The 48816-nt window shown below is 68.1% G+C and carries 43 protein-coding genes; 17 read left to right on the top strand and 26 right to left on the bottom strand.

Annotated elements, in window-relative coordinates:
• Window positions 1-15: 15 nt before the first annotated feature.
• On the bottom strand, window positions 16-612 hold the full coding sequence (leuD, locus tag OJI97_RS06540) for a 3-isopropylmalate dehydratase small subunit (protein ID WP_297662250.1): 597 nt from the start codon (window positions 610-612) through the stop codon (window positions 16-18).
• Window positions 609-2039 (bottom strand): 3-isopropylmalate dehydratase large subunit, encoded by a 1431-nt coding sequence (gene leuC, locus OJI97_RS06535; RefSeq protein ID WP_297662248.1) that lies wholly within the window; start codon window positions 2037-2039, stop codon window positions 609-611. Before leuC ends, leuD begins: the two co-directional genes overlap by 4 nt.
• Window positions 2040-2078: 39 nt before the next feature.
• Between leuC and OJI97_RS06530 the strand changes: the two genes are divergently transcribed.
• Together OJI97_RS06530 and OJI97_RS06525 are read left to right on the top strand one after the other, a co-directional pair.
• Window positions 2079-2228: a hypothetical protein gene (locus tag OJI97_RS06530; RefSeq protein WP_297662246.1), complete on the top strand. Its 150-nt coding sequence runs from the start codon at window positions 2079-2081 to the stop codon at window positions 2226-2228.
• An 18-nt stretch (window positions 2229-2246) separates the two neighbouring features.
• Window positions 2247-2765, top strand: a complete 519-nt coding sequence (locus OJI97_RS06525; protein WP_297662244.1) for a sterol desaturase family protein — start codon at window positions 2247-2249, stop codon at window positions 2763-2765.
• Between the two features lie 15 nt (window positions 2766-2780).
• Here OJI97_RS06525 and OJI97_RS06520 read toward each other — a convergent pair whose 3' ends face one another.
• From OJI97_RS06520 to OJI97_RS06500, 5 genes are read right to left on the bottom strand one after another with little or no spacing between them, the layout of a single operon-like run.
• Complete coding sequence (locus tag OJI97_RS06520) at window positions 2781-3461, bottom strand: glutathione S-transferase family protein (RefSeq protein ID WP_297662242.1); 681 nt, start codon at window positions 3459-3461, stop codon at window positions 2781-2783.
• Window positions 3462-3483: 22 nt separating this feature from the next.
• Window positions 3484-4767 carry a serine hydrolase gene (locus OJI97_RS06515; protein WP_297662240.1) on the bottom strand — a complete coding sequence of 428 codons (1284 nt, stop codon included), beginning with the start codon at window positions 4765-4767 and terminating at the stop codon, window positions 3484-3486.
• Between the two features lie 10 nt (window positions 4768-4777).
• Window positions 4778-5419: a 3-oxoacid CoA-transferase subunit B gene (locus OJI97_RS06510; RefSeq protein WP_297662238.1), complete on the bottom strand. Its 642-nt coding sequence runs from the start codon at window positions 5417-5419 to the stop codon at window positions 4778-4780.
• The gene (locus OJI97_RS06505) at window positions 5419-6309 is read right to left on the bottom strand and encodes an HAD family acid phosphatase (RefSeq protein ID WP_297662236.1); all 891 of its coding nucleotides are present in this window, start codon (window positions 6307-6309) and stop codon (window positions 5419-5421) included. Before OJI97_RS06505 ends, OJI97_RS06510 begins: the two co-directional genes overlap by 1 nt.
• A complete protein-coding gene (locus tag OJI97_RS06500; RefSeq protein WP_297662234.1) occupies window positions 6309-7019 on the bottom strand; it encodes a CoA transferase subunit A in 711 nt (236 codons plus the stop codon). The genes OJI97_RS06505 and OJI97_RS06500 overlap by 1 nt, the downstream gene beginning before the upstream one ends.
• Before the next feature lie 91 nt (window positions 7020-7110).
• On the opposite strand from OJI97_RS06500, the gene OJI97_RS06495 reads away from it, so the two are divergent.
• Window positions 7111-8013 carry a LysR family transcriptional regulator gene (locus OJI97_RS06495; protein WP_297662232.1) on the top strand — a complete coding sequence of 301 codons (903 nt, stop codon included), beginning with the start codon at window positions 7111-7113 and terminating at the stop codon, window positions 8011-8013.
• Between the two features lie 56 nt (window positions 8014-8069).
• Window positions 8070-8882, top strand: a complete 813-nt coding sequence (locus OJI97_RS06490; protein WP_297662230.1) for a universal stress protein — start codon at window positions 8070-8072, stop codon at window positions 8880-8882.
• A 117-nt stretch (window positions 8883-8999) separates the two neighbouring features.
• Here the strand turns inward: OJI97_RS06490 and OJI97_RS06485 are convergent, their stop codons facing one another.
• Window positions 9000-9650, bottom strand: coding sequence for an HAD-IA family hydrolase (locus OJI97_RS06485; protein ID WP_297662228.1), 651 nt, complete (start codon window positions 9648-9650; stop codon window positions 9000-9002).
• 159 nt (window positions 9651-9809) lie between these two features.
• Window positions 9810-10913: a DUF2855 family protein gene (locus tag OJI97_RS06480; protein WP_297662226.1), complete on the bottom strand. Its 1104-nt coding sequence runs from the start codon at window positions 10911-10913 to the stop codon at window positions 9810-9812.
• A gap of 53 nt (window positions 10914-10966) precedes the next feature.
• Here OJI97_RS06480 and OJI97_RS06475 point away from each other — a divergent pair, with 53 nt between their 5' ends.
• Window positions 10967-11356 (top strand): DUF488 domain-containing protein, encoded by a 390-nt coding sequence (locus tag OJI97_RS06475; RefSeq protein ID WP_297662224.1) that lies wholly within the window; start codon window positions 10967-10969, stop codon window positions 11354-11356.
• Window positions 11357-11383: 27 nt separating this feature from the next.
• Here OJI97_RS06475 and OJI97_RS06470 read toward each other — a convergent pair whose 3' ends face one another.
• From OJI97_RS06470 to OJI97_RS06460, 3 genes are all read right to left on the bottom strand, one after another.
• A complete protein-coding gene (locus tag OJI97_RS06470) occupies window positions 11384-12592 on the bottom strand; it encodes a carbohydrate porin (protein ID WP_297662222.1) in 1209 nt (402 codons plus the stop codon).
• Window positions 12592-13833: a putative porin gene (locus OJI97_RS06465; protein ID WP_297662220.1), complete on the bottom strand. Its 1242-nt coding sequence runs from the start codon at window positions 13831-13833 to the stop codon at window positions 12592-12594. The genes OJI97_RS06470 and OJI97_RS06465 overlap by 1 nt, the downstream gene beginning before the upstream one ends.
• Before the next feature lie 70 nt (window positions 13834-13903).
• Window positions 13904-15370 carry a PLP-dependent aminotransferase family protein gene (locus OJI97_RS06460; RefSeq protein ID WP_297662218.1) on the bottom strand — a complete coding sequence of 489 codons (1467 nt, stop codon included), beginning with the start codon at window positions 15368-15370 and terminating at the stop codon, window positions 13904-13906.
• A gap of 197 nt (window positions 15371-15567) precedes the next feature.
• On the opposite strand from OJI97_RS06460, the gene OJI97_RS06455 reads away from it, so the two are divergent.
• The 3 genes from OJI97_RS06455 to OJI97_RS06445 all read left to right on the top strand — a co-directional run bounded on the left by OJI97_RS06455 (window position 15568) and on the right by OJI97_RS06445 (window position 18868).
• Window positions 15568-16167: an FMN-binding negative transcriptional regulator gene (locus tag OJI97_RS06455; protein ID WP_297662216.1), complete on the top strand. Its 600-nt coding sequence runs from the start codon at window positions 15568-15570 to the stop codon at window positions 16165-16167.
• A gap of 113 nt (window positions 16168-16280) precedes the next feature.
• The gene (locus OJI97_RS06450; protein ID WP_297662259.1) at window positions 16281-17645 is read left to right on the top strand and encodes an amidohydrolase; all 1365 of its coding nucleotides are present in this window, start codon (window positions 16281-16283) and stop codon (window positions 17643-17645) included.
• Entirely contained in the window at window positions 17642-18868 is a 1227-nt protein-coding gene (locus OJI97_RS06445) for an amidohydrolase family protein (RefSeq protein WP_297662214.1), read from the top strand. Before OJI97_RS06450 ends, OJI97_RS06445 begins: the two co-directional genes overlap by 4 nt.
• Here the strand turns inward: OJI97_RS06445 and OJI97_RS06440 are convergent.
• Window positions 18838-20106 (bottom strand): peptide MFS transporter, encoded by a 1269-nt coding sequence (locus OJI97_RS06440; RefSeq protein ID WP_297662212.1) that lies wholly within the window; start codon window positions 20104-20106, stop codon window positions 18838-18840. The two genes, OJI97_RS06445 and OJI97_RS06440, sit on opposite strands and share 31 nt — an antisense overlap.
• A 119-nt stretch (window positions 20107-20225) precedes the next feature.
• Between OJI97_RS06440 and OJI97_RS06435 the strand changes: the two genes are divergently transcribed.
• Window positions 20226-22349, top strand: coding sequence for a DUF2817 domain-containing protein (locus tag OJI97_RS06435; protein ID WP_297662211.1), 2124 nt, complete (start codon window positions 20226-20228; stop codon window positions 22347-22349).
• 4 nt (window positions 22350-22353) lie between these two features.
• Here OJI97_RS06435 and OJI97_RS06430 read toward each other — a convergent pair whose 3' ends face one another.
• Genes OJI97_RS06430 through OJI97_RS06420 form a run of 3 tightly spaced genes read right to left on the bottom strand, consistent with a single transcriptional unit; the run spans window position 22354 to window position 27089 of the window.
• Window positions 22354-24048: an amidohydrolase family protein gene (locus tag OJI97_RS06430; RefSeq protein ID WP_297662209.1), complete on the bottom strand. Its 1695-nt coding sequence runs from the start codon at window positions 24046-24048 to the stop codon at window positions 22354-22356.
• Window positions 24041-24796: an AraC family transcriptional regulator gene (locus OJI97_RS06425; RefSeq protein ID WP_297662207.1), complete on the bottom strand. Its 756-nt coding sequence runs from the start codon at window positions 24794-24796 to the stop codon at window positions 24041-24043. The genes OJI97_RS06430 and OJI97_RS06425 overlap by 8 nt, the downstream gene beginning before the upstream one ends.
• Before the next feature lie 34 nt (window positions 24797-24830).
• The gene (locus tag OJI97_RS06420; RefSeq protein ID WP_297662205.1) at window positions 24831-27089 is read right to left on the bottom strand and encodes a TonB-dependent receptor; all 2259 of its coding nucleotides are present in this window, start codon (window positions 27087-27089) and stop codon (window positions 24831-24833) included.
• 260 nt (window positions 27090-27349) lie between these two features.
• Between OJI97_RS06420 and OJI97_RS06415 the strand changes: the two genes are divergently transcribed.
• The 3 genes from OJI97_RS06415 to OJI97_RS06405 are packed head-to-tail and all read left to right on the top strand — an operon-like array spanning window position 27350 to window position 30909.
• Window positions 27350-28897, top strand: a complete 1548-nt coding sequence (locus tag OJI97_RS06415; protein WP_297662203.1) for an amino acid permease — start codon at window positions 27350-27352, stop codon at window positions 28895-28897.
• On the top strand, window positions 28894-29883 hold the full coding sequence (dgcA, locus tag OJI97_RS06410) for an N-acetyl-D-Glu racemase DgcA (protein WP_297662201.1): 990 nt from the start codon (window positions 28894-28896) through the stop codon (window positions 29881-29883). The genes OJI97_RS06415 and dgcA overlap by 4 nt, the downstream gene beginning before the upstream one ends.
• 24 nt (window positions 29884-29907) lie before the next feature.
• On the top strand, window positions 29908-30909 hold the full coding sequence (locus OJI97_RS06405) for a DUF1611 domain-containing protein (RefSeq protein WP_297662199.1): 1002 nt from the start codon (window positions 29908-29910) through the stop codon (window positions 30907-30909).
• Here OJI97_RS06405 and OJI97_RS06400 read toward each other — a convergent pair.
• Window positions 30896-32287, bottom strand: a complete 1392-nt coding sequence (locus tag OJI97_RS06400; protein WP_297662197.1) for a serine hydrolase — start codon at window positions 32285-32287, stop codon at window positions 30896-30898. The two genes, OJI97_RS06405 and OJI97_RS06400, sit on opposite strands and share 14 nt — an antisense overlap.
• Window positions 32284-34629, bottom strand: coding sequence for a penicillin acylase family protein (locus OJI97_RS06395; protein ID WP_297662195.1), 2346 nt, complete (start codon window positions 34627-34629; stop codon window positions 32284-32286). The genes OJI97_RS06400 and OJI97_RS06395 overlap by 4 nt, the downstream gene beginning before the upstream one ends.
• A gap of 139 nt (window positions 34630-34768) precedes the next feature.
• On the opposite strand from OJI97_RS06395, the gene OJI97_RS06390 reads away from it, so the two are divergent.
• From OJI97_RS06390 to OJI97_RS06380, 3 genes are read left to right on the top strand one after another with little or no spacing between them, the layout of a single operon-like run.
• Entirely contained in the window at window positions 34769-35593 is an 825-nt protein-coding gene (locus OJI97_RS06390; RefSeq protein WP_297662193.1) for an acetoacetate decarboxylase family protein, read from the top strand.
• A complete protein-coding gene (locus tag OJI97_RS06385) occupies window positions 35590-37080 on the top strand; it encodes an aldehyde dehydrogenase family protein (protein ID WP_297662192.1) in 1491 nt (496 codons plus the stop codon). Before OJI97_RS06390 ends, OJI97_RS06385 begins: the two co-directional genes overlap by 4 nt.
• A gap of 5 nt (window positions 37081-37085) precedes the next feature.
• Window positions 37086-37559: a GNAT family N-acetyltransferase gene (locus OJI97_RS06380; RefSeq protein WP_297662190.1), complete on the top strand. Its 474-nt coding sequence runs from the start codon at window positions 37086-37088 to the stop codon at window positions 37557-37559.
• 3 nt (window positions 37560-37562) lie between these two features.
• Here the strand turns inward: OJI97_RS06380 and OJI97_RS06375 are convergent, their stop codons facing one another.
• From OJI97_RS06375 to OJI97_RS06350, 6 genes are all read right to left on the bottom strand, one after another.
• Entirely contained in the window at window positions 37563-38876 is a 1314-nt protein-coding gene (locus OJI97_RS06375; RefSeq protein WP_297662188.1) for a glutamine synthetase family protein, read from the bottom strand.
• On the bottom strand, window positions 38873-39523 hold the full coding sequence (locus tag OJI97_RS06370) for a cysteine hydrolase family protein (RefSeq protein WP_297662186.1): 651 nt from the start codon (window positions 39521-39523) through the stop codon (window positions 38873-38875). The genes OJI97_RS06375 and OJI97_RS06370 overlap by 4 nt, the downstream gene beginning before the upstream one ends.
• Complete coding sequence (locus OJI97_RS06365; protein WP_297662184.1) at window positions 39520-40413, bottom strand: MurR/RpiR family transcriptional regulator; 894 nt, start codon at window positions 40411-40413, stop codon at window positions 39520-39522. The genes OJI97_RS06370 and OJI97_RS06365 overlap by 4 nt, the downstream gene beginning before the upstream one ends.
• Before the next feature lie 137 nt (window positions 40414-40550).
• Window positions 40551-41321 carry an N-formylglutamate amidohydrolase gene (locus OJI97_RS06360; RefSeq protein WP_297662182.1) on the bottom strand — a complete coding sequence of 257 codons (771 nt, stop codon included), beginning with the start codon at window positions 41319-41321 and terminating at the stop codon, window positions 40551-40553.
• A gap of 111 nt (window positions 41322-41432) precedes the next feature.
• Entirely contained in the window at window positions 41433-42767 is a 1335-nt protein-coding gene (locus tag OJI97_RS06355) for an amino acid permease (RefSeq protein ID WP_297662180.1), read from the bottom strand.
• Window positions 42764-43897 carry a PepSY domain-containing protein gene (locus OJI97_RS06350; RefSeq protein ID WP_297662178.1) on the bottom strand — a complete coding sequence of 378 codons (1134 nt, stop codon included), beginning with the start codon at window positions 43895-43897 and terminating at the stop codon, window positions 42764-42766. The genes OJI97_RS06355 and OJI97_RS06350 overlap by 4 nt, the downstream gene beginning before the upstream one ends.
• 157 nt (window positions 43898-44054) lie before the next feature.
• Here OJI97_RS06350 and OJI97_RS06345 point away from each other — a divergent pair, with 157 nt between their 5' ends.
• Both OJI97_RS06345 and OJI97_RS06340 read left to right on the top strand, forming a co-directional pair.
• The gene (locus tag OJI97_RS06345) at window positions 44055-45044 is read left to right on the top strand and encodes an alpha/beta hydrolase (RefSeq protein ID WP_297662176.1); all 990 of its coding nucleotides are present in this window, start codon (window positions 44055-44057) and stop codon (window positions 45042-45044) included.
• A 115-nt stretch (window positions 45045-45159) separates the two neighbouring features.
• Window positions 45160-47103, top strand: a complete 1944-nt coding sequence (locus tag OJI97_RS06340; protein WP_297662174.1) for a CocE/NonD family hydrolase — start codon at window positions 45160-45162, stop codon at window positions 47101-47103.
• A 6-nt stretch (window positions 47104-47109) separates the two neighbouring features.
• On the opposite strand, the gene OJI97_RS06335 is transcribed toward OJI97_RS06340, so the two are convergent.
• A complete protein-coding gene (locus OJI97_RS06335; protein ID WP_297662172.1) occupies window positions 47110-47796 on the bottom strand; it encodes a VIT family protein in 687 nt (228 codons plus the stop codon).
• Between the two features lie 19 nt (window positions 47797-47815).
• Window positions 47816-48736 carry an SMP-30/gluconolactonase/LRE family protein gene (locus tag OJI97_RS06330; protein WP_297662170.1) on the bottom strand — a complete coding sequence of 307 codons (921 nt, stop codon included), beginning with the start codon at window positions 48734-48736 and terminating at the stop codon, window positions 47816-47818.
• Between the last annotated feature and the right edge of the window lie 80 nt (window positions 48737-48816).

Here is a 48816-nt window from a genome sequence, read left to right as displayed (position 1 = left end):
GCCGGTGCCGCTAATTCATGAGGCCGCGACCGGGCGCATCCACGGGCGATCCGCGTCGAGCTTTGCTTCATAGGCGCCGATCGCGGCATCGCTCTTCTCGGTCAGTGAAATCTCGTCGAGCCCTTCGAGCAGGCACATCTTGCGGAACGGATCGATCTCGAAGGCGAAACGGTCCTGGAAAGGCGTCGTCACCGTCTGGGTGTCGAGGTCGACATGGACCGGATCGGTCGCCGCCACCTCCATCAGCCGGTCGATCGCCGCCTGCGGCAGCACCACCGGCAGGATGCCGTTCTTGACCGCATTGCCCGAGAAGATGTCGGAGTAGGACGGCGCGATGACGACGCGGATGCCGAGGTCGCCGAGCGCCCATGCCGCATGTTCGCGGCTCGACCCGCAGCCGAAATTGTCGCCCGCGATCAGGATCGGCGCGCCCTTATAGTCGGCGCTGTCGAACAGATTGTCGGGGTCGGCGCGCAGGCTCTCGAACGCGCCGCGCCCCATGCCCTCGCGCGTCGTCGTCTTCAGCCAGTGCGCGGGGATGATGACGTCGGTATCGACATTCTTGAGCCCCAGCGGAATCGCGCGGCCTTCGACCTTTTCCAGCGGGGTCATGCCATCAGCTCCCTGACGTCGGTGAGCCGGCCCGTCACCGCCGCCGCTGCCGCCATCGCGGGGCTGACGAGGTGGGTGCGGCTGCCCGGCCCCTGGCGGCCGACGAAATTGCGGTTGCTGGTCGAGGCGCAGCGCTCGCCCGCGGGCACCTTGTCGGGGTTCATCGCGAGGCACGCCGAACAGCCGGGCTCGCGCCATTCGAGCCCCGCGTCGGTGAAGATGCGGTCGAGACCCTCGGCTTCGGCCTGCGCCTTTACGAGGCCCGAGCCGGGGACGACGATCGCCCAGCGGACGTTATCGGCCTTCTTGCGGCCTTTGACGATCGCGGCGGCGGCGCGCATGTCCTCGATGCGGCTGTTGGTGCAACTGCCGATGAAGATATTCTCGATCGGCACATCCTGCATCCGCGTGCCGGGTTCGAGCCCCATATAGGCGAGGCTCTTGGCGGCGGCGGCTTGCTTCGACGGATCGGCGAAGCTCGCGGGATCGGGCACGACGCCGGTGATCGGCACGACATCCTCGGGGCTGGTGCCCCAGGTGACGCTCGGCGCGATGGCGGCGGCGTCGATGACGACGGTCTTGTCGTAGGTCGCCCCCGGATCGGTCGCGAGGCTCTTCCAATAAGCGACCGCGGCGTCCCAGTCGGCGCCCTTCGGCGCATAGGGGCGACCCTTCAGATAGGCGAAGGTCGTTTCGTCGGGCGCGATCAGCCCGGCGCGCGCGCCGCCCTCGATCGCCATGTTGCTGACGGTCAGCCGCCCCTCGATGCTGAGGGCGCGGATCGCGCTGCCGGTATATTCGATGACGTGTCCGGTGCCGCCGGCGGCGCCGATCGTGCCGGTGATGTGGAGGATGATGTCCTTCGCGGTGACGCCGGGGCCGACTTCGCCCTCGACGCGCACTTCCATCGTCTTCGACGGCTGGAGCAACAGCGTCTGCGTCGCCAGCACATGCTCGACCTCGCTCGTCCCGATACCGAAGGCGAGCGCGCCGATGCCGCCGTGGCAGGCGGTGTGGCTGTCGCCGCAGACGATCGTCGTGCCGGGCAGCGAGAAACCCTGCTCGGGGCCGACGACATGGACGATGCCCTGTTCGGGCGCGACCGCGTCGATATAGCGGATGCCATATTCGGGCGCGTTCTTCTCCAGCGCCGCGAGCTGCGCCGCGCTTTCGGGGTCGGCGATCGGCAGCTTGTTGCCGTTCGCGTCGAGCCGCGCCGTCGTTGGCACATTATGGTCGGGCACCGCGAGCGTCAGGTCGGGACGGCGCACCGTGCGCCCGCTCGCGCGAAGCCCCGCGAAGGCCTGCGGGCTGGTGACTTCATGGACGAGATGGCGGTCGATGAAGATCAGAGCGGTGCCGTCGGGGCGCTGTTCGACGACATGCGCGTCCCAGATTTTCTCATAAAGGGTGCGGGGCTGAGTCATGCGGGTTCACTTAGATCAGCCGCACAACTTTGCAAGTCGGTGGCGAAGAAAAACGCAATTTTCGGTCGTGTTTGCGTCTCCTTCTTCGTCATGCCGGACTTGATCCGGCATCCCGCTTTTGCAGCGGTGATAAGCGGGACGGCGGATCAAGTCCGGGGTGACGAGGAGATGATGGCGCGACTGCTGTGACCGGCCTATAATCCGCCCATGCCCACCCCCGCCATCCTTGCGCTCATCCTTGCCACCGTGGCGGCGATGGAGGGCGTCGCCTGGGCGAGCCACAAATATATCATGCACGGTTTCGGCTGGGCGTGGCACCGCGACCATCACGAACCGCACGACGCGATGCTGGAAAAGAACGACCTGTTCGCGCTCGCCGGCGCCGCGATGAGCATCGCGATGTTCGCGGCCGGCAGCCCGATGATCCGCGGCGCCGCGGCGTGGGAGCCGGGGACGTGGATCGGCCTCGGCGTCCTCCTTTACGGGGTCATCTACACGCTGGTGCACGACGGGCTCGTCCACCAGCGCTGGTTCCGCTGGGTGCCGCGGCGCGGCTATGCCAAGCGGCTGGTGCAGGCGCACAAGCTCCACCATGCGACGACGGGCAAGGAGGGCGGGGTCAGCTTCGGCTTCGTGTTCGCGCGCGATCCCGCGAAGCTGAAGGCCGAACTCAAGGCGCAGCGCGAAGCGGGGATCGCGGTGGTGCGCGAGGCGCTCACCGACTAACGCCAAACAGAATGGCTAGGCGGTCCGGTAATCCGCGGTAATCAATCCCGCCGCCGCCAGTTCGGCCTCATGGCTTTCCTCGCGCCAGTCTTCGGCGAGCGCCTGCCGCTCCCATTCGACCATCGCCGGATGCGCCAGCATATGGTCGACCCACGCCTGTCCGGCGCCGACGTCGAGGCCATAGGTGCGGATGCGAAAGGCGACGGGCGCGAAGAAGGCATCGACCGCCGAGAAATCCGCGCCTGCGAGCCAAGGGCCTCCGAATTTCGTTAGCCCGCCTTCGAACAATTCGCGGACGCGCGCGACATTGGCGGTGAGGGCGTCCGACATCGGTTTCGGCGTCACCCGCACCCCGACGTTCATCGTGCAGTCGCCGCGCAGCGCCGAAAAGCCGCTGTGCATCTCGGCGGCCGCGCATTGCGCCCAGGCGCGCGCGTCGGGATCGGCGGGCCAGATGCCGTCGTGCCGGTCCGCCAGATAGAGGGTGATGCCCAGCGAGTCGTAGATCGTCCGCCCCTCGTGGAGCAGCGCCGGAACCTGCCCGGTCGGCGAAAAGCCGCGGAAGGCGTCGTAATTGACCGGCGCCGCGAAGGGCTCGACCCGGTCTTCGAACGCGATGCCGAGCGCGCGCATCAGCACCCACGGCCGCAGCGACCAGCTCGAATAATTGCGGTTGGCGGTGATCAGCTCGTACATGCAGTCGCCTCCTCGTCTTGCGTTAGCCGATCGGCGGGCGAACGGCAGCGGCGGTCCGCGCCGTGCCGCCCGGCGCGGGGGGCAGTTTGCTGAGATCGAGCCAGCCCGCATCCGCGCGCCCATGATAGCTGTCGATCGCCGCGAAGGGGATGCGGAAGGGGAAACCCCAGTCGCTGTTCCACAGCGCGACGACGCCGGTCCGCGTCGCGGGTTCGAAAATCATCGTCGCGCGATAGCCCGCCACCGCGCCCGAATGGCCCTCCAGCCGCAGGCCGTCATAAGTGAAGTTCCGCCAGCCCATCCCATAGGAGGCGTCGCTGATCGCCTGCCGCAGCGCGCCGCCATAGAGCCGCGCGGTGCCGACGCGCGGATGGTGGGCGATCTGCAGCACCGCGGGAGGCAGAACATCGGGCCGGCTGCCCATCATCGCCTGCATCCAGGTCGCGAAATCGACGATGTCGCTCTCGACCCCCGCGGCGGCGGGAACGCGCCAATAGGCTTCCTTGACCGGGCGGACGTGCGCGCCGTTGTGCGGCCTCGCCCAGTCGCTGGCGCCGGTCAGCCGTTTCATCCCATAGCCCGCGCTGACCATGCCGAGCGGCAGGAAGAATCGATCCTCGACCGCGTCGGGGAACGCCTTGTTCGCGGCCTTGCCCAATATCTCGTTCGCGGTGTCGAAGGCGACATTCTGATAAGTGTGGCAGGTGCCGGGTTCGCATTGCAGCGGCGCGGTGCTCAGGCTCGCGCGGAGCAGCGCGGGGTCCTGCCCTTCCTCCAATTTCTCGTCATAGGCGTTCTTGGTGAGCCCGGTGCGCTGCGACAGCAGCTCGGCGACCGTCACATGCGCCTCGGCGCCGCCCGGCAGGCGCAGCGAGGTGCGCCAGTCGGCGACCGGGCGGTCGAGATCGACGGCGCCGTCGCTGGCGAGCGCCGCCGCCATCGCCCCCGTCGCAGTCTTGGAAACCGAGGCCCAGCGGAACAGGGTATGCGGCGTGACCGGCGCGCCGGTCGCCTTGTCGGCGACGCCATAGGTGCGCACGAAGCTTAGTTTGCCGTTCTCGACCACCGCCACCGCGAGCCCCGCCATTTCGGGACGCTGCGCCAGCGCGGAAAGCTGACTGTCGAGCGCGCGATAGTCGATCCGCCCGCGCCATTTGCCGGGCGTGTCGGGCAGTTCTTCGGGGGCCTTGATCGGGATCGCGACGCTGGCGAGCGGATGACTGCTGCCGCCAAAGGCGCGCACGCCGAACCAGCCGGCCGCCACCAGCGCGGCGGCGGCGGCCAGAAAAACGAAAACCCGCTTCATCGACTCGTTACTAGATCGCGACCTCATATTGGGCCGTGGTCTTAGCGGCGACTTCCTCCGCCGTCACCCCCGGCGCGAGTTCGATCAGCCGGAACGGGCTGGCGTGATCGTCGCGCTTGAACACCGCGAGGTCGGTGATGATCATGTCGATGACATTCTTGCCGGTCAGCGGCAGGGTGCACGCCGGGATGAACTTCGCGCCGCCGTCCTTCGCGGTGTGCTCCATCACGACGATGATCTTCTTGACCCCGGCGACGAGATCCATCGCGCCGCCCATGCCCTTGATCATCTTGCCGGGCACCATCCAGTTGGCGAGATCGCCATTTTCGGCGACCTCCATGCCGCCCAGCACGGCGAGGTCGATATGGCCGCCGCGGATCATCGCAAAGCTCTGTTCCGACCCGAAATAGGCGGTCTGCGGCAGTTCGCTGATCGTCTGCTTGCCGGCGTTGATCAGGTCGGGGTCCTCGTCGCCTTCGAGGGGGAAGGGGCCGATGCCGAGCATCCCGTTCTCCGACTGCAGCGTCACCGTCATCCCGGCGGGGACATGGTTCGCGACCAGCGTCGGAATGCCGATGCCGAGATTGACGTAATAGCCGTCTTCCAGCTCCTTCGCGGCCCGCGCCGCCATGTCATCACGCGTCCAGGCCATTATTTCGGCTCCCATTGCTTGTCGGAGGGGAAGATGTCGGCAAAGCCGCCGCGAATCGACGGGCCGTAGACGGGGTTGGAGAGCAGGAACCAGCCATGCCCCCACAGGTCGGCGATCGGGCCGCTGGTCGCCAGCGTCTTGCGATCGGCGACCGAAAGTTCGCGCGCGTTGAACGCCTGCGCGAAGTCGCCGAGCTGGTCGCCGCCCATCGCGATCACGCAATATCGCGAGGCGATCAGCGCGCGGCGCCCGTCCTTGCTCGCGCCGTCGGGGGTGTCGCCCATCAGGAACAGCGTCTCGCCATGCTTATATTCGCCGAGTCCGGCGGCGCGCAGCGTGTCCTCGGTGCCCTTGGCATTGGCGGCGGTGCGGTTGGTGTTGACGATCACCGTCACCCCCGCGCCGCGCATGATGTTCACCGCGTCAATCACGCCGGGCATCGCCACCGCCTTGCCCGCGCCGGTCTTTTCCCACTGGTCCCAGATCGCGGGGTCGAAATCCTTGCGCTGCTCGGCCATGTAGCGCATCGCGCCGATGTTCCAGATCAAGGTCTCGTCGGCGTCGAACACCGCCGCGAGCGGCTTTTGCCCGCAATCGTCGAAGCGTGGCGCGGCGGGCGTCGATCCCTCCGCGAGCACGACCTGCTTGTGCGGCGCGGCCGAGATGGCGACCGCGCGCACATAGGCGGCGAGCGCGCGATAGACCTGCGCCGACGCGACCGCGCCCTCGGCCGATCCGTAGAGCCATTGCTGCCCCGTCGGCGGCGACGTCGGCGTCGGCTTCTCGCCGACCTGCGAGGCGACGACGTCGGCGCTCAGCGGTTTGGGTGCGGTCTGGGTCGAGGCGCAGCCCGCGAGCAGCAGGGCGGCGGCGAAGGCAAGGCCGCGCATCACGCCGCTTCCCGCGGGCGCACGGTGCGGAATTCGATCTTCTTGTCGTAGGGCGCGCCGACGATCATCCGCTTCACGTAAATGCCGGGCAGGTGGATGCAGTCGGGATCGAGGCTGCCGGTCGGCACGATCTCCTCGACCTCGGCGACGCAGATCTTCGCCGCGGTCGCCATCGGCTGGTTGAAGTTGCGCGCGGTCTTGCGGAAGATGAGGTTGCCGCTTTCGTCGGCCTTCCATCCCTTGATGATCGCAAGGTCGGCGAAGATGCCGCGTTCGAGGATATAGTCCTGCCCGTCGAAGCTCTTCACTTCCTTGCCCTCGGCGATGAGGGTGCCGACGCCGGTCTTGGTATAGAAGCCGGGGATGCCCGCGCCGCCGGCGCGGCAGCGTTCGGCGAGCGTGCCCTGCGGGCAGAATTCGACTTCGAGCTCACCCGCCAGATATTGCCGCTCGAACTCCTTGTTCTCGCCGACATAGGAGGCGATCATCTTTTTGATCTGCTTGGTGCGGAGCAGCTTGCCGAGCCCTTCGCCGTCGATCCCGGCATTGTTGCTGGCGATGGTCAGCCCGTTGACCCCCGAATCGCGCACCGCGTCGATCAGCCGTTCGGGGATGCCGCACAGGCCGAAACCGCCCGCGCAGATATGCATTCCGTCGAAGAGCAGTCCGTCGAGCGCGGCAGCGGCGTCGGAATAGCGCTTGGTCCCCATGAAACGGCCTCCTTGGTGGGTGAGTGCGCGCGACATTGGCGCATCTGACATATCAATTCTAATCATAGTGTTTTTAGTTTATCGATAAGTGATGTCGATCAATAGAATCGCCTTCTATCACCTCGAAACCCTGCTCTGGATCGACCGGCTCGGCACCTTTTCGGCCGCCGCCGAGCGGCTCAACACCACCCAGCCCGCGGTGTCGGCGCGGATGCGCGAGCTTGAGCAGCGGCTGGGTTCGGCGCTGTTCCGCCGCGACGGGCGCACCATGTCGCTGACCCCAGCGGGCCGCAAGCTGGTGCGCGACTGCGCGCCGCTGCTTCGCGACATGGAACGCGCGCTGCTCGGCAGCGGTGGTTTCGCCGAGGCGAGCGGGGTGGTGCGGATCGGCGCGGGCGAGATCGCGGCGGCAAGCTGCCTGCCGCCCTTCGTCGCGGCGCTGAAGGAGGAGATGCCGGGGGTCGGGCTGGAGATCGAGATCGACCTGACCGCGAACCTGATCCAGCAATTGCTCACCGGCCGCACCGACATGGCCTTCGCCGCGGGACCGGTCGCGCATCCGGCGCTGATGTCGCGCCCGATCGGCAAGGTCGCGCTGGTGTGGCTCGCCAGTCCCGCGGTTGCCGCGGCCTTCGGTGCGGGGGATGAAGCGGTGCCGGTCTGGTCGCTTGCCAGCCATTCGCCGATCCACGGCCGGATGCGCGATGCGATCGACGCTTCGCGCATCGCGCCGCGCTCGCTCAACCTCTGCAACAACGCCCGGATGATGATCGACATCGTGCTGGCGGGCGGCGGCGTCGGCATCTTCCCCGAACCGATGGTGCGCGGCGAGGTCGCGCGCGGCGCGCTCGTCGAACTCGCCGGAATGCCGCCGCCGGCGCCGGTCGAGTTCCACGTCGCGATGCGCGTCGCCGATACCGAGCCGGTGCTGGTCCGCATCTTCGAGCAGGCCGCGCGCCTGCGCATCGCGCCTCCTATTGACGCCGGTCAATGAACCGTCGCGCCTCGTGGTGCATTATCCTGCATATCGGACGGCCAAAGGAGGCTCTCATGCGCTCGATACTCGTTCACGCCGACAATGATTCCGCCTGCGAAGACCGGCTGCAGGTCGCGCTCGATCTCGCGCGCCGCTTTCAGGGCCATGCGACGCTGCTGATCGCGACGCCGCTCCAGCAATTCGTCAGCTTCGACCCGTTCGGCGGCACTTATTTTGCCGCCGAAGCGCTCGCCGCGGCGCAGGCCGACGATATTGCGCTCGAAAGCCGGCTTGCCGACCGGCTCGCGGGCGAGGATGTGCCGTGGGACATCGCGATGGCCGATGGCGATATCGTCGGCGCGCTCGCCGGAGCGGCGACCTTCGCCGATCTGACGGTGGTCAGCCTGCCGCCCGCAAAGGAGGACCGGCGCGGCAGCCCGCCGCCGATGCTCGCGGGCGATCTTGCCGTGACCGCGACGACGCCGGTGCTGGCGCTGCCGCACGGGGTGAAGGTGTTCGACGCCGACACTCCGGCGATGGTCGCGTGGAACGGCAGCGCGCAGGCGGCGCACGCGCTGCGCGCGGCGATCCCGCTGCTCGGCGGCCGGCCGGTGGTCCTCGTCACCGTCGGCGATGAAGAGGGCGACGTCCCCGCCACCGACGCGCTGCGCTATCTGTCGCGCCACGACATCCACGCCGAATTGGAGACGGTCGCCCGCGACGGCGACACGGTCGAGGAACGGCTCGAAAAGGAGGCGCTGGCGCTGGGCGCGGGGCTGATCGTGATGGGCGCCTTCGGCCGCAGCCGGCTGCGCGAGACGATCTTCGGCGGGGTGACGCGCTATCTGCTGACGAGCGGCCGGGTGCCGTTATTGTTGGCGCATTAAAGCCGCGAGCCGATTCCCCGAGCGAAGCCGAGGCTGCGACGGTGCGGGTTCTCGCTACGCTCGAACGAGCCCCTCGGCTTCGCTCGGGAAATCGGGTATTTTTATGGCTGCCTTTCTTCAGGGCAGCGCGATCTCCAGCGCCGCCGACAGGTCGGCCAGCGCCTGTTCGCCGCTCGTCACCTTGATCGCGTGCATTCCGAGCTGGCTCGCCGGTTTGCAGTTGATGCCGAGGTCGTCGAGATAGATACAGGCCGCGGGCTCGGTGCCGAGCGCTTCGCACATCATCTGATAGATACGCGGATCGGGCTTGCGGACCCCGACCTTGCTCGATTCGATGACATGGTCGAAGCGGGCCATGATTGCGGCGACCTCGGCCGCCATCGCCTCGCTGCGCGCCATCCCCGCGCCTTTGCCGCTCGGCACATTGTTGGTGATGCAGCCGATCGTGAAGCCCCGGGCCTTCAGCGTATCGAGCGCCGCGACCATCGCGGGCCGCACCGCGCCGGCGAGCACCGCGAGCACCGCTTCGCCTTCGAGTTCGTGCCCCAGCGCGCGCGCTTCTTGCGCGAACAGGCCGTCGAACGCCGCCGCGTCGATCTCCGCCCGCTCGAATTTCGCCCAGGCATTGCCGTCGGGATCGGCGCTGTTGACGCGGCGCACGAAGTCGCGCGGCAACCCGCGTTCATCCTCCAGCCGGTTGAAGGCCTCGAAGGGCGAGGCGGTGATGACGCCGCCGAAATCGAAGATGACATGGGTATAGCGAGACATGGCGCGGCTAGAGCGCAGATTGACGTTAACGTCAACCGGTGCGGAGTGGGCATGGTTCGTCTTCAGCCGGGTCAATTACCTTCATCGTCACCCCGGATCGAGTCCGGGGTGACGATGAAATGAAATCCCGCGCCTCTTTTCATGCTGCGCCGTCGCCCTTCAGGGCTCCACGACGATTCCCGCCTTGGGATCGACGCGGCCCGACAGCATGTCCCGATAGGCGGCGAGCGCGGCTTCGCCGCCGCTCCGCTTGTCGATGCGCGCAAGGCGGGGCGCGACGTCCATGAAGCCCAGCCACGCCGCGGCGATCTTTTGCCCGAACGCCGCGCCGCCCCAGTCGGCGATCCGCTTCTGGCTGCGGCCGGGCGCGAAGAAGCCCTGCCGCTCGGGGCCGGGAAGCGCCGCCTCGCCGGCATCGGCATCCCAATGCGACTTGCCGACGATGATCGAGGCTTTCAGCCCGTCGCCGAAATGGCCGTGCACCGCCTGCGTCACCGCGCCGTTGCCCGCCATGTCGACGAGCGCCGAGGGGGTTCCGGGGTCGAGCGCCGTGATGTCGTCATAGGCGATCACGCGGTCGTAGATGTCCTGCCCGGCCAGCGCCGCGACATGCGCCTTCGAGGTCAGCCCGATCGTTCGCGGGCGCGGCCCCTGGCGCTGCGCGAGCGAAAAGCCGAGGCCGATCGCGGTCTTGCTCGACGCGCTCGCGATCAATATCTGTTCGGCGCCATAATCGCCCTCGTCCTCGAACTGGTCGGCGATCAGCCAGCCGGTCAGGAACAGCGGGCGGAAGACCGGCCAATAATCATGATCGGCCGGGCGATAGCCCTCCAGCGCCTCGATCCGCTGATATTGATTGTAGATCGGCGGCAGCGTCGTGCGGCGCGGCGTCACGTCGGTGAAACCGCTTGGACCCGCCTTGCCCGCGGTCAGCACCGCCTCGCGCGCCATCGGATAATAGCCGTAGAAGCGGTCGCCGATGGCGATGCCTTCGGCGGCGCTTTCGGTGACGGTCGCGAAGCCCCAGACGGGCAGGCGTCCCGGTTCGCCCGGCTCGGCGAAGAAATCCCAATAGCCCTGATCGTTGCCGAACAGGCCGGCGGGCTTGCCGAATACGGCATAAGTGATGTTGTTTGCGGTCATCGCATAGCTGTCGAGGCGAACGCGGATCTGGCCGGGGGCGAGCGGTGTGGCGGGATCGGCGGCGAGCGCCGCCTTGGCGATGTCGTCGCGGTCGATGTCGATCGCCCAGGCGTCGGTCATTTTTCCCTCCTTATGGCTTGCCGTGCGCGCGGCCTTGGCCGATAGTCTTGCAGATGGCGAAGGGACTGACAATCGCGGTCAAGCGCATCTACGAGCCGCCCGAGAAAGCCGACGGCGCGCGCTTCCTCGTCGACCGGCTGTGGCCGCGCGGCGTGTCGAAGGAGAAGGCGGCGCTGACCGCGTGGCTGAAAATCCTGTCGCCGACCGATGCGATGCGCGAGGAGTTCCATCACGCGACCGCCCATTCGGACGCGGCCTGGGCGGCCTTCCGCAAGGAATATTTCGCCGAACTCGATGCCGGCGGCGACGAGATCGCGGCGGCACTGGCCGAACTCGACGCGGCAGCGAAGGCGGGGCCGGTGACCTTGCTCTACGCCGCGAAAGACGAAGAGCGGAATAATGCCGTCGCGCTGCGCGAATGGCTGGGGCGGCACTGGAAATAGCCGCCATCGCGGCGGGCGCGCCTGCCGCTAAAAGCCGAACAGGCTGTGGCTCACCTCGAACCTTATGCCGATCAGCAGCGCATCGGGAATGGCGGGGCCGGCGGAGGGATTGCGAACATAATGGAGACTGGGCTGCACCGACAGCCACTCGTTCACGCGCGCATGATAGGTCGCCTCGATCGCCAGCTCGGAGGCTTTGGCACCCATCGCAAGGCGATAGCTGTCGGCGGTGAAGGCCCCGGCCAGCGCGATGCCGAATGCGTCGTCGTCGCGCCCCCGAATCCAGCCGCTGAACGTGAGCCCGGCGCTGGCGAAGCGATCGAACATATTGAACCGGCCGCTCGCGGTGCCGAGCCGCAGAAAGCCGTCGACCTGGCGCTCCCCCAGCGCCGCGAGCGGGAATGCGGCGCGCACATAGGTGCCGGAATTACCCCTGCCGGCACCGCTGTCGTTGCGGTCGAAACGCGCGGTATAATGCCAATGGCCGAGCAATAATTTCCCTTCGCCAAACGGCGCCTCGACCTCCCCGATCATCAGCGCGCCATCGCCGCCGCCCAGCCGGATGGCGGTGCGGCGGGGATGATCGGGGTCGCCGGGAACGCCGTCGAGCAGCGCGGCGCGCAACACCCATCCCGAAGCCGGCGCGACCTGCAGGCGTGCGGCGAGCGCGGTGGAGGGAAAGATCGAGGGACCACCCCGCCCGGTCTGCGCGATGTCGGTGCCGATCCCATGCGCGCTGCCGACGAACAGGCCGGCGGCTTCGATCGAATCGAACTCCGAATTGAGGTCGTAGAGACCGGCGCGCAGCGAGACATGGCTGCCGAGCCTCTGGTCGATCCACGCCTCGTAGAGGCGCAGCGCCGAAACGCCCGTCTCGATATTGCTGACCGCCTGGGTGTCGCCTGCAAGCCCGCTGATCGAACGGCCGTTGTTGTAGAGGCCATAGACATGGATCTGGGCGCCGGTCCAGCCGAGTGCGCGCTCCATGTCGGCCTCGAACACCATGTCGAGATTGTCGAGATAGCGCACGCCGCGCCGGATGCCGCCCGCCGCATTGCCCATGATCTCGCCGGTGTAGCTGATCTGGAGCAGCAGCGGGCCATGATCCTCGTCTATCTCCCCGGCGGGGTGCGTATGACTGTGCGGGACGTGGTGCGCCGGGCCGGGGTGGGGAAGGGCGGCATCGGCCGCCGCGGGCGCTCCGGCCAGCGCGAGCATGGCGGCCGGGATGAGCATCAGAAGCTCACCATGAACGCCAGGCGGATGCGGTCGAGCCATGCGGTCGGAGACAGGCCGCCCGCATAGAGCGGATCGAGCGGACGATAGTGATACCAGAGCAGGTCGACCTGCAAATGGGGCGCCGGGACATGCGACAGGCCCAGCCCGTGCAGCCGGTAGTTGGTCGACAGGTCGATATTGTCATGGCTGAACGCGGCCAGCACCGAATCGACCTCGACCTCCGAATAATGATAGGCGATGCGCCAGTCGCCGGGTGTGGAGATCCGTCCCGCCGTCAGTTCGAGGTTGAAGGCGGTATCGCCCGATACCGCCGCGCCGAGATTGCGGACATAGTCGGCGGTAAAGCCGATGGGCCAGCGCGGCGACGGGCCGGTCCAGCCCAGCGTCGCAATGCCTTCGACCAGATGGAAGTCCGAAAGATAGCGGCCGCCGGATATCAGGTTGCCGCGAAAATCACCGGCGTCGGCGCCGGCCACCGAGCCGAGCCGATAGTGATAATAGCTGCCGGCGAGGCCCGCCTTGATGTCCGGGGCGAGCGGCGCGGACAGAGCGAGCTGACCGCCGATCATGTCGCTGTCGCGTGCGACCGCGGCTTCGTCGATCACGAAATAGAGACCGCGGGCGTCTATACGCGGGCCGCCGAGATCGGCGCCATAGGCGACCGCGACACCCTGCGGCGACACGTCGCCGTCCCACAGCATGTCGGTGCGCTGGAATATCTGCGGGAATTTTCCGGCATAGGCGGTCAGGCCGCCGCGCGTATAGCGGATCCACGCCTGGTCGAGCGATACGGCCAGATCGTCGACGAAGCTGCCCACGGTCACATCGGCCGAATTGGGATCGTCGGGATCGCCGGTGGCAATCTGCGTTCCGACCGAAAGATGGTTGCTGATCGCATAGCTCGCCCGCAGCCGCGCGCGGATGGCGGTGCGCGATCGATCGCGGCCCGGCACCGCATTCCATTCCTGGCGAACCCGCATGTCGCCGCCGACATCGAGGTTTGCATCGGCCTTGCGGGCGGCATGCGACGCGGCAAGGGGTGGGGCCGGCGTGGGGACCGGCGGGGCGGTCTGTTTCAGCCTCTCGCTCTGTTCGGCGACCAGCGCTTCCAGTTTCCGGATTCGCGCCTGCTGGTCGGCCAGTTGGCGTTCGAGCGCGCCGACCCTGTCGTCCTCGGCAAGGGCCGGGACGGCGCAGCCCAGCGCCGTGGCGACGAGACATAGGGGACGCATTCGCATGGTCGCAGCTTTCCGCGGCGGCATGGTTCGCAAAACATCCAATAATATCGAAGTCTATGGGACCAAGGCGTCAGTGCCCCGCCGCTTCGCGAAGCCCGGCGAGCGCGGTCCGTGCCTCGAAGGGGTTGAGGCTCGCGAAGCCGATCCGCAAGCCGCGCGGCGCCTGGGCCTGCGTCATGAACGAACGCGATGAGGCGAAGCGCAGGCCCATCGCCGTGGCGCGGGCCTCCATGGCGTCGAGATCGACGCCGGGGAAACGCAGCCAGAAGGCGAGCCCGCCATCGGGCATCTTGTAATCCACGATAGCGCCGAACGCCTGGTCGAGTTCGGCGGCGAAGTTCCGGCGCCGCTCGGCATAGACCAGCCAGGCCTTGCGCGCGTGGCGGCGCAGCTCGCCATTTTCGATAAGCGCGGCCGCCGCGTCCTCGGTGAGCGCGTTGCCCATGCCGTCGGTCAGCGACACGCGGTGCGCGATCGCGTCGATGACGGCGGGCGGCGCCGCGACATAGCCGATGCGGAGCGCCGGGAGCAGCAGCTTCGACATCGATCCGACATAGATGACCTCGCCCGGCGCATAGCTGGCGAGCGGCAGCAGCGGTTGCGACTGGAAATGGAATTCATGGTCATAATCATCCTCGATGATCGCGAAACCGAACAGGCGCGCGAGTTCGATCAGCCGCAGGCGCCGCCCGGGGCGCAGCGAGACGGTGGTCGGAAACTGATGGTGCGGGGTGACGAAGACCGCTCGCACGGTGTTGCGGCGACAGGCCTGTTCGACCGCGTCGATATCGATTCCGCCCGCGTCCAGGCCGACCGGAACGATCCGGGCGCCAAGCGCGCGAAAGGCGGCGACGGCGGGCTCATAGGTCAGCGCCTCGACGATTACCGCGTCGCCCGGCCGGACGAGGATCTGCGCGGCGAGGAAAAGGCCGTTCTGGCTGCCGCGGGTGATGCAGATATTTTCCGCCGTGACCGACAATCCGCGCTGATCGCGCAGCATCGACGCGATGCCGTCGCGCAGCGCCGGAGCACCGCGCGGGTCGCGATATTGAAAGTCGCTGGTCCCCGCCGCGCGATGCGTGGCGCCGCGATAGGCGCGGGCGAGAAGCTCGGCCGGGAAAAGCCGTCCGTCGGGGGCGCCTTCGTCGATCTTGAGCCCGCTTCCCCCCGGCAGGGCGATCGGGCGCGCGGGCGGCGCGGCAAAGCGATAGCCGGCCTCGACATTGCTCATCGTGGGTTCGACATCGACGCGCCGCCGCTTCACCGGGTCGGGCAGCGCGGCCGCAACCATGGTTCCCCGCGTGCCAGCCGAGTCGAGCCACCCCTGCGCGATCAGATCCTCATAGGCGAAAACCACGGTCTTTCGGTTGACGCCCAGATGCTTCGCCAACTCGCGGCTGCTCGGCAGATAGCTTCCCGAGGTCAGCCTGCCGCGCTCGATATCGCGAATGAGCGCCTCGATGATCTGGATATAGACCGGCGTATCGCGCGCGGGATCGATGCGTTCGCTGAGGCTCAGCGGCCAGGGACGGAGCATTGGACCGATCCTTGTCGAGAAATATCCTGATGATCGGGACCAAGTCTAATCCGCCCGGCGGGCGCCGGCAACGCGCGAGTGGCCCCTTTGATTTTCTTTTTTTGGCGCTTGTGAGCGGGCCAGGGAGAGCCGAAGAAGGGCAGGACGCCCGGGCCCCGCATTCGCCCTGGCGGCGCGGCAGGGTTGAAGGGGACGGCGTGACGCTTTTCGAGCGATTTGACGGTTCCGACGTGCGCAAGCTGGTGGAGGATTATCCGCTCGCCTGGGTCTGCGGCGGCGGCGCTGCGGCGATGGAGGCAAGCCTCTTGCCGCTCGTCGGACGCTTCGATGAGGATGGTGCGCTGGTCGAACTGATCGGCCATCTGGCCCGGTCGAACCCGCTTCGCGCCGCGCTGACCGCCGATCCGCGCGCGACGATCCTGTTTCGGGGCCCCGACAGCTATGTCAGCCCGGATCATGCCGGCGTGCGCGATTGGGCGCCGACATGGAATTATGCGCAGCTTAAAGTTCGCGCCGAGGTGCGGTTCGACGAGGCGCTCACCGAATATGCGCTCGAAACATTGGTCGAGGCGATGGAGAAGGGGCGGCCTCGGCCCTGGTCGATCGCCGAGCTCGGCGATCGCTATCATGCGATGCTTGGGGGCATCGTCGGATTCCGCGCCATCGTGACGGGCCTCACCGGCAAGTTCAAGCTGGGACAGGATGAACGCGCGGAAACGCGGGTATCGATCATCGGTTCGCTGCCCGATCCCGATACAGTGGCCTGGATGCGGCGTTTCGACAGGGGGCGGTCATGAACGCAAAGCGGGCTGGACCAGCCGGAGGGGGTATGATGCGCGGGGCGATGACCGGATATGGCACCAGGGGATTTTCGGCCCGTTGCTGCGCCGCAGCGCTCGCGGCGGCGCTGATGCTGACGGGGGCCGCATCCGGTGCCGCGCCGCCGATCGGCGATCCCTATCCGTCGACCTATCGGCCCTTGCCGTCGCGCCCGGTGGTCATCACCGGCGCCACGCTGCTCGACGGGCGGGGACGGCAGATCGACAAGGGCTCGATCCTGCTGTCGGGCGGCAAAATCGTCGCCGTCGGCGCGGACATCCCCGTCCCCGCCGACGCCGAGGTGATCGACGGCACCGGCAAATGGGTGACCCCGGGAATCATCGACGTCCACAGCCATGTCGGCAATGGCCCGGTGCCCGAAGTGGTCGGCGCCGACAGCGTCAACGAATTCGTCGGACCCGTGACCGCCGAGGTCTGGGCGGAACATGGCGTTCTGGTTCAGGACCCGGCGTTCAGCCGCGCCGCGGCGGGCGGCGTCACGACCCAGCAGATCCTGCCCGGATCGGGAAATTTGTTCGGCGGGCGGACGGTGGTGCTGAAGACGGTGCCGGCCCGCACGGTGCAGGACATGAAATTCCCCGGCGCGCCCTATGGGCTCAAGATGGCGTGCGGCGAAATTCCCACCATGTCCTATAATTCGGCCAATCATCCCTATGGCACGAAGGGCGAGCGTCCCGCGACCCGGATGGGCAATTTCGCCATCTATCGCGCGACCTGGATCAAGGCGCAGAAATATCGCGCCGCATGGGCGGCCTATGACAAGGCGAAGGCGGCGGGCGCGACGGGGCTGGCCGCCCCCGATCGCGACCTGACGCTGGAAACGCTGGCCGGCGTGCTGGATGGCGATATCCGCGTCCACATGCATTGCCACCGCGCCGACGAAATGGCGCTGGTGATGAGCATGGCGCGCGAATTCGGCTATCATATCAGCGCCTTCCACCACGCGGTCGAGGCCTATAAAATCCCCGACCTGCTGAAGCGGGAGGGCGTCTGCGCGGCGATGTGGTCCGACTGGTGGGGTTATAATATGGAATCCTATGACGGCGTGCCGCAGAATATCGGGCTGGTGCAGCAGGCGGGCGGCTGCGCGATGATCCATTCGGATCACAGCGTCGCCATCCAGCATCTGAACCAGGAAGGGGCGAAGGCGCGTGCCGCCGCGCACCGCATGGGCATCGACATTTCAAAAGCCGACGCGTGGAAATGGATGTCCTACAATCCCGCGACCGCGCTCGGCATCGCCGATCGCACCGGATCGCTCGAACCGGGCAAGATGGCTGACGTGGTGCTGTGGAGCGGCGATCCCTTTTCGGTCTATACGCACAGCGAAAAGGTCTTCGTCGATGGCGCGGTCGTCTATGATCGCGGCAATCCGGAATCGCGCTGGGTGAGCGATTTCGAGCTCGGCCAATCGGGCGCGGGAGATCGCAAATGAAGGCCGGGCGTGCCGTCGCGCTGCTGCTCGCGCTGTTGCCGGTGCCCGCCGCGGCCGAGACGGTGGCGATCGTCAACGGCCGGGTCCACAGCCTGTCGGCACGCGGGGTGATCGAGAAGGGGACAGTGTTGATCGAGGACGATCGCATCGTCGCGGTCGGCGATACGGTCACCGTCCCCGCCGATGCCCGCGTCGTCGATGCGGGCGGCCGCCCGGTCACGCCCGGCCTGTTCAGCGCCTATAGCCAGCTTGGGCTGGTCGAGGTGGAAACCGTGGCCTCGACTCAGGACCAGTCGGCAGCGGGAGCGCCCTTCGCCGCCGGATTTGCCGTGCATTACGGCATCAACCCGGCATCGACGATCATCCCGACGGCACGGGTCGAGGGCGTGACCCGCGGGGCGATTTTTCCGATCGCCAGCCGTTCGATCTTTGGCGGCATCGGCGCGCTGATCCAGACCGGCGACGGTGCGCCGCCGCTGTTCGAGCCCCGCGCGCTGGCGCTGGTCGAACTGGGATCGGCGGGCGCTGCCGCCGCGGGCGGCGCGCGCGGTGCGGCATGGATCACGCTGGAAGAAGCGCTGCGCACCGCGCCCGAAACCCAGGGGCCGGACGGCGAGGCGCTCCGTGCGTTGCTGGCGGGCAGGATGCCGATGGTGGCGCATGTCGAACGCGCGCCCGATATCGAGCAATTGATCGCCTTTGCCGCGCGCCATCCGTCGATCCGCGTCGTCATGCTGGGGGCGACCGAAGGGTGGATGGTGGCCGATCGCATCGCGGCGGCGAAGATTCCGGTGATCGTCGACAGCTACGCCAATCTGCCCGTCGATTTCGAGACCATGGCGGCAACGCAGGAAAATGCGGCGCGGCTGGCGAAGGCAGGCGTGACGATCGCGATCGCGCCGCTCAATCGGTTCAGCGCGGGCGCGCCGCACGATGCCCGGCTGGTCGCCCAATATGCGGGCAATGCGGTCGGTAACGGTCTGCCCTGGGACGAAGCGCTGAAGGCGGTGACGCTGAACCCGGCGACGATCTTTGGCGTGGCCGACCGGCTCGGGTCGATCGAGCCGGGCAAGCTCGCCGATATCGTCGTCTGGCGCGGCGATCCGCTCGACATCGGCGATGGACCGGCGGCGGTGTTCGTCGCGGGCCGCCAGATGCCGATGGACACGCGCCAGACCCGGCTCGCCGAACGCTATAAGGCGTTGCTCTCCGGCCGCGAGTGATCGGTCCGGCCGAGCAGTCCCAATATCGCGGCTCCCGCCAGCGAGCATCCGGCGAGCAGGAGGAAGAAGGCGGTGGGACTCATCGCCGACCAGCCGGTGCCGACCCAGCCCGAAAACAGGCTGCCGGTGAAGATGGTGCCGTACCAGGCGGCGATCGCGAAAGCGCTCGATCCCGGCGGTGCGAGCCGGTCGAACAAATACAGGCCGGTGGGCAGGATATAAAGCTCGCCCAGCGTCAGCACGGCGAAGAAGACGACCAGCCACGGCCAATAGATCGGCTGGCCGTGCGCGACCCCGGCGAGCGCCGCCAGCATCGCGAAGGACAGGGCGACCAGCGTCGCGCCGATCGCCATCCGGGCGATCGCCGGACGCTCGCGGCCCATCGCGGCGCGGCGGCGCCAATGGCCGAGCAGCAAAGGGGTCAACGCAAAGACGAACAGCGGGTTGAGCGCCTGGAACCAGGTCATCGGGATGGACAGCGTGCCGACGCCGCGGTCGACTCCGCTTTCCAGCCAGATCGCCACCGTGTTGCCGACCTGCTGATACGCGCCGCGAAACAGGGTGGTGGCGAAACCGACCGCCAGCATCAGCAGAATGATCCGGCCCGAAAAGCGCGTGCGCGCGGGGCCGGCGGCGGGCTGGCGAACCGGCTCGGCGGGCAGATATTTGCCGCCGAGAATATAGAGGAGCAACCCCGCGAGCATTCCGACCCCTGCCGCGCCGAATCCCCAGTGCCAGCCGTAAAGCTCGCCCAGCGTGCCGCAGACGAAGGGGGCAAGGAAGCCACCGATGTTGATGCCGACATAATAGATATTATAGGCACCGGCGTGGCGGGGATCGCCGGGCCGATAGAGATCGCCGATCTGTGCCGGGATCGCGGGCAGGAAAAAGCCGTTGCCGATCACGATCACCGCAAGTCCGGCATAGAAGAAGGGCTCGAACGTCAGCAGGAAATGGCCGAGCGCCATGATCGCCCCGCCGAGGATGATCGCCCGCCGTCGTCCCAGCCAGCGATCGGTGACGATCCCGCCCAGCATCGGCGTCAGATAGAAAAAGGCGACATAGACCCCGAAAACCATCGAGCTCTTCGCCTGGCTCATCGCCAAGTCGGTCACCATGTAATAGACGACGATCGCGCGCATACCGTAATAGGAAAATTGTTCCCACGTCTGCGTCAGGAACAGGATGGTCAGCCCCGCGGGGTGACCGAACCAGCTTTTTTCCGCCTCTGCCGTCATCGCGATCCCCCCGCCGGCTTCGTGCCGCGCCACCAATGATCTCAAAATTACAAAAGTTGTCAATCTGTGATTATTGGAATAATAATGACATTTGCGAAGCGGCAGCGACGGGGGTGGAGATGCGCGAGGAGACGGTGGCCTGCATCGGGGCCGGGGTGATCGGCAATGCCTGGGCGGCGCTGTTCGCAGCGCGCGGCTGTCGCGTGAATGTGCAGGACCCCGATCCGGCGGCGGCGGCGGCGCTCGACGCCATGGCGATCCGCGTGGCGGGGGTGCTCGACGTGCCGGCCCATGCGATCCGCGCGCGTCTGTTCTTTACCGGCTGCCTCGAAACGGCGCTGGCCGGCGCGACGTTCGTGCAGGAAAGCGCCCCCGAATCGCTGGAGCTGAAACAGCGCCTGTTCGCCGATATCGACCGCATCGCGCCCGCCGGGGTGGTCATCGCGTCGAGCACGTCCGATTTCCCGATCTCGCGGCTTGCGGTGCGATGCCGCCATCCCGGGCGGCTGCTGATCGGCCATCCGATCAACCCGCCCTATGCGATCCCGCTGGTCGAGGTGGTGGGCGGCCCCGCGACCAGCGCAGCGGCGGTCGAACGCGCCTGCGCCTTCTATCGCTCGGCGGGCAAGCGCCCGCTGCGGCTGGACCGCGAGGTCACCGGATTCCTCGCGAACCGGCTGCAGATGGCGATTGCGCGCGAAGCGTTGCAGATGGTCGCCCGCGGGGAGGCGACGGTGGCTGAGGTCGACGCGGCGCTGATGCACGGCATCGGACCGCGCACCGCCGCGGTCGGACTGTTCGGCGGCTATGCGTTGAATATCCGCGACGCCGATCCCGCCGCGTGGCTGACGCATATCGCCGCCTTCGATTTCGGCCGCGAGCTCGTCCATCACGAACCCTTTCCCGCCTGGACGCCCGAATTGCAGGCGCGGGTGGCCGCCGACTGGCGCGCGCGCCTGGCCGATCCGGGCCCCGCCGCCTTGCGTGACCGGCGCGATGCGATGGCGGTGCGGATCGCGCGGCTCCACGACGACCGCCCCGCGCCCGCCGATCCGCACCCCGCCTTTGCCGGAGATTATAGCGAAGCGCGCGCCAGGTTTCGCAGCGCCGCCGAGCGCGCCGGCGCGATATTGGAAGCGCATCGGCTGCCCGGCCACGACGGGCCGGACGGCGAGCCCCTGTTCCTCGATGCCGCCTGGCTGGGCCCCGAGGACGCCGACGTCGTCGTCCTGTCGCTGTCGGGGACGCACGGCGCCGAAGGCTTCAACGGATCGGCGGCGCAGGTCCACTGGCTGACCCTTCATGGTGGGCAGCCGCTGCCGCAGGGCGTCGCGATGCTGTTCGTCCATGCGGTCAACCCGTTCGGCTTCGCTCACATGCTGCGGGTCAACGAGAACAATGTCGATCTCAACCGCAATTTCATCGATTTCGCCGCGCCGCCGCCCGCGAACCCGGTCTATGCGGCCATCCAGGGCGATCTGCCGCGGCGCACCGGGCTCGACGAGGCGCTGGTCGGCGAATGGGATGCGGCGGTGGCGGAGGCGGTCGCGGTCCATGGCGACTGGGCGGTCGCCAATGCACTGAGCTGCGGCCAATATGCCGACCCGGACGGGGTCGAATATGGCGGCGACGCGCCGCAATGGTCGTCGCGGATCGTGACCGGCATCGTCACCCGGCGCTGCGGCCGCGCGCGCCACGTCGCCTATATCGACTGGCACAGCCTGATCCCGATCGGCGACGGCCGCCTGATCTTCGTCGGCTTCGACGCGAGCGGCGGCGGCGCGCTGCACCGGCGGGCAGGGCAATGGTGGGGCGAAGAGGCGCTCGACCCCGCCACTGTCGACGCCCAATGGGCCAGCGGCACCTCGCAGCGGCGCCCGCATCATCACGGCGTCCTGATGTGGGGCCTGCGCCGCGCGCTGGCGCCGCGGACCGACCTTGCCGGCGCGCTGATCGAATTCTGCTGCGATCCCGACGATTTCATCCACTCGCCCGAACCCGACACGCGCACGACGATGTGGGAACGCTGGCTTTATGCGTCTCGCGGGCATGACAGCGCGGCGGGGCGGATGGCGAGGCGCTATCTGCGCGAGGCGGCGTCGCCGACCCGCCGATCCTATCAGGACGCGGCGATGGCGGCCGCGATGCCGGTTTATCGCCGAGCGATCGACGGGGCGGCGGCGTGGGCGGCGGAAGACGTCGCCGCCGATTGCGGGCCGCTGATCCAGTCGGACGCCGATTGAGCGGTCACTTCGCGGGGCAGGCCTTCCACCCGCGCCCGCGCACGACCCGGCCCGGCGCCGCGCCGGTGGGCTTTCCGTCCGCGAGCGCCGCGATGCCGTTGACGAATACGTCGGATACGCCGGTCGCGTAGCGGTGCGGATCGGCGAAGCTGGCATGGTCGGCGATCGTCTCCGGGTCGAACAGGACGATATCGGCAAGATAGCCGGTTCGCAGCAGGCCGCGGTCGGCCAGCCCCAGGATCGCGGCGGGAAGGCCGCTCATCCGCCGCACCGCCTCGGGCAGCGACAGGCGCTTCTCGTCGCGCGCATAGCGCGCCAGCACGCGCGCGAAGCTGCCATAGGTGCGCGGATGGGCGCGGCCGTTCAGGAACGCGCCTTCCGCCGCGATCGCCGGCGCGTCCGATCCGATGGCGGTGAACGGCCAGGCGAGCGCGGCGCGCAGATTATCCTCGTCCATCGTCTGATAGATGGTGTCGACCCGGCCGCGGTCGGCGACGACCAGTTCGATCGCCGCTTCCTCGGCCGACACGCCGCGCTCGCGCGCGATGTCGGCCAGGGTGCGGCCGACCAGCGGCTGCAGCGCGGCGGTGCGGACGCCGGCGATCACCGCCTTGTCGGGCCCGGCCATGCGCAGCACATTTTCCCAGTCGCCCTTGCCCTGCATCTCGGCGACGACGCGGCGGCGGGTGGCGGGATTCTTCAGCCGCGCGATCCCCGCCTCCATGCCGCCGTCGAACAGCCACGGCGGCATCGACGCGTCGAGGCCGGTTCCCGAGGCGATATAGGGATAGACATCGGCGCTCACCCTGAGCCCCGACCGGCGCGCCGCCTCGATCCGCGCGATTGCCGCCGCCATCTTCGGCCAATTGTCGCGCCCGCCGACTTTGAGGTGATAGAAATGGACGGGCACATCGGCCGCGCGGCCGATCGCGATCGCCTCGTCGACGCTTTCGAGAAAGCGGTCCCCCTCGCTGCGCAGATGCGTCGCATAGATCCCGCCGCAACGCGCCGCAGTCCCGGCGAGCGCCGCCAGCTCGGGGGTCCTGGCAAAGGCGCCGGGGGGATAGATGAGCGCCGAGGCGACCCCCATCGCGCCTTCGTCCATCGCCTGCCGGACGACGCCCTGCATCGCGCGCAGCTGCGCCGGATCGGGGGCGGCGGCGGTATCGCCCAGCACCATTTCGCGCGCCGTCGCGGCGCCGAGGAAGGAGGCGATATTGGGCGCGACCCCCTGTGCCGCGACATGGTCCAGATAGCCGCCCAGCGTCGTCCAGCGCACCGGATAGCGGAGCCCCTCTTCCTGCTGCGCGACCAGTGCTTTCGCCATCGTCGGGGTCAGCGGCCCCATCGAACTGCCTTCGCCCATCACCTCCAGCGTCACGCCCTGGCGAAGGTCGCTCTCACCCCGCCCGTCGATCAGCAGCGATTCGGTCGCCCAGCTCAGCATGTTGATGAACCCCGGCGCCACCGCCTTGCCGGCCGCGTCGATGGTCCGGCGCGCGGTGCCCGGCGCGTGGGCGCCGACATAGGCGATGCGGTCGCCCCGCACGGCGACGTCGCCGGTGAAAGCCGCTCTCCCCGACCCGTCGACGATCGTTCCGTGCCGGATCAGCAGGTCATAGGAGGGCGGTTGCGATGCCGCGCACCCCGCCAGCAACAGCGCGGCCAGCGTTGCACCCCACCGGCGGATTCTAGCCACGCACGCCGGCCACCGCGTCCGATCGGGCATAGCGCGATGGCGACATGCCGAAGTTCTGGCGAAAGATCATGCTGAAGGTCGCGATGCTTTCATAGCCGACTTCATAGGCGACGCGCGTCACCGATTCGCCCATCCTGAGCCGCGCCGTCGCTTCCTCGAGCCGCGCCTGCTGCCGCCACACGGCGAGGCTGAGTCCGGTCTGCTGGCGGAAATTGCGCGTCAGCGCGCGCCGGCTCATCCCCACGGTCCGTGCCCAATCGTCGATGGTGCGATTGTCCGATGGATCGGCGAGGATCGCCTGACAGATGTTCAGCAGGCGGCTGTCGCGGGGCGCGACCATCCGGCTCGCGGGGTGCAGATTTCCCTCGAACTCGCTGAGGATAAGGGATTTGAGGCACGCGCTGCGCACCGACTGACCGGCGCTATCCTCGTCGCGCGAGGCCTCGATCAGCAATTCGCGGAAAAAGGGGGACAGGTTGAGCAGCCGCACCGCGCCCGGCACCGCCATGGTTTCGGTGCCGGCAAGCGCAAAGCTGCGCAGCGCGCCCGACTTGCGGGCGAAGCTGCTGTAATCGACCCCCCTGGGCACCCACAGCGCGCGCTGCGGGGGCAGCACCCAACTGCCGTTGTCGACGCTGACCACGACGATCCCGGAGAGGGTGAACAATATCCGCCCTTCGCCGCAGCGCCCTTCACCGCGCGGAAACGGCGGGGCCGGATCGGGCAGGTCGGGGCGGCGTTGAAGCATGGAACCTCCGTGTCGGCGCGGCCGTTGCCTCTCGTCAGAACCGCTGGCTGAAGCTGACGCCGATGGTCCGCGGCGTGTTGATCCCCAATTTGGCGGGTGCGAAGAACATCGTGCTGTTGTCCGCGACACCCGCATAGACATCGAACAGATTCTTCGCGAACAGCGTGATGTCGAACTTGTCCGACCGCAGGCCCAGATGAACGTCGACCGTTTCATAGGCTTCGAGCGGAACCGACAGGAATACGCCTTCGATGTTCGACCAGCGCCGCGATTGATATTGGATATTGCCGCCGACAAAGGCGCGCCAGTCGCCGCCGACGTTCCATTCATATTCGGGATTGATGCTGAACGTCCATTTCGGGGCAAAGGGCAGCGCGCCGCCCACCGTCCCGCCGAAAGTGGGGTCCGATCGGGTCAGCGTCGCATCGGAGTAGCCGACGCCGCCGGCGATCGACAGGCCGTCGAACGGCCGGGCGGTCACTTCCAGTTCGAAACCCTTGCTCTCGGCGTCGCCGGCATTGCCGAATGCCCCGAAGGCGCCGAAGGCGACGAAACCCTGAATGTTCTTCCAGTCGATATAATAGAGCGCGCCGCTCAGCGTCAGGCGATTGTCCAGCAAGCTGGCGCGCGCGCCGACTTCGTAGTTCCACAGCGTTTCCGACCCGAACTGGTTGGTGAAGCCGGGAGGGGCCGGCACGCCTTCGGGCAAGGTGCGGGGGCCGCCCGGGCGATAGCCGCTGGCGGCGCGCGCATAGAACATCAGCTTGTCGCTAGGCTGCCAGCGGAGGTTGGCGAGATAGCTCACGACCCCCTCGCTCGATGTCGGCAGCGTATAGGCGAGCGGCACCGTCGGATCGTCGGGATTGCCGATCAGACCCAGGTCGCGGCCGCGCAGGCTGGTCTTGTTGTGCGCGTAGCGCAGCCCGACCGTCATATCCAGTTCGGGGGTCAGATAGTAAGTGAGGTTGCCGAAAACGGCATATTCCCGATATCTGCTGTGCTCGTTTCCGTCATAGACGCGTAGCGTCGAGGTGTCGAAGGCGTCGCTCGGCAGGATCGGCTGGAAGATCGAGATGAACTCCGACTTCTCCTTGGTATAGAAGCCGCCGACCAGCCATTGCAGCGGCCCGTCGCCGGTCGACGACAGGCGCAGCTCCTGCGTGAACTTCTTGGTCTCGAGGCCATAGAGGAACTGCACGCGATCCCCCGGCGGCACCAGATCGACATAGTCGGGCGTATAGTCCGCGCGCTTGCGGTTGCGCGCGACCGAATAGCTTGTTGCCGACACCAGCGAGATATCGGAGCCGAGGTCATAGGTGATCGTCGCCGACCCGACCTGGGTGCGGGTATGATTCCATTCGGGCGTCGTGAACTCGCTGTCATAGCGGCCATAGGTCGGGATGATCGCGCGAGGCTCGTCGGGAATGAACCCGAAGAAGGCCGCCTGATCCACCGCGACGCCGTTGATGCCCTCGCTGTTCAATTGCTGAATGATGCCGCCCAGCCGGATCGACAGATTTTCGGTCGGCGTCCACAGCAGCGACGCGTTGAGGCCCTTCGACACCACGCGGTTGACGTCCTTTTCGCCATCGACGGCATTGTCCAGATAGCCCGGATCGCGGCGGTAGAATCCGCTGACGCGCAGCGCCAGCCGGTCTGCCGCGATCGGAAGGTTGACGTTGGCGCGCAGCGAAAAGCCGGTCTCGCCATGGCGGACCGACGACACTTCCTGTTTCGCGCCGAACGAAAATTCGCGCGTGTCGGGCGCTTTGGTAACGAACTTCAGCACGCCGCCGGGGGCGCTGGCGCCATAAAGCGTGCCCTGCGGTCCCTTCAACACTTCCACCCGTTCGAGGATGCTGGGATCGAGGTCGGGGGTCAGCAATGCGCCGCCAGCGAACAGCGTCGACGATCCGAACGGCACATCGTCGATATAGGTGCCGGTCGTCGCGTTGAAGGTGACGCTGTTGATGCCGCGGATCACGACCTTGGCGAGGCCGGGCGACCCGAAGGTCTGCATCGACACATTGGGCATGTTGCCCAGATAATCCATCAGGCCGTTGGCATTCTGGCGGTCCAGCTTTTCGCCGGTCTCGACGCTGATCGCCATCGCGACCGATGTCAGCGCCTCGGCCCGTTTGTTGGCGGTGACGATGATGGTGTTGTCGTCATGCCCGGCGGCGGGTTTGGCCTCCTGGGCGAAGGCGCCCTGCGGCAGGGCGAAGGCGAACAGGCCGGCGCCGGCCAACGCAGCCCTTCTGATCGATGCGGTCCCGTTCGTCTTGCCAGCCATCCTCATTCCTCCCGAAATGTCCGGTGGCATCGCCGCGCCTTGTCGTCCGCGATCGTTGCCCTCTCCCCAGTTTCGCGTTGACTATATAATTTCTTCAAAATTCGTCAATACTGATATTTTGAAAGATTTTCATCATTTTTGAAATGGCGCGAATCCCCCGGTTTTCGAACAAGTCTGGCCCGATCCCGATTGGGTTTGATCCCGATAGGAAAGGCACGCCTCACCCGGTCCGGGCATAGTCGGTGCAAGGGAGCCGGACCATGACACGCGTTAGAAAAAACGGCCTGTTCGTTCGCAAGAGCGTCGCCCAGGTCCGCATCGAATCGGTCGACCACGGGCTGAAACGGTCGCTCGGCCCCATCGATCTGATGTTTCTCGGCGTCGGATCGACGATCGGCGCCGGCATCTATGTGATGACCGGAACGGCGGCGGCCACCTTTGCCGGACCGGCGGTGCTGATCTCCTTTGTCATCGCCGGCTTTGCCTGTGCCTTTGCCGCGCTCTGCTATGCCGAGCTGGCATCGACGATGCCGGTGTCGGGATCGTCCTACACCTATGCCTATGCGACGCTGGGCGAAGTTGCGGCGTGGACGATGGGATGGCTGATCGTGCTCGAATACGGCGTCGCCGGCGCCACGGTGGCGGTCGGCTTTTCGGGCTATTTCACCAGCCTTGCCGCCGATTTCGGCCTTCATGTTTCCGCTGCGCTGACGACCCCGCTGATCCATGTCGCCGATGCCGGGACCGGCCAGGTCTCGATCGGCGGATCGGTCAATCTGGTCGCCGCGGCGATCATCCTGCTGGTGACGGTCCCGCTGTTGTTCGGCGTGTCGCAATCGGCGGCGGTGAACAGCGTCATCGTCGCGATCAAGGCGGGCATCCTGCTGGTCTTCGTCGCGATCGGCGCCGGTGCGATCGACCCCGCCAACTGGGTGCCGTTCATCCCGGCCAACGAAGGCGGCTTTGCCTATGGCTGGCCGGGAGTGTTCCGCGCGGCGTCGGTAATCTTTTTCGCCTATATCGGGTTCGAGACCGTCTCGACTGCCGGTGCCGAAGCGCGCAACCCGCAGCGCGACCTGCCGATCGGCATCCTCGGCGCGCTGACCATCTGCACCTTGCTCTATATCGGCGTCGCCGCGGTGCTGACCGGGGTGGTGCCGTTCCGCGAACTCGGCGTTCCCGATCCGCTGGGGGTCGCGGTCGAGGCGATGCACAAGCCCTGGTTCGCGCTGGTGATCAAACTGGGCGCGGTGATCGGCCTGACCTCGGTGCTGCTGGTGCTGTCCTACGGCCAGTCGCGCGTCTTTTTCGCGATGTCGCGCGACGGGTTGATGCCGCCGCTATTCGCCCGCCTGCACCCGCGCTATTGCACGCCCTGGGGCGGGACGATCGCACTCGCAATCGGTATGGCGGTGGCCGCCGCCTTTCTGCCGATCACGCTGCTCGGCGATCTCGTCAGCCTGGGCACCGCGATCTCTTTCGCGATCATCTGTTTCACCGTGATCTGGCTGCGCAACACCCATCCCGAAATCGAACGCCCGTTCCGCGTCCCGCTGGGCGGGTTCCGGGTGCGCGGCCTCTGGATCGGCGTCACGCCGCTCGCCGGCATCCTCTTGTGCAGCGCGATGGCGGGACCTTTGCTGTTCGATGTCGGGCAGAAGATCTGGGCGGGCAATCCGGTGCCGGCGATGCTGCTGGGCGGCCACGCGCTGGCCGGGGCGGCGATCTACATCCTCTATGGGCACCGCCATTCGCGGCTGGGCAAGGGGCCGGAACCGGCCGTTCCGGCGCCGGAGGCAGCCGAATGACCGCCCCCCTGCGCGCCGAAGCCGTCGTCGAGCGATGGGCGCTGGCGACGCCCTTCACCATTTCGCGCGAGCGGTTCGACGATGTCGCCGTGGTCCTCGTCACGCTCGACGACGGGCGCCACCGGGGACGGGGCGAATGCTGCCCGGTGGGCCATTATGGCGAGACGCCCGCCGGGGTCCTGGCGCAGGTGGAGGCGATGCTCGGCGCCTTGCGCGCCGGTGCGGTCTGGGCCGATATCCACGACGATTTCCCCCCGGGTGCCGCGCGCAACGCGGTCGACTGCGCGGTCTGGGATCTGCGCGCGCGCCGCGAAGCGACGCCTGTCTGGGCGCTGCTCGGCCTGGCGCGCCCGGTTGCCGTCGAAACCGTGTTCACGATCAGCATCGACACGCCCGAAGCCATGGCCGCGGCGGCGCGCGCGGCGACCGGCCACGCGCTGCTGAAGCTGAAGCTCGGCGGCGCCGACGACAGCGCGCGCGTCGCGGCAATCCGTTCCGCCGTTCCGGGCAAGCGGCTGATCGCCGACATCAACGAAGCCTGGACCCCCGCCGACTTCGCACGCCACATGCCTGCGATGGCGGCGGCGGGGATCGAGATGGTCGAACAGCCGTTCCGCGCCGGGATGGATGCGCCGCTGGCCGATTGCCACCGCCCGCTGCCGATCGGCGCCGACGAATCCTGCCACGTCGCGGCGGACGTCGCAAAGCTCGCCGGCCGCTACGACGTCGTCAACATCAAGCTCGACAAGACGGGGGGGCTGACCGAAGCGGTCCGCCTGCTGCGCGCTGCGCGGGCGGCCGGGCTCGACACGATGGTCGGCTGTATGCTCGGCACGTCGCTGGCGATGGCGCCGGCGATGCTGCTCGCCCCCGCCTGCCGCTTCGTCGATCTCGATGCGCCCTTGCTGATGGGCCGCGACCGCGACCCCTCGCTGGCCTATCGCGACGGCTGGATCGACCCGCCCGCCCCCGGCCTCTGGGGCTGAACCCACCAACGAAACGGACATGCCATGACCATTGCCCAGCCCTATCTGCTCTTCCTCGCCGACGCCCCGCACGCCAAGACCGCGTTCGGCGTGCGCCACTGGCGGCCCGACGCCTGCGCCGCGCAGTTCCGCTATCCGGGATCGACGCTCGACCTCGGCCTGCCCGAGATGACGCCGGAAGAAGCGGCGGCGGCGGGGGTCAGGACGCTGCTGATCGGCGCGGCCCCGGCGGGCGGGATGCTGCCCGACCGCTGGATCGGCGATCTGGTCGCGGCGATCCGCGCCGGCATGGATATCGCCAGCGGGCTCCATGCCCGGCTGACCGACGTGCCCGAACTGGTCGCCGCGGCGACGGTGGCGGGACGCCGGCTCCACGACGTCCGCCACCCGACCGAAAATTTCGCGATCGGCGGTTTCGAGCGCCGCCCCGGCAAGCGGCTGATCACCGTCGGCGCCGACTGCGCGGTGGGCAAGATGTATACCGCGCTCGCCATCGAACGCGAACTGCGCGCGCGGTCGGTCGCCGCCGATTTCCGCGCGACCGGCCAGACCGGCATATTGATCGCCGGTAGCGGCATATCGGTCGATGCGGTGATCTCCGATTTCGTCGCCGCCGCCGCCGCCTCGCTGTCGCCCGCCGCCGCAGACGATCATTGGGACGTGGTCGAGGGGCAGGGATCGCTGTTCCATCCCGCCTATGCCGGGGTCACGCTGGGGCTGCTCCACGGCAGCCAGCCCGACGCGATGGTGCTGTGCGCCGATCCGTCGCGCACGACGCTCGGTGACTTCCCCGCCTATCCGCAGCCCGGCCTTGGCGATTGCATCGCGCGCTATACCGATTGCGCCCGGCTGACCAATGCCGACGCGCGGGTGGTGGGGATCAGCCTCAACACCTCGTCGTTGAGCGAAGCGGCCGCCGCAGACCTGATCGCGCGCACGCAGGACCGGCTCGGCCTGCCGTGCGTCGATCCGGTCCGCACCGGGGTCGCGGCGATCGTCGACTGGATGGAGATCAGAGCGAACTGATCTCGTAGATCAGCCCGCCCTTCGTATAGCCGACGGTGACGAAGTCGTGCCGCCCGGCGACGGTCAGGCGGTAGCGGCGGCGCAGGTCGTCGCCCGCCCGGCTTTCCTGCACCAGATCGACCGCGGACAGCGGCGGGGTGTCTTCGCTGTAATCGTCGAGCGCGTCGGCGCCCAGCCGCTCGACCAGCACGCGCATCTCGGGCGCGAACAACGCCGGATCGGCCGGATGCTCGCGGCGCATCAGGGCGCCGAACAGGGCGGTGCGTTCGGGCATGGGATCGGCGATGACGGGCAGCGAGGCGGGGGTGCTGCCCGGCGCGACCTGCTCGATCAGGTCGAGGCCGATCGCCCCGATCGCGTCGCTGTCGGCGTTGACGGCCATCATCATCGTCAGGCCGCTGGCGGGATCGTGATAATGGCAGGCGCGGAACCCCGACACGCTGCCGGTATGCCACAGAAAGGGCGTCCGGCCGGGCAGGCGGTCGATGACCCAGCCCATGTTGTAATAGCAGGGCCGGCCGCCGTTCAGCCGGGTCGGCGTGTGCATCCGCTGCATCGAGGCGGCCGACAGCAGCGAGCCGTTCCACAGCGCCGCCGACCAGAGCGGCACGTCGCGCGCCGACATCAGCACGCCTCCCGCCGCGACCGACGATATGGTCGACGACATCGGCGTGGCATGGCGGATGACGCCGTCGACCATCGCATAGGGTTCGGCGCGGCCCGCGATCACCGCTTCGCCGTCGTCGACCCGTGCATCGCGCAGCCCGGCGGCGCGAAACATGGCGTCGACACTCGCGGCATAGGGTGCGCCCGTCACCTCCTCGATCAGATAGCCGAGCAGCGTGAAGGCGGCGTTGGAATAGGACCACGCCGCCCCCGGCGCGAAATCGAGCGCGCGGCCCCTGGCCCAGGCGAGCACGTCGGCGCGGCTCCACGGACGGTCCCAGACGATGCTGTCCCAATCGGGAATGCCGCTGCTGTGATTGAGAATCGTCGCGACCGGCGCCGCCTGCCAGGCCTGCGGTAACCCCGCGACATAGCGGCCGATCCCGGCGTTCAGGTCCACGCGTCCGGCATCGACGAGGCGCAGGACGGCGGCGGCGGTGACATGCTTGCCGACCGATCCGATGTGGAACAATGTTCCGGGCGTCACCGCGACCCCGAAGGGCAGGCTGGCCTGCCCGGCGGTCAGCAGATGCGGCGGTCGGCCCGGGCGCGCGATCGCCGCCGCCCCGCCCGGCAGTCCCTCGGCGGTCAGCCGTTCGCGAAACCAGCGGTCGAGATCGCCGGCCGCGGTCGGCGCGGCGCGCGCGCTTCGGGCGCTCAGCGATATGCCAACACCGAGCGCGCCGCCGATCAGGGCGCGGCGGGTCGTCATTGCGCCACCGTCATCGTGCGATAGGCGGGATCGGCCTTGATCTGCGCCTCCGTAAAGGGCTGCGGCTTCAGTTCGCCCTTGGCGAAGCTCGCCGCCTGATCGTCCGAATGCGGCGATGCCGGATCGGACGAATTCGAATAGGCGAGCAGCGCCTGCGCCACCGGACCATCGTCGTCGAAACCGACGATCTGGATATAGCTGCTGCCCAGCGTCGGCACCATATGCCCGCCGCCCGGCGCCAGCACGCTATACATGCTGTTATAGACGTCGCCCCCTGCGCCGCCGGGCACCGGCACCCGGCCGCCGCGGGTATCGACATATTGGATCTCGCCCCACGGCCGGGTCCAGTCGATCCCGTCCTTGCGTTGTGCCACCACCGCCTTGCCCAGCGCCTCGCGCAGCCGCGCGCGCACCGCGGGGTCCCCCAGTTTCAGGCTGTGCGGCGTCGCCACCGGGTTGTGCGGGTCGAACGGCGCCGCCCAGATGTCCCGCTGAAATTCGAGCGGGTTCCACCACGCCGCGAACAGCGGATAGCCAATGCTCGCCGGATTGGTCGTGCCGTCCCACGCGGTCAGCGTCGCGCAGGGGGCGGCGAGGTCGATCGTCTCGCCTTCGATGGTCACCGAGCCGGGCTCGGCGCACAATTGCGCGATGTCGCCGTGGAGCAGCCCGCCATAGAAGACGCGGTTGCTGAACGCGATGTCGTGCAGCGACCGCGCGTCGAAGCGGTCGCCGGGCCGCCCGTCGGTGCCCGCGAGCCGCGCGTCGATCTGTTCGATCCCCATCCGGGTGCGGCCGCCCTGCGCGACATCTTCTGCGCTGACGATGTCGGGATAGCCGGTCAGCGGCGCCCTGGCGTTGGTCAGCCAGGCGCTGTCGTTGGAATTCTGCACATAGTCGCTGCGCCACAGCACGGGCAGCCGGTCACCGGGAACGATGCCCTTCTGGCGCAGGCCGGGCACCTCGTCCCACGCGCAGCCGGGGTTGCTGCCGTCGAGCACCATCACGCCCTCCGCCACCAGCGCGCGATAGGGTTCGGCGACGCAGCGCGCCTGCTTGGCGGCGGAAACGTTGGGGACGACGGTCACCCCCAGATAGAGCGCGCGGCCGTCGCGGTCGGCGGCGATGGTGTTGACCCACGGCAGACCGAGCACAGACTGGACGCGGTCGGCAAAGACCTCGAGCGTCGGCGCGCTATCCATCGCGTGCCACATTTCGATCATGCGGTCGTTGCCGGCGTTGGCGTCGCCCAGCGCATAGGCCCTGGTCGCGCTCCATTCGAACGCACCGGGCTTCGCGACGATGGGGCCATAGATGGTCTGCCAGAAATCATGGCGTTCGGTCTTGTCCCCGACCATGATCGACACGCCCTTCTTTTCCATCGTCAGCCAGCGGTCGCCGACGCGGTAGCGGGTCGGATCGGCGGGATCGAGTTCGAGCACGTGAAGGGTGAAATGCGCCGAGGTGTTGACCGTGTGGCTCCACGCGAAGTCGCGGGTAAAGCCGATGTTGACCACCGGCAGCCCGGCGAGCGACGCGCCCATCACGTCGAGCTGGCCCGGCATGGTCAGGTGGAACTGGTAAAAGCGCAATATGCCCTGCCATGGATAATGCGGATTGCCGAGCAGCAGCCCGCGCCCGTCGCCGGTCGCATCCTTGCCCAGCGCTACGGCGTTGCTGCCGACGCCATAGGATGCGTTGCGCCGCGCCACCGCGCTGAAATCGGCTGCGACCTCCGCCGGCGACGCGCCGGGGGCGGGCGGCTTGGCGCCGACCAGCTCCTTGACGAATTGCAGCGAGCTTCCTTCCAGCGCATAGCGCCGCATCAGCCGCATGATGTCGTCGGTAGTCAGCGGCCGGACCCACGGCTTGGACCGGCAGGCGGCGGGCAGCGCCGCGCCGCCGGTGTCGGCGAGATAGCGGTTGAAACCCGCGACATAGCCCGCCACCCGCGCCTGCACCGCCGCCGGCTGCGCGCGCCACGCCTCGGCCACCTCGGCCGGGCTGTTGACCAGCCCGAAATACAGGTCCGAGGTCCGGTTGTCGGCCCGGATCGAACCCGAATCGATGTCGGGTCCGCCGGTCGCATCGGGCGCGAAATAGCGCGAGCGCTCGCCCGCCACCGTCACCATTTCCTCGGCGAACATGCAGACATTATCCTGTGCATAGGCATAGCCGAGGCCGAAGCCCAGGCTGCCTTCGTCCGCCGCCTTGATGTGGGGAACGCCAAAGCCGGTGCGGCGGATTTCGGCGCTGTAATGCGGCGAACCGGCGGCCAGCGCGGAGGTTCCGCCCAGCGCCCACAGGCCCAATATCATCGCAAGGCCGGTTCTTTTACGCATCGAGCATCTCCCCTTGGCTGGGCCTGTTCAGCCCTATGTTTGCGATCTTACATTATCTATATATTATACGTCTATGATTATTATTTGACATAGAGGGCAGAGCGAGGGATGATAGCGGCGGATTCAGCCGGGAGCACCCATGTCCTACGCCTTCCTGCCCGCCATGCGCTATCGCATGCCGACCCATTTCGGCCCCATGCCCGGTCCGCGCCAGGGGCCGGCGGGCGAGCGCTATGAATGCCGCGACGATCCGCGCCAGCATATCGTCCACGCCGCCTTCGCCGCGCCCGCCGATCGGCTGGCGGCCTTCATGCCGCCGGGATTTCGGGTGGCGCGCGGCGAATTGCACGCGACCTTTTGCTACATGACCGAAATCGCCTGGCTCGCGGGGCGCGGCTATAACACTTTCGGCATCACCATCCCCGCCGTCTATGCGGGCGCCGACGGGTCCGTCGCGGGCGATTTGATGCTCGTGCTGTGGGAAAATATGGCCGATCCGATCATCAGCGGGCGCGAGGAGCTGGGCTTCTCGAAACTTTATTGCGACCTGCCGCCGCCGATGGAGACCCCCGGCCGGCTGCTGTGCCGGGCGAGCTGGGACGGTTGCGGCTTCGCGGCGCTCCGGCTCGAGGGGCTAGGCGCGGCGGCCCCGGCGGCGGAACCCGCGGCGCCCTCGCAGGGCCTGCTCCATTATAAATATGTCCCGCGCACCGGCGCGCCGGGGGTCGCCGATGCCGAATATGCCGTGCTGACCCCCGCCGCGGGCGGGCATTTGCGGGTCGAACGCGTGGAAGCGGCCGCGGCCGCGACGCTCGACTGGCGGCGGTCGAGCTGGGAGGATCTCCCGACCCTGCACCATATCGTCGACGCGCTCGCCGATGTGCCGCTGGGCCCGTGTCTCGCCGCGTCGGCCAGCGTGACGCGGGGCGCGAAAGACCTCAGCGATCAGTGCATCCTGCCATGACGACCGACTGGCACGCCGCCGCCCGCGCGATCGCGTTCGACGGGCGACCCTTTATCGGCGGGGAGGCCCGCGCGCCGCGATCGCGGACCAGCTTCACCACCGTCTGCCCCGCGACCGAACAGCCGCTGGCGACGATGCCCGACGCCAATGCCGAGGATGTCGACCGCGCCGTCGCAGCGGCGCGGCGCGGCTTTGCGGAGGCCTGGCGGTCGATCGCGCCCGACCGGCGGCAGGCGCATCTTCGGGCGCTGGCGGACGCGATGCAGGCGCGGCGCGACGAACTGGCGCTGCTCGACTGCCTCGAAATGGGGATGCCGATCGGCAATGCCCTGGGTGCCGTCGACGAGGCGGTGCGCTTCACCCATTATTATGCCGACGCGATCGGCCAGCCGCGCGGCGAGGTCGCCAATGCCGACGCCGCGGCCACATGGGCGATGAACTGGTATGAACCACGCGGGGTGGTCGGCATCATATCGTCGTGGAATTTCCCCTTGCTGGTCGCGGCGTCGGCGATTGCCCCGGCCATCGCAGCGGGCAACACGGTGGTCGTCAAGCCGTCGCCGGTCGCGCCATCGTCGGTGCTGGCGCTGGCGCGGATCGCGGCCGAAGCCGGGCTGCCGGCGGGCGTGATCAACGCGGTGGCGGGCGGCGGCGACGCGGGCGCGGCACTGGCGGCCCATGGCGACGTCGATCAGATCGGCTTCGTCGGATCGGCAGCCACGGGCCGGCGGATCATGGTCGCCGCGGGCGAATCGAACGGCAAGCCGGTGATGCTCGAAGGCGGCGGCAAATCGCCGCAGATCGTCTTTGCCGACGCGGTCGACCTCGATGGGCTGGCCGATTCGATCGCCGCGTCGGCCTTTGCCAATTCGGGCCAGATATGCGTCGCGCGAACCCGCCTGCTGGTCGAGCGCGGACACGCCGAGGCGCTGATCGAACGCGTGTGCGAAGCCACCGTGCGGCTGTTCACCGCCGGCGACCCGCTGGACCCCGCGGTCAATTACGGCCCGCTCGCCAGCCGCGCGCAGCGCGACCGGGTGCGATCCTATCTCGACATCGGCGCGGCCGAAAAGGCCGATCATCGGCCGGTCGCGACCGGCGGGACGCTGCCCCGCCGCGGCTATTTCGCCGCGCCGGGTATCTTCGCCGCCGCATCGGGCGCGATGCGGGTCGCGCGCGAGGAGATTTTCGGGCCGCTGATCGCGCTGATTCCCTTTGCCGGCGAGGCCGAGGCGGTGCGGATCGCCAACGATACGCCGCACGGGCTGGCGGCGACGATCTGGACCCGCGACATCGCCCGCGCGCGGCGCATGGCGCGCGATATCGACGCCGGACGGATCGATATCCGCACCAGCGCCGCCATGGGCGCGCCGCTGCAACTGATGCCCGCCGAACCCTTTGGCGGGTCGGGCCACGGGGTGCTGGGCGGTGGGCAGGGGATGCGCGCTTATCAGCGGCTGAAGGCCGTCCAGATCATCACCGAATGAGCGACATGGCGGCCCTTCATATTGCTCCCCTGCTCGATCATCCGGCTGCGATCGATACGATCGCTGGCTGGATAGACGCGGAATGGGGCGCTTTCAGCGGGCGCACGCTCGCCGATACGCGCGCGCGCTTTACCGAGGACGCGGCCGCGGTGCTGCCGCGCAGCTATGTCGCGCTCGACGGCACGCTCCCGGTCGGCGTTGCCAGCCTGCGCGCGCGCGACAGCGTCGATTGGGATCCGGGTGCCGGGCCCTGGCTTTGTAATGTCTATGTTCCCGCTGAAGCGCGCGGCGCGGGCATTGCGGCGCGCTTGTGCGGTCACGTCGCGGGACAGGCGGTGGTGCTCGATTTTCCGGCGCTGTTCCTCGCATCGGCGGCGGGCGACGATTCGCTCTATTACCGTCTCGGCTATCGCACCTACCGGATCGTCGATCACGATGGCGAGCGGCTGCACCTGATGAAGCGGTCGCTGCGCGCCTGATGCTTAATAAAGGTCGCGGTAGAGCCGGCACGCCTCGTCGGGCGAGAGGTCGGCGAGCCGCGCCAGCTCCGCCTGACGGACGCTGAGCCACGTCGCGGCAAAGTCTGGCGCGAACCAGCCATAGGCCGCCGCATCGCCTTGCCACGCCGCCACCGCATCCTCCAGCGTTTCGGGCAGGCGGCGCAGGTTCAGCGCGGCGCAGGCCGCCGCGTCCAGCGTATCGGGATGCTCGGCGATCACCGGCGGCGGCGGCAGGTCATCGGCCAGCCCGCTTAGCCCGGCGCGGATCAGAGCCGCGATCGCGACATAGGGATTGGCGGTAGCGTCGGCGGCGCGATACTCGATATTGTGCTGCCGTGCGGGATCGCGGCCATTCGCCGTCGTGGTCGGGCAGATGCGCAGCGTCGCTTCGCGATCGCGGTCGGCCAGCCAGGTCCACGACGCGCTCCACCCCTGCGGCCGCAGCCGGTAATAGGATGTCACGCTCGGCGCGCTGAATAGCGTCAGCGCCGGCAGATGGCGCAGGATGCCGGCGCAGAATGCCGCGCCTTGTGCCGACAGGCCGCCGGGCTGCACGGCGTCGTAACCGGCGGGACGGCCGTCGGCATCCGTCAGGCTGAAATGGATGTGGACGCCGTTGCCGACCGCGCCGGGCGCGGTCTTGGGCGCGAAGCTCGCCTGCCAGCCGCGGACCCCGACGATTTCGCGCACGATCTCGCGGATCGCGATGGCGCGGTCGGCGGCGGCGACCGGATCGGCGGGCGAGCAGGTCACCTCGAACTGGTCGGTGCCGAATTCGGCGAGCACGACTTCGGGATCGACCCCCGCCTCGTCCAGCGCCGCCATCAGGTGCGGCGCAAAGGGGTCGGCGCGGCGCAGCGCGGCGATCGACAGCGGATGCGCGGCGGGAAAGCCGGCGCCGAAGATCTGAAATTCCTGCTCGACCGCGATGCGCAGCGACAGGCCGGTTTCGGCCCGCAGGGCGGCCACCGCGTCGCGCAGCAGGGTGCGCGGGCAACAGCGCCACGGCGTGCCGTCCAGTTCGACGATGTCGCCCATGACAATGTCGAACGGCGTCGCCGCCCCGGTGGCGCTGGTGCGATAGCGCGCCGTGCGGTCGGCGACGACGCGCAGGTCGCCCGTCGATCCCCACGGGTTGGGGGTGGCGATGCCGCCGAAGGGGGTCAGCGCCAGATTGGCGGGAAGCCAGCCGATCCCGCCATCGTTCCCGGCTTCATAGCGTGCGGTCGGTACCCAGCGGCCGCGCGTGATCGCAGCGAGGTCGGTGGTGACGATGCCGGTCAGCGCCATCGTCATGCCGCGCGCATCGCCCGAAAGCGCGCCTCCACCGCGTCGGTATCGGCGATCCAGCAATAGCCGCCGAAGGCGCCCAGCGCCTGGCGGTGGCGCTCGGCCGTCGCGGCGGCGCAGGCGTCGCCGACGCAGGTGACGACAAAACCGCGATCGGCGGCGTCGCGTACCGCCATGTCGACGCACTGGTCGGTCATGATGCCGGCGACGACAAGGTGGGTGATGCCAAGGTTGCGCAGGACATAGTCGATATTGGTCGAGTTGAAGACGCCCGACGAGGTCTTGGGCAGCAAGATCTCGTCCGCGCCGACCGCCAGTTCGGGCACCGGCAGCGCCAGCGGATCGTCGGGTCCGACGTGCAGCGGCGTCATCTTATGGTCGAGCGAGCGGTCGCGCCCGTCGCGCGTGAGGCTGCGGATGATCGTATGGATCACCTCGACCCCGCCGGCGCGCGCGGCGGCGAGCAGCCGCGCCTGATTGGGGATGGCGCGCCCGGCGACATCGCGGTGAAAGGGATGGTCGGCGCCCCAGTCCGGATGCCCCGGATTGCGTCCCGGCTCCAGCCAGATCCGCTGCATATCGACCAGCAGCAGGGCGGTCGCCGACGGCGGATAGGGATCGTCGCGGCGGATATCGGGACGCGAAATCGTCATGGGGCAGGGTCATCCACGGTTACGGCATTGGCGCTGCGCAGCTTTTCGAGATCGGCGACGCGCCGTTCCATCACGCGCTTTTCGCGCACGACGGCATGGGCGACGAGCGCCTCCATCTGCGCCACGGCGGGGGCCAGCGAATCATAGGGCGAATCGACCTCGACCGAGGCGATGATGACGACATCGGCAAACTCGGCGACCGGCGACATCCACGGATCGGTGAACAGGATCACATGCGCGCCCCGCGCTTCGGCCTGGCGCGCGAATTCGACGACGTCGGTCTGGTAGCGGCGATAGTCGAAGACGATCAGCGTGTCGCGGCGGCCGATGTCGACGAGCCGGTCGAAACTTTCGAGCGTCAGCGGCGAGATCGAATGCACGTCCGAGCGCAACTGCAGCAGATAGCCCGCCAGCATCCCGGCGACGTGGCGGCTGAAACGGCCGCCGACCAGCGTCACGCTGCCCTTCGCCCCCATGATCAGGTCGACCGCGCGGTCATAGGGTTCGGGAACCGCCGCCTCGGCCGCGTCGCGCAGCTTCTGGGTGACCGATGCCATATAGCGGTTGACGGTCGCGTCGTGCGCGTCCCCCGCCTGCTTGGTTTCGAGCATCATCAGCGGCGAGCGCAGCCGCGCCTCGACATCTTCGAGCAGCGCGGCCTGAAAGGCAGCGAAATTCTCGAACCCGAATTTGGTGACGAAACGCGCCACGGTCGGGTCGCTGACCCCGGCGCGCTTGGCGAGGCTCGACGCGCTGCCGAGCCCGGCCACCGGATAATCGGCGAGCAGCAACTGGACGATCCGCGATTCGGACCGGGTCAGGCTGACCGTGCTGCGGCCCAGCATGTCCCGGATCGGCATCCGTTCGGTCTTTTGCGTGTCGTTCGCCATAGCGCCCTTTTCCTAAAGCTCGTCCCGCCGCGACGCGACAGGCGCCACGACCCTTTCGTCCGAAAGGCCAGGCGGCCGACGATAAGGCATGTTGCGGGATGACGCGATAGGCGTCGGGGGCAGGCGAACCGCGCGATTCACGGCGCGGCCGCTTCGGGGGCCAGGATCGCCGCCACGCGCCGGGCCCACGCATCGATCTGCGCGCTGTCGGCCAGCCCGTCGTTGCGGATTTCGATCAGCACGGCGGGGATGTCGCGGTCGTCGCCATGAACCAATATTGCATAATCTTCCTGGCGGCTGACCGAATAGGGCTGGTTGACGCCGATATGGAGCGCCGGGTCCGCCGCCAGCCGCGCGACCAGCCGTTCGCCCAGCGCGGCCGCGCGGCCGAACAGGATGCCGGCGTGCCAGGGCCGCACCTGATTCAGGAAGGTAGGGTTGAAACTGTGGATCGCGATCAGGACGACGGGTGATCCGGCGGCGATCCGGGCGTCCACCAGGCCGCCGATCGCATCCTGATAGGGCATGAAAATCCGCGCTTGCCGCAGCGCGCGCTCGGCTCCGTCCAGATCGCCGTTCGCCGGGATGGGCGTATCTTCCGAGAGGGCGACGATCGATCCGTCGCCGTCGGGCGGCCGGTTGAGGTCGATCAGCAGGCGCGAATAGGTGCCGAGAATGGCGGTCGCGTCGAGCAGCGCCGCCAGCCGCCGGGTCACCGCCGCTGCGCCGATGTCCCAGGCGATGTGGCGGTCGAGGTCGGCCTGGCCGAGCCCCAGCCCGTCGTAGCAGGCGGGAATATGGTTCGATGCATGTTCGCACAAGAGGATGATGGGCGACCGCCCGGACGGATTGATCCATTCCACCGGATCGGGCCAGTCCGACAGGTTCGGCGCGGTCAGATTATCCATAAAGTCTCCGGCCGATCGGTCATGCTGATCCATTGCAACTATATTACACATATGACATAAAATCAGTCAATGGCAATATATGTAAAAAGACCAACATAAAAATGACCTGTCTCAGGCCGCCGCGCGGCGACGCGACAGGACGCGATAGGCGAGCATCAGCAACGCGGTGGTGGTCAGCCCGGCCCAGGCCTGGGATGCCAGGCCGGGCGTCGCCAGCATCGACGCGATCACCGCGACCATCGCCGCGATGACGACCGGTCCGGTCGCGCGCGGCAGGCGGCTCTCGCCGCCCTGGCGGACGAAGCGCATATGGGCGAGAACCAGCATCAGATAGACGATCAGCATCACCATGCCGGTCGCATTGACCAGCATCGCGAACAGCCGCTCGGCCGACAGCACCGACGCCAGCACCGCCAGCACCGCGGCGCCCGATCCGGCCAGGATCGCGCGCACCGGAACGCCGCGCCCACCCGCCTTGGCGAAAAAGGCCGGCGCCTCGCCCTTTCCGGCCAGCGCCACCAGCACCCGCGAGCAGACATAGACGCCCGAATTCATGCACGACAGCACCGCGACGATGATCACCGCATTCATCATCAACGATACGCCGGGCGCGCCGACGGCGGCGAGTGCCATGGCAAAGGGCGACGCGCCGGGACGAATCCCGGTCCACGGGACGATCGCGACGATCAGCAGCATCGAGAGCAGATAGAAGAGCGCGACCCGGATGATCAGCGTCGTGGTCAGCCGCGCGATCACCGGCCCCGGTTCGTGCGCGTCGGCGGCGGCAATGGTGATGATCTCCGCGCCGACCAGGGCCAGGATCACCGCGGTCACCCCCGAAAAGATCGACGCCGCGCCAAAGGGCGCGAAGCCGCCATAGGCATAAAGCGGTGCGGGAATGCCGCCGCCGCCGATCATGCCCTTGCCGACCGCGAAGGCGGCGACGCCGATGAACAGGATGATCGCCGCCACCTTGATCCCCGACAGCCAGAATTCGGATTCGCCGAAGGCGCGGACTGACAACAGGTTGAGCGCGGTCATGCCGGCGACCAGCAACAGCCCGATCTGCCACGCCGCCGTCCCCGGCAGCCAGGTGGCGATGATGCTGGCGCCGGCCAGCCCCTCCAGCGCGATCGCCAGCGCCCAGAATATCCAGTAGAGCCAGCCGGCGACGAAGCCCGCGCCGTCCCCCAGGCCGATGCGGATATGCTCGGTGAACGATCCCGCGCCGGGCGACGCCAGCGCCATGTCGGCCAGCATCCGCATCACCAGCAGGATGAGCACGCCCGCGACGGCATAGCTGACGACGATCGCCGGGCCGGTCGCGGCGATCGCCGCGCTGCTGCCGACGAACAGCCCCGACCCGATGATCCCGCCGATGGAGATCATGCTGACGTGACGGGCCTTGAGCGGGCGCCGGTCCGCGGTCGCGGCGTCGTGGGTCATCCGATTTCCGATCCGTCCATAGGGGGCATGGCGCCCCGTTTTCGCCGCGCCGGGGCCGTCCGGCGATGGCGTCGCGACTGCCAGAGCCAGACGCCGAGCAGGATCATCGCAGCCAGCCACAGTCCGATCAGAAAGATCGCGATTCGCCCCGGCAGGCCGCCGATTTCCCCGGTGTGGATGGGATAGAGCAGGTCCAGCGCCCGTTCGCGCAGCGGCATGGCGAACGGGTCGACCCGGCCGATCACGCGGCCATCCGCCGCCGCCACATAGACGATCGTCGACCCGAAGATCAGCGCCGCCTCGCCCCGCTGGCGGAACTGCACCCCATAATAGGGCATGCCGGCGGCCGGATAATCGATGCGGGTCAGGACCGCCTGGGGGTAGAGGCGGCGCGCGCGCGCCACCGCCGCCGGCATCGCGATCGGGGCTTGCCCTTTCCCCAACGCCGGGGCGGATGGTTCATAGCGCTCGATCCCCGCCATCGCCTCGATGCCGGCGAGAAAGATCAGCGCGGTGCCGCAGCCGATGGTGAGGAGGGCGGGGATCGCCATCGCCAGCCCGGCCGCGCGGTGCCAGCCATAGGGCCGCGCCGGGCCGCGCAGCCTTGCGGGAGGGCGCAGCGCCATGCGCCAGCGCGCCCATGTCCGCCCCGGCCAGGCCAGGCAAAGGCCGAGCAGGATGTTGGACAGCAGCAGGAGGCCGCTGATCCCGACGATCCACATGCCGGCGTCGCCCGCGAGCAGGCTTTCGTGAAGGTCATAGGCGGCGGTGAACAGGCCGCCGTTGCGGATGCCGTCGCCGGGCCCGTGGTGGCGCAGCACCCGCCCGCTGCCGTCGATGCGCAGGGTGACCCGTTCGCCGCCGTCGTCCAGATTGATATCATAGCGATCGAGGCCGCTGCCGCTGGTGTTGAGCGACCGGACGGCGAGGTCCGGATCGGCCGCGACCAGCCCGGTCAGCCGGGAATCGATCGCCGCAATGTCGGTCGGCACGCGCGGCGCCGCGACCGTCGCGTCGTCGATCTCCCACTGAAACACCAGCAATAACCCGGTGAGCGCCTGGACCAGCCAGAAGCCCAGCATCGCGATGCTCGCCCAGCGATGGATCGACCGAATGCGCGCGCCTGTCATGCCCCCTCCCTTCCAGCACGGAATAGAGGGCGAACGCGCGCGCGGCACAACCCGCTACGTTGGGCGGGTGGCCCGGCGGCGCAGATAAAAGACCTGCCGGAGAACGTCCGCCCCGACCGCCGACCCTAGATTGACCGGATCGCAAGTGGAGAATGACATGCAAAGCCCCGATAATCTCGATCCCGACATCCGCCGGTTCATCGAGTCGGTGCAGGCGGGCTGGGCGCGGCATCCGCCGCTCGCTTCGGTCGGCATGGCGCAGGCGCGCGCAATCGCCGAACGGGTGCGCGCGCCGTGGGCCGCTGGCGGTCCGGTCATGGCGCAGGTCGACGATATCGCGGTGCCGCATGGCGGGGGCACGGTTCGCGTGCGCCTCCATACCCCGGCGTCCGCCGCCGCGACGGGGCCGGTGCTTGCCTATCTGCACGGCGGCGGCTGGACGCTGTTCAGCATCGTCACGCACGACCGGCTGATGCGCGAATATGCCGACCGTACCGGATTTCGCGTCGCTGGTATCGACTACAGCCTGTCGCCCGAAGCGCGCTTTCCCTGCGCACTCGACGAAACGGCGGCGGTGATCGACTGGCTGCGCGATCAGGGGGAATGGCTCGGCATTGCGCCCGGCCGGATTGCGGTCGGCGGCGATTCGGCGGGGGCGAATCTGGCGCTGTCGGCGGCGATCGATCGGCGCGACGCGGGGGAGGCGGGGCTGATCAAGGCGCTGCTCCTCAATTATGGCGCCTATGACGACCGCTGCGACCGGCCCTCCCACCATCGCTACGACGGCGCGCCCTATATGCTGGGAAGCGACGAGATGCGCGGCTTCTGGCGCAATTATCTGGGCGGCGGCGATCCTGCGCCGGCGCGGGCGGCCCCGATCCGCGCGGCGCTCGGTGCGCTGCCGCCCTCCTTTCTGTGCGTCGCCGAATGCGATGTGCTGCGCGACGAGAATCTGGACATGGCGCGGCGGCTTGAAGAGGCCGGCACGCGAGTGCAGTGCGCGGTCCATCCGGGCGCCTCGCACAGCTTTCTCGAAGCGATATCGACGTCGGCGCTCGCCGAGCGCGCGGTCGATCAGGCGGCGCGATGGTTGCGGCAAACGCTGGAGGGCCATCTGTCGAGTCCGGCGGGCGGTGCCCCCGCCTAGCTGCGCCGCTCGCGCGATAGGCCCGGGTGGGCTAATAAAAGGCCCGGCGCCCACAGCCTCTTGCCGCGCGGCGGGGGATGTGTTGCGCTGAAGACAGACAACAGGGGGCATCCTTATGAAGCATCGCATCCTGACCGCGGCGATCGCGGGCCTCGCGCTGACGGCGGTCGCGGCGGGCGCGCAGCAGCGCGCACCCTCTGCAGGCGACACGCCGCCCACCTTCGTCCAGCCCACCGAAGGCATGGATCACGAACGCCGCGAGGTGATGATTCCGATGCGCGACGGGGTGAAGCTGCACACCGTCATCCTGGTGCCCAAGGGCGCCCGCCACGCCGGAATCCTGCTCACCCGCACCCCCTATGACGCGAGCGCCATGACCAGCCTCGCGCCCAGTGGGCGGCTGGCGGCCATTCTCGACGGTTATGACAATGCGCCCGACGTGGTAGTCGGCGGCGGATATATCCGCGTCGTCCAGGACGTGCGTGGGAAATATGGGTCGGAGGGCGATTATGTGATGAACCGGCCGCTCGCCGGGACCCCGCTCAACCCCGGCAAGGTCGATCATTCGACCGACACCTACGACACCATCGACTGGCTGGTGAAGCATGTCCCCGAAAGTAACGGCCGCGTCGGCATCATCGGGATCAGCTATGACGGCTTCCTGCCGCTGATGGCGCTGATCAACCCCCATCCGGCGTTGAAGGTGGCGGTGCCGATGAACCCGATGGTCGATGGATGGGACGGCGACGACTGGTTCCACAACGGCGCGTTCCGCCAGCAGAACCTGCCCTATATGCTGGAACAGGAGGCGTCGCGCGACAACAGCGTCAAATGGTGGTCGAACTACCGCGACGATTACGACCTCTATCTGGCGGCGGGATCGGCTGGCGCACTGGCGAAAAGCCGCGGCCTCGACCAGACCGGCTTCTGGAGCAAAGTCGCGCGGCATCCCGCCTATGACGATTATTGGCAGCAGCAGGCGATGGACCGGATATTGGCCGCGCGGCCGCTGACCGTTCCGACATTGCTGGTCCACGGCCTGTTCGACCAGGAGGATATCCACGGCGCGATCGCGGTGTGGCAGGCGCTGAAGGACAAGGATGGCGCGGCCCGCCTGAAGCTCGTCATCGGCCCGTGGAACCACGGTCAGCAGATTCACGAGGCGAGCGCGCTCGGGCCGATCAAATGGGGGCAGGACACCGGCTTGTGGTTCCGCCGCACCATATTGGCGCCGTTCCTCGCGCAATATCTGGTCGACGGTGCGCCAAAGGCCGACATTGCCCGCGTGACCGCGTTCGAGACCGGCGTGAATGCATGGCGGCAACTGGCGGACTGGCCCGCGGCGTGCCTCGATGATTGTGCGGGTGCGAGCAAGCGCCTCTATTTGAAGCCCGGGGGTGCGTTGGGGTTCGATGCCGCGGCCGGTCCGGCGCGGACGGTCGATTATATCTCCGACCCGGCGAAGCCCGTCCCGTTCCGCGCCCGCCCGATCCTGCCGGTGGGCTATGAGGGCGAACGCACCTGGCCCGACTGGCTGGTCGACGACCAGCGCGAGGCGTCGGGCCGCACCGATGTCGTCACCTTCACGACCCCGGTGCTGACCGCGCCGGTCCAGATCCGGGGCAAGCCCGTCGTCCACCTGACCGCCGCGACCAGCGGCACCGACGCCGACTGGGTGGTGAAGCTGATCGACGTCTATCCCGGCGAGGTGGCCGGTGACAGGGCGATGGGCGGCTATCAGCTGGGAATCGCCATGGACATCTTTCGCGGCCGCTATCGCGAATCGCCCAGCGTCGCGAAACCGATCGCCGCCGACACCCCGCTGCTCTATCGCTTTGCCTTGCCCGACGCGAACCACGTCTTCCTGCCCGGGCACCGCATCATGGTGCAGGTGCAGTCGAGCTGGTTCCCGCTCTATGACCGCAATCCCCAGCGCTTTGTGCCGAACATCATGTTCGCGAAGCCCGAAGACTATGTGAAGGCGACGCAGCGCATTACCGTGTCGGGGCCGGACGGCAGCTATATCGCGCTGCCGGTGGTCCGCGCCGCCACCGATTAGGGGATATCAGCCGACCGCCCCGAACAGCGACCCGATGGCGATCGTCGCGGCCATCGCCATCGCGCCCCAGAAAGTGACGCGGACGAGGGGGCGCAGCATCGGCGCATTGCCCGCCCAGGCGCCGAGCGCGCCGAGCAGCGCGAGGAAGATCAGCGACGCGGCCGATACCGTCCATGGCAGCGACGCGCCGCGATCGGCGAACAGGGTCGCGAGCGGCAGCGCAGCGCCGATCGAAAAGCTCGCCGCCGAAGCCGCCGCCGCCTGCACCGGCCGCGCCCGCGCGTCGTGCGTCAGGCCGAGTTCGTCGCGCAAATGGCTGTCTAGTGCATTATGGTCGGTGAGCTGCCGCGCGACCTGTTCGGCCAGCGCCCGGTCGAGCCCGCGCTGCTGATATATCTGCGTCAGCTCCTCGAGTTCGAATGCGGGATCGTTCGCCAGTTCGTGCTTTTCGGTCGCGATGTCGGCCTTCTCGGCGTCGCGCTGCGAACTCACCGAGACATATTCGCCCGCCGCCATCGACATCGCCCCGGCGACGAGCCCCGCGGTGCCGGTGACGAGGATCGACGCCTGTTCCGCGCCCGCCGCCGCGACCCCCGCGATCAGGCTGGCGGTCGAGACGATCCCGTCGTTCGCGCCAAGGATGGCGGCGCGCAGCCAGCCGATGCGCGCCACGGCGTGGGTTTCGCGGTGCATGATCCCCTGTTGCCTTTCGTCAATATTGCAGCTTGAGGCCCGGCCGCGCCCAGCGCGTCTTCACCAGCCGTCCGCTGCCCGACAGCGTCAGATAAGCGTCGCGCATGTCGTCGCCGCCGAACGCGATGTTGGTGGTGAAGATATCGTCGGTGGCGACGAACTCGACCAGTTCGCCTTCGGGCGAGACGACGCTGATCCCGCATTCGCCGATCGTCGCGACGCAGATATTGCCGTTCGCTTCCATCGCGAGGCTGTCGAAGAATTTATAGCCCGCAGGGCGATAGAGCGGGATGCCGGGGCCGCCGGGGCCCGCCGCGTCATCGACCTTGCCGGGGGCGATGATGTTGAACTTCATCAGGCGGCAGGTATAGGTTTCGGCGGCATAAAGCGTGTTGCCGTCGGGCGAGATGCCGACGCCGTTCGGGTTGTTCGACGGAAAGATCACTTCCTCGATGAAGCTGCCGTCGGCCTTGGCATAGAAGATGCCGACGATGTCGTGGGCGCGCTTGGCATAATCGATCTTGCCGTGATCGGTGAACCAGAAGCCGCCATGGGTGTCGAACATGATGTCGTTCGGGCCGCGCAGGATCACGCCATGGTCGCCCGATTTGTAAAGCACCTCGACCGCACCGGTGTCGAGGTCGATGCGCTCGATCCGGCCGCCCGAATAATCGCTCGCGATGCCGTGCGGGGCGAGATAGCCGTTCGCCTCGACATAATGGAAGCCGCCGTTGTTGCAGCAATAGAGCTTGCCGTCGGGGCCGAGCGCGAGCCCGTTGGGGCCGCCGCCGGGGGTCGCGACGACTTCCTTGCGGCCATCGGGCCAGCAGCGCGTGATCCGACCCTGCTCGATCTCGACGACGATGACGCTGCCGTCGTCCATCACCACCGGCGCCTCGGGGAAGCGTAATCCGTCGGCGATCAGTTCAAACTCGGCCATATCCTCTCCCTCTCCATTGTCCGTTTCCTTTTTCGTCACCCCGGACTTGATCCGGGGTCCCGCTTGTCCCGCTGCTTAGC

Source organism: Sphingopyxis sp. (genome assembly GCF_025869345.1).
In the GTDB taxonomy this organism is placed as follows: domain Bacteria; phylum Pseudomonadota; class Alphaproteobacteria; order Sphingomonadales; family Sphingomonadaceae; genus Sphingopyxis.
Note: the sequence above shows the minus strand (reverse complement) of the source record. Positions and strands in the feature narration are given on the sequence as shown.

Bases quoted from the DNA above. Each gene is read 5' to 3' on its own strand.
- OJI97_RS06380 (WP_297662190.1), top strand. From the start codon at position 37,086: ATGGCGGCCCTTCATATTGCTCCCCTGCTCGATCATCCGGCTGCGATC.
- OJI97_RS06460 (WP_297662218.1), bottom strand. From the start codon at position 15,370: ATGCTCCGTCCCTGGCCGCTGAGCCTCAGCGAACGCATCGATCCCGCG.
- OJI97_RS06395 (WP_297662195.1), bottom strand. From the start codon at position 34,629: ATGCGTAAAAGAACCGGCCTTGCGATGATATTGGGCCTGTGGGCGCTG.
- OJI97_RS06505 (WP_297662236.1), bottom strand. From the start codon at position 6,309: ATGCGCGGCCTTGCCTTCGCCGCCGCCCTGCTGCTCGCGGGCTGCGCC.
- OJI97_RS06375 (WP_297662188.1), bottom strand. From the start codon at position 38,876: ATGACGATGGCGCTGACCGGCATCGTCACCACCGACCTCGCTGCGATC.
- OJI97_RS06515 (WP_297662240.1), bottom strand. From the start codon at position 4,767: ATGAAGCGGGTTTTCGTTTTTCTGGCCGCCGCCGCCGCGCTGGTGGCG.
- OJI97_RS06345 (WP_297662176.1), top strand. From the start codon at position 44,055: ATGCAAAGCCCCGATAATCTCGATCCCGACATCCGCCGGTTCATCGAG.
- OJI97_RS06465 (WP_297662220.1), bottom strand. From the start codon at position 13,833: ATGCGAATGCGTCCCCTATGTCTCGTCGCCACGGCGCTGGGCTGCGCC.
- OJI97_RS06445 (WP_297662214.1), top strand. From the start codon at position 17,642: ATGAAGGCCGGGCGTGCCGTCGCGCTGCTGCTCGCGCTGTTGCCGGTG.
- OJI97_RS06385 (WP_297662192.1), top strand. From the start codon at position 35,590: ATGACGACCGACTGGCACGCCGCCGCCCGCGCGATCGCGTTCGACGGG.
- OJI97_RS06525 (WP_297662244.1), top strand. From the start codon at position 2,247: ATGCCCACCCCCGCCATCCTTGCGCTCATCCTTGCCACCGTGGCGGCG.
- OJI97_RS06405 (WP_297662199.1), top strand. From the start codon at position 29,908: ATGACCATTGCCCAGCCCTATCTGCTCTTCCTCGCCGACGCCCCGCAC.
- OJI97_RS06485 (WP_297662228.1), bottom strand. From the start codon at position 9,650: ATGTCTCGCTATACCCATGTCATCTTCGATTTCGGCGGCGTCATCACC.
- OJI97_RS06365 (WP_297662184.1), bottom strand. From the start codon at position 40,413: ATGGCGAACGACACGCAAAAGACCGAACGGATGCCGATCCGGGACATG.
- leuD (WP_297662250.1), bottom strand. From the start codon at position 612: ATGACCCCGCTGGAAAAGGTCGAAGGCCGCGCGATTCCGCTGGGGCTC.
- OJI97_RS06360 (WP_297662182.1), bottom strand. From the start codon at position 41,321: ATGGATAATCTGACCGCGCCGAACCTGTCGGACTGGCCCGATCCGGTG.
- OJI97_RS06490 (WP_297662230.1), top strand. From the start codon at position 8,070: ATGCGCTCGATACTCGTTCACGCCGACAATGATTCCGCCTGCGAAGAC.
- OJI97_RS06370 (WP_297662186.1), bottom strand. From the start codon at position 39,523: ATGACGATTTCGCGTCCCGATATCCGCCGCGACGATCCCTATCCGCCG.
- OJI97_RS06510 (WP_297662238.1), bottom strand. From the start codon at position 5,419: ATGGCCTGGACGCGTGATGACATGGCGGCGCGGGCCGCGAAGGAGCTG.
- OJI97_RS06425 (WP_297662207.1), bottom strand. From the start codon at position 24,796: ATGCTTCAACGCCGCCCCGACCTGCCCGATCCGGCCCCGCCGTTTCCG.
- dgcA (WP_297662201.1), top strand. From the start codon at position 28,894: ATGACCGCCCCCCTGCGCGCCGAAGCCGTCGTCGAGCGATGGGCGCTG.
- OJI97_RS06520 (WP_297662242.1), bottom strand. From the start codon at position 3,461: ATGTACGAGCTGATCACCGCCAACCGCAATTATTCGAGCTGGTCGCTG.
- OJI97_RS06450 (WP_297662259.1), top strand. From the start codon at position 16,281: ATGCTGACGGGGGCCGCATCCGGTGCCGCGCCGCCGATCGGCGATCCC.
- OJI97_RS06355 (WP_297662180.1), bottom strand. From the start codon at position 42,767: ATGACCCACGACGCCGCGACCGCGGACCGGCGCCCGCTCAAGGCCCGT.
- OJI97_RS06435 (WP_297662211.1), top strand. From the start codon at position 20,226: ATGCGCGAGGAGACGGTGGCCTGCATCGGGGCCGGGGTGATCGGCAAT.
- OJI97_RS06415 (WP_297662203.1), top strand. From the start codon at position 27,350: ATGACACGCGTTAGAAAAAACGGCCTGTTCGTTCGCAAGAGCGTCGCC.
- OJI97_RS06500 (WP_297662234.1), bottom strand. From the start codon at position 7,019: ATGGGGACCAAGCGCTATTCCGACGCCGCTGCCGCGCTCGACGGACTG.
- OJI97_RS06470 (WP_297662222.1), bottom strand. From the start codon at position 12,592: ATGCTCATCCCGGCCGCCATGCTCGCGCTGGCCGGAGCGCCCGCGGCG.
- OJI97_RS06330 (WP_297662170.1), bottom strand. From the start codon at position 48,736: ATGGCCGAGTTTGAACTGATCGCCGACGGATTACGCTTCCCCGAGGCG.
- OJI97_RS06400 (WP_297662197.1), bottom strand. From the start codon at position 32,287: ATGACGACCCGCCGCGCCCTGATCGGCGGCGCGCTCGGTGTTGGCATA.
- leuC (WP_297662248.1), bottom strand. From the start codon at position 2,039: ATGACTCAGCCCCGCACCCTTTATGAGAAAATCTGGGACGCGCATGTC.
- OJI97_RS06475 (WP_297662224.1), top strand. From the start codon at position 10,967: ATGGCGAAGGGACTGACAATCGCGGTCAAGCGCATCTACGAGCCGCCC.
- OJI97_RS06480 (WP_297662226.1), bottom strand. From the start codon at position 10,913: ATGACCGACGCCTGGGCGATCGACATCGACCGCGACGACATCGCCAAG.
- OJI97_RS06390 (WP_297662193.1), top strand. From the start codon at position 34,769: ATGTCCTACGCCTTCCTGCCCGCCATGCGCTATCGCATGCCGACCCAT.
- OJI97_RS06495 (WP_297662232.1), top strand. From the start codon at position 7,111: ATGTCGATCAATAGAATCGCCTTCTATCACCTCGAAACCCTGCTCTGG.
- OJI97_RS06350 (WP_297662178.1), bottom strand. From the start codon at position 43,897: ATGACAGGCGCGCGCATTCGGTCGATCCATCGCTGGGCGAGCATCGCG.
- OJI97_RS06335 (WP_297662172.1), bottom strand. From the start codon at position 47,796: ATGCACCGCGAAACCCACGCCGTGGCGCGCATCGGCTGGCTGCGCGCC.
- OJI97_RS06420 (WP_297662205.1), bottom strand. From the start codon at position 27,089: ATGGCTGGCAAGACGAACGGGACCGCATCGATCAGAAGGGCTGCGTTG.
- OJI97_RS06340 (WP_297662174.1), top strand. From the start codon at position 45,160: ATGAAGCATCGCATCCTGACCGCGGCGATCGCGGGCCTCGCGCTGACG.
- OJI97_RS06440 (WP_297662212.1), bottom strand. From the start codon at position 20,106: ATGACGGCAGAGGCGGAAAAAAGCTGGTTCGGTCACCCCGCGGGGCTG.